Below are 48,775 nucleotides of genomic sequence, written 5' to 3'. Positions count from 1 at the left end.
CCGCCGCCGCAACCTGCGTTTCGGCGCTGCGTTGTGCAGCGAGGGGCGAATATTAGGCGGGTTCGCGGAGGTTGGCAACACCTTTGTCGTGACGGGTTGATGACGAGTTCGTGAAGAATGCCCACCAGCCCAGGCGGGGCCTGGGATTAGGGGCCTAAAACAATCGCAGAACGGCGCCAGATATACCCGAGATTGTTACTCGGGTATTCCGGAGATCACCCCGCCAGCCTGCGGTTATTGATGTTTGAACGCCGGCGCACGCTTCTCTACGAAGGCGCGCATGCCTTCTTTCTGATCTTCTGTGGCGAACGTGGAGTGGAATAGGCGGCGCTCCAGATGCACGCCCTCGGTGAGCGAGGTTTCGTAGGCGGCGTTGATCGACTCCTTGATCATCATGACCACGGGCAGCGAGAAGCTGGCGATGGCGTCTGCGGCTTGGATGGCTTCGGCGAGCAGCCTATCGGCGGGAATGACGCGCGAGACAAGGCCGGCGCGCTCGGCTTCTTCGGCGCCCATCATGCGGGCGGTCAGGCAGAGGTCCATGGCTTTGGCCTTGGAGACGGCGCGCGGCAGGCGCTGCGTGCCACCAGCGCCGGGCATGGTGCCGAGCTTGACTTCAGGCTGGCCGAACTTGGCAGTATCTGCCGCCAGAATGATGTCGCACATCATGGCCAATTCGCAGCCGCCGCCCAGCGCGTAGCCGGCCACAGCGGCGATCACCGGCTTGCGGATGCGGCGGATGGTTTCCCAGTTGCGCGTGATGTACTCGTTCTTATAGACGGTGGCGAAGTCGTAGTCCGCCATGGCGCCGATGTCCGCTCCGGCGGCGAACGCCTTTTCGCTGCCGGTGACGACGATGGCGCCAATGTTGGCGTCGGCGTCGAAGGCGAGCAGCGCTGCGCCCAGTTCATCCATGAGCGCATCGTTAAGCGCATTCAGCGCCTTCGGGCGGTTAAGCGTAATAAGACCGACACGACCGCGCGTTTCGACCAGAATGTTTTCGTAGGACATGGAAGCTCCAGTTGGAATGGATGTAATATTAGCCGACCAACCGGTCGGTTAATCAATCTGCGAACTGGCTCAGGATCCGCAACGAGCAGTGCGAGGTTGCCCCGACAAGCGCAGCCGTACGTAGGTACCGCGAGCATCGCAGGGGCAAGATCGGGCTGCGCAGCAGGATCATGAATCGGTTCAGACCGAGGAGGAGACAAGATGACCAGCCCGACCATTCTGCTCGACTGGCACGATCACGTGGCAACCATCACGCTGAACCGGCCCGACCAGCTCAACAGCTTCACGGCCGGCATGCACCGTGAACTGCGCGAGGCGTTGGACAAGGTGGAACACCAGCGAGCGCGGGCACTGATCCTGACCGGCGCCGGACGCGGCTTCTGCGCGGGGCAGGATCTCTCTGAACTCAACGTCACGCCTGGGCAGATGACCGATCTCGGCCAACTCATCGACGAGCAATTCAACCCGCTGGTGCGCCGTTTGCGTGCCATGCCGTTGCCGGTAATTGCCGCGGTGAATGGCGTGGCCGCCGGCGCCGGTGCAAATCTGGCGCTGGCGTGCGACATCGTGATGGCTGCCGAGAACGCCTGCTTCCTGCAAGCCTTCGTGAAGATCGGGCTGCTGCCGGATTCGGGCGGCACGTGGTTTCTGCCGCAGCGCATCGGCGTGGCGCGAGCGATGGGACTGGCGATGCTGGGCGAGAAGCTCGACGCCAAGACCGCGTTGGCCTGGGGCCTGATCTGGGGCGTCTATCACGATGCCAAGATTCTGATGACCGAGGTGAATTGCATGGCTGACCACCTGGCCAAGCAACCGACCCGGGCATTGGCCGCCATCAAACGCGCGATGCATGCAGCGCCCACACAGTCGCTCGACGCGCAGTTGGATCTGGAGCGCGACCTGCAACGCGAGCTGGGCAACTCGCGCGACTACGCCGAGGGCGTGGACGCCTTTCTCAACAAGCGCGTGGCCCATTTCACCGGCGAATAGAGGAATCTGCATGACCGAGACCGCCCTCCACGATGCGCAGGCACTGGCAGACGCCGCCTGCAAGAGCATGTTCGAAGCCGACGCCTGCACCCGCTGGCTCGGTATGCGCGTGGAGGCGGTTGCACCCGGCTATGCCCGGCTGTCGATGCCCGTGCGACCCGAATTCCTCAACGGGCACCGCACCTGTCATGGCGGGCTGATTTTTACGTTAGCGGATTCCGCCTTCGCCTTTGCATGCAACAGCCATAACCACAACACCGTGGCGGCTGGCTGCAGCGTTGAATTCCTGCGGCCGGCACATGCCGGCGATGTGCTCGCCGCCGAAGCGACCGAGCAAGTGCTATCTGGCCGGCACGGTGTGTACGACGTACGCGTCATCAACCAGGCCGGCGATACGGTCGCCATGTTCCGCGGCAAGTCTGCGCAGATTCGCGGCCACGTGATTCCTGACCCCAACAGTCCAGAGCCTTAGTTCGTCCGCCAGATAGAACCCCAAAGACCGCACCACCATTAGAGGACGCCTCAGAACCTGTTCACGATCCGTAGCGAGCGCCCCGAGGTTGGCCCCGAATGTGTCAAGTGCGGCGCAACCGTACATGGGTACGGTGAGCGTCAGAGGGCCAAAATCGGGACGCGCAATAGGATCGTGAGCAGGTTCGCACGACGGCGCCCCGAGGAGACCCGCATGCGCCCCCGCTCGACCGACCTCCCGCTCGACCCCATCGAGACCGCCAGCCGCGACGCCATCCTCGCGCTGCAGCTTGAACGCCTGAAACACAGCCTCGCCCACGCGTACGAAAACGTGCCGGCGTATCGAGCCAAGTTCGATGCGACTGGCGTGCATCCGGCCGATTTGCATTCGCTTTCCGATCTGGCGAAGTTTCCGTTCACGACAAAGAACGATCTGCGCGACAACTATCCGTTCGGCATGTTTGCGGTGCCGCAGGAGCGGATCGCGCGTATCCATGCGTCATCCGGCACAACAGGCAGACCCACGGTAGTCGGCTACACGTTGGCAGATATCGATACATGGGCAGCGCTGGTGGCGCGCTCCATCCGGGCAGCGGGCGCGCGCCGTGGCGACAAAGTCCACGTGAGCTACGGCTATGGGCTCTTCACCGGCGGCCTGGGCGCGCACTACGGCGCGGAACGTGCGGGGTTGACGGTGATTCCCTTTGGGGGCGGGCAGACGGAGCGGCAGGTGCAGTTGATCCGTGATTTCCAGCCGCAGGTCATCATGGTCACACCCAGCTACATGCTGGCAATTGCCGATGAGTTTGAACGTCAGGGCATAGACCCTGCCGCATCAAGCCTGCGGATCGGCATCTTCGGTGCCGAGCCATGGACGCCCGAGATGCGCGTCGCCATCGAAACCCGCATGGGGCTCTCTGCAGTGGACATCTATGGCCTATCGGAAGTGATGGGCCCCGGCGTAGCGAGCGAATGCGCCGAAACCAAGGACGGCCCGACAATCTGGGAAGACCACTTCTACCCGGAGATCATCGACCCGGACACCGGCGAGGTGCTGCCCGATGGAGAATTCGGCGAACTGGTCTTCACGTCGTTGACGAAGGAGGCCATGCCGGTGGTGCGTTACCGCACGCGTGACCTGACGCGCCTGTTGCCCGGCACGGCGCGCCCCGGCATGCGGCGCATGGAGAAAATTACCGGCCGCTGCGACGACATGATGATCGTGCGCGGTGTGAACGTCTTCCCGTCGCAGATCGAGGAATTGATCCTGAAGCACGCGGCGCTATCGCCGCACTATCAGTGCGTGCTCCGCAAGGAAGGGCCGCTGGATACGCTGACAGTGCGCGTGGAAGCTGCGCTGGGCGCCTCGGTGGACACAGCCAAATCGGCGAGCGGCCAATTGGCGCACCACATCAAGTCGTTGATCGGCGTGACGGCCGCGATTGAGATTCTGGCGACCGGCGGGATCGAGCGCTCGGTCGGCAAGGCGCGCCGCGTGGTGGATTTGCGGCGCGGCTAGCCCCCGTTTTCTCTTCAGCGGGTGGCGACGCCAACGCTGGCGCCCTTCGGCACCAGCACCCACAGGCGGCCAGCCTGCTTCATCCGTCCGGCCAGATCACCGGCGGCATCGCCATGGCCGAAGTAATAGTCGGCCCGCACGGCACCGCGAATGGCCGAGCCCACGTCCTGCGCAAACACCAGCTTCTGGATCGGGTCTGCCGACAGTGGCTTCGTTGTCGACAGGAACACTGGCGAGCCGAGCGGGATGTACGTTGGGTCCACGGCAATCGAGCGTTCATCCGTGAGCGGCACGCCCAGCTTGCCGATCGGGCCCGCGGTATTGCCAGGCATCTCGGCAAAGAAAACGTAGCGCGGGTTGATATTGAGCATCTCTTCCACGCGGCCGGGGTTGGCGCGCGTCCATGCCTTGATGCCTTGCATCGTCGCCTGCGCAGGAGTGATCTCGCCCGTGTCCAGCAGCCAGCGCGCGAACGAGCGGAAAGGCTGGTTGTTGGTGCCGCCCACGCCCAGGCGCATGATGCCGCCCTCCTCCAGCTGGACCTGGCCCGAACCCTGGATCTGCAGAAACGCCGCCTCGACCGGGTCGTCCACCCAAACAACCTCCTGACCCTGCAACGCAGGGCTGCGGATCAACTGCGCGCGCGCCGGCAGCGTCTTGCCGCGCCATGCGGCAGGCATGCGGTATAGCGGCGTTTGATAGACGCCGTGGCGTGTGCGCGAGCCGCGTAGCAACGGTTCGTAGTAGCCGGTGATCAGGCCGCTGTCGGTGCCGTCGTCCTTGACCACGCGATATGGCGTGAAGTTGTCTTCAAAGAAGACGCGCATGGCGATCGGGTCACCGGCGTCCACCATCAGGCCGGCGGTGCACGCGCGCGACCAATCGGTGCGACGCTTCATCGCCTGACAGTTCGACTGCAGCGCGGGCCACGCCGAAGCGAGGTCGTCGGCCGTCCAGCCGGACACATCGGCCCAGGTGGCAGGGGCCAGGTGCCCGCCCAGCGTGCTACTGGGCGGTTGCGGCGTTTCGACGCGCGGCGGCGGCCCGCTCGTGCAGGCTGCCAGCAATGCGACAACCAGGGCAGCAGCCAGCCCAGCCCATCGGCGGCTGGGCTGGGTGCGGGCGTGTGTCAATGCGTCCGAGGTTACTGCTGTCATGCCTGTTCCATCCTGTCCGGTGCGGCTGCGGGCTTGGCTACAATGCCCCGCATCTGCGCTTCACTCCGCGCCTCTCGCCCTCGACCATGAGCGAATTCTTTGAAAACCATCCGATGATGCTGTTCGGCCTGGAGGCCGGCGTGGCGCTGTTTCTGCTGATCTTCATCGTGATCTGGACGATGTCGGGTGCCAAGAAGCACCCGCGCCCCCTGCGCGCGCCGCCCGGACATCCGTCGCGGCAGAGCGAGGCCGCCACGCCTTCAGCATCGACCGACGCGACCGAAGCCGCACCAAAGGATTCGCACCCGGCCAAGCCCGACGCGTCCTGATCAGTGCAGCATGCGCGGCATTACCAGCGCAAATTCCGGGATGGGCGCTTCAAAGCGGTGACCATCCTCAGCCACGCAAAAGTATTCGCCGCGCATCGTGCCCACGGGTGTCTTGATGGTCGCCCAGCTCGTATATTCGAAGGATTCGCCCGGCGGCAGCAGCGGCTGGTGGCCGACCACGCCCAAGCCGCTGACTTCCTGCACCTGCTCTTCGGCATCGGTAATCACCCAGTGGCGCGAGATCAGTTGGCTGGGCACGTCACCCGTGTTGCGGATGGTGATGGTGTAGGCAAAGGCGAAGTTGCTTTGTTCCGGCTCGGATTGTTCCGCCAGATAGCGCGTCCGGACCTGGACGGTGAGTTCGTAGCTCGGCATGTCGATCCACAATCAGAATTGGCGACCATTGTGCGGCATGGCCGCTGCAGCGGCAAGGCGCGGGCAGACAACTGATCCGGCTAAAATAGCGCCCTTCCTTGCGCATTCGCGTGCAAGTTCACGCGCCTTATCCGTCTCCCATCATGTCCGCAGCCATCGACCCGTCCGGTTTCCGCATTGCCCCGTCCATCCTGTCCGCCGACTTTGCCCGCCTGGGCGAAGAAGTGCGCCGCGTGCTCGAATCCGGCGCCGACTGGATCCACTTTGACGTGATGGACAACCACTACGTGCCGAACCTAACCGTCGGCCCGCTGGTATGCGAGGCCATCCGCCCGCACGCGCAGAAGGACGGCAAGCCGGTGCCGATCGATGTGCACCTGATGGTGAGCCCCGTCGATCGCATCATTCCCGACTTCGCCCGTGCCGGCGCTGATCTCATCACATTCCACCCCGAAGCGTCGGAGCACATCGACCGCTCGTTGGCCCTGATTCGTGACAACGGCTGCAAGGCCGGCCTGGTATTCAACCCGGCCACGCCGCTGCACTATCTGGACCATGTGATGGATCGCCTGGACATGGTGCTGATCATGTCGGTCAACCCCGGCTTTGGCGGCCAGTCGTTCATTCCCGAAGCACTGAACAAGCTGCGCGCAGTGCGCCAGAAGCTGGACGCGTACCAGGAAAAGACGGGCCGCAAGATCCTGCTGGAGATCGACGGCGGCGTGAAGGCAGACAACATCGCCGAGATCGCCAAGGCCGGCGCCGACACCTTCGTCGCCGGTTCGGCCGTATTTGGCAAGCCCGATGCGGACGGCGGCTATCGCGGCGCCGTGGGCGCGCTGCGCCAGGCACTGGCCAGCCTGTTGTGATGACCGGCGCCTTGTCAGACGTACTACCTGCGGGCCCCGTCCGCGCTGTCATCATCGACCTGGACGGGACGATGGTCGACACGGCGGGCGACTTCCACGCCGCCATCAACGCGATGCTGGAAGCGCTCGGCATCGCGTCGGGTAGGCCGGACATGTCGATTGACGAAGTCGTCAGCTACGTCGGCAAGGGCTCGGAAAACCTCGTGCGCCGCGTGCTCGACGCGCGCCTGCCGCCCGCGCAGGCCAACAGCCGCTTTGCCGAGGCGCTGGACGCTTATCAGCGCGCCTATATCGCCATCAACGGCCAGTACGTGAACGTCTATGACGGCGTGCGCGAAGGACTGGCGGCGCTGCGCGACATGGGCCTCGCCCTTGCTTGTGTGACGAATAAGCCACACGATTTCACGCAGCCGCTGCTGGCGCAACTTGGCCTGGCCGACTATTTCGACCTCGTCTACCCCGGCGATGCCTTCCCGTACCGCAAGCCCGATCCGTACCCCATGCTGCGGGTGGCGGAAGCATTTGGCGTGACGCCAGAAGAAATCGTGGCTATTGGCGACTCGGAAAACGACGCCCGCGCCGCCCGCGCCGCCGGCATGCGCGTACTGGCGGTGCCGTATGGCTACAACCACGGCCAACCTATACAGCACGCGGGAGCCGATGCTATAGTCGACACACTTTTTGCGGCAGCGCAGCTGATTCAGCCGAATGTGCGAACTTCGGCCGAGCCACACAACACAATCTCTGCCGCTTCCAACTGACGATCCATGTTCCTGAATCGCAAACGCGTCGACGCTGGTGGTGACCGGGGGGCTTGGCCCTGGCGGCCCTGGCACGCCCTCGTCCGGGCGTAAGCGTTTGCACGGCTGCTGATCGTTCTTCCTCGGTTTTGGCTTCGGTTTCGTCACCTGGCGCGTCACGAGCGCGCCGCCCAACCCACCCTCACGTCTCCTGCCCCAAACGCTGACCGCCCGCCGGTCTTCCGTTGGCCACAGCATTGGCTTGCGGACGACCCTTGCGGGACCGCACGGTTTTTCGCGTTCCCATCCCTGATGTTCTGCTAACGTTCCGACGGCGCAACTGCGTTTGCCGTGGAGCGAACGCATGCCGGTGGGCTTGATGCCGCCCGCCCGGCAAATCGACCTGACCGCTCATGACCGAACTCGAATTCAAATCGCTGGCCGACCAGGGCTACAACCGCATTCCGCTGATTGCCGAGGCGCTGGCCGACCTGGAGACGCCGCTCTCGCTGTACCTGAAGCTGGCGCAGTCGCACGACCGCGGCACGCACACGTTCCTGTTGGAATCGGTGGTGGGCGGCGAGCGCTTCGGGCGCTACTCGTTCATCGGCCTGCACGCGCACACGCTGCTGCGCGTGAAGGGCAATCACACGGAAGTCGTGACCGACGGCAAGGTGGTGGAGACGCACGAAGGCAACCCGCTGGACTTCATCGCCGCGTTCGAACGCCGCCAGAAAGTGGCACTGCGCCCGGGCCTGCCGCGCTTCTGCGGCGGCTTGGCAGGCTACTTCGGCTACGACGCCGTGCGCTTCATCGAGCCACGCCTGGCTGAAACCACCCCGCCCGACGACCTGCAACTGCCCGACATCCAGCTCATGCTGTGCGAAGAGCTGGCCGTGATCGATAACCTCTCGGGCAAGCTCTACCTGATCGTCTACGCCGATCCGTCCAAGCCCGAGGCGTACTCGCGCGCCAAGCAGCGCCTGCGCGCGCTGCGCACCAAGCTGCACCAGCCGGTGGATGTGCCGGTGACGTCTGCATCGGTGCGCACCGACACCATCCGTGAATTCGACAAGGCCGATTACATCACCGCCGTGCTCAAGGCCAAGGAGTACATCGCCGCCGGCGACATGATGCAGGTGCAGATCGGCCAGCGCCTGGTCAAACCTTTCCGCGATGCGCCGCTGTCTTTGTATCGCGCGCTGCGCTCGCTGAATCCGTCGCCGTATATGTACTTCTACAACTTCGGCGATATACAGATCGTTGGGGCCTCGCCGGAAATCCTGGTGCGCCAGGAAGAGCGCCGCGTGCCGACTGGCGAAAGCAACAACGGTAACGGCAACGGCGCCGACGAATCCGCCCGCATCGTGACGATCCGCCCGCTGGCAGGCACCCGCCCGCGCGGCAGCACGCCCGAGCGCGACGCCGAACTCGCCACCGAGCTGCTCAACGACCCGAAGGAAATCGCCGAGCACGTCATGCTGATCGACCTGGCGCGCAACGACATTGGCCGCATTGCCGAGATCGGCTCCGTCAAGGTGACGGACCAGATGGTCATCGAGAAATATTCACACGTGCAGCACATCGTCAGCTCGGTCGAAGGCCGCCTGAAGCCCGGCATGACCAACATGGACGTGCTGCGCGCGACTTTCCCGGCGGGCACGCTGTCGGGCGCGCCCAAGGTGCGCGCGATGGAGATCATCGACGAGCTGGAGCCGGTCAAGCGCGGCATCTACGGTGGTGCGGTGGGCTATCTCTCGTTCTCGGGCGAGATGGATCTGGCGATCGCCATCCGCACCGGCATCATCAAGGACGGCAACCTCTACGTGCAGGCCGCCGCTGGTGTTGTTGCGGATTCGGACCCGGATGCCGAATGGAGAGAGACCGAACACAAGGCCCGCGCCGTGCTGCGTGCCGCCGAGCAAGTGCAAGACGGCCTCGACGCCGATTTCTAAGGTTAAGGAGCCCAACATGCTTTTGATGCTCGATAACTACGACTCCTTTACCTACAACATCGTCCAGTATTTCGGCGAGCTGGGGCAGGATGTCCGCACGGTTCGCAACGACGAAATCACGATCGAAGAGATCGAGAAGCTGAACCCGGAACGCATCTGCCTGTCGCCGGGGCCGTGCACGCCGACGGAAGCGGGCATTCTCGTGCCGGCGCTCAAGCACTTTGCAGGGCGCGTGCCCATCCTGGGTGTGTGCCTGGGGCACCAAGCGATTGCCGATGCGTTTGGCGGCCGCGTGATCCGCGCGCAGAAGGTGATGCATGGCAAGGTCGACACCATTGAAAACACTGGCGTGGGCGTGTTCGCCAACCTGCCGCGCCACTTCAAGGTGACGCGCTACCACTCGCTGGCGATCGAGCGCGAAACGCTGCCCGACTGCCTGGAAGTGACCGCCTGGACGGCAGACGGCGAAATCATGGGCGTGCGCCACAAGACGCTGCCGGTGGAAGGCGTGCAGTTCCACCCGGAATCGATCCTGTCGGAACACGGCCACGCGCTGCTCGGCAACTTCCTGAAGGAACGCGTGTGATGCGCCGCACACGCGCCATTGCGTTGGCGATGATGGCGATGGCAGCGTCCTTGCCGGCGATGGCCGGTACGCTGCAAGCCTGCCGCGCCGCTCAGCCCGAAGCCCGCGATGTCGCCCACTGCGTGCAGGCCGCACGCAAGGCGGCGCAAGCCGAGCTGGCCTCCGCTGAATCGGCACGCCGCATCGCACTGCGCGCCCGCATCGCCGCCAAAAACGGCACGGATAAAGGCGCCGCCATGGCCTTCGACCGCACGGTGCGCGCACACCAACTCTATCGGCAGGCCGAATGCGACCTGCAACGCCGCCTGGCTCGCAACACGCCCGATGCCGATCTGGCAGAAGCCGCGTGCGATGCCGATCTCTCACGTGAGCGCATCGGCGCCCTGCGCGAGGCTGCAGCACCGGCGACCCCGGCCGCAGCACCCGCGGCACCCAACTGAATACGGAACGACCATGCCCATCACTCCGCAAGAAGCGCTCGTTCGCTGTATCGAGCACCGAGAAATTTTCCACGACGAAATGCTGCACCTGATGCGGCTGATCATGCGCGGTGAGATGTCGCCCGTCATGGCGTCGGCCTTGACCATGGGGCTGCGCGTCAAAAAAGAGACCATCGGCGAAATCGCGGCCGCTGCCACCGTGATGCGCGAGTTCGCCACCAAGGTTGAAGTGCCGGCTGAGGTGTCCGATCACTTTGTCGACATCGTCGGCACGGGCGGCGACGGTGCCAACACGTTCAACATTTCCACCGCGTCGATGTTCGTGGCGGCGGCAGCCGGCGCACGCATCGCCAAGCACGGCGGGCGCGGCGTCAGCTCCAAGTCGGGCAGCGCCGATGTGCTCGAAGCGCTGGGCGTGAACATCATGCTCACGCCCGAGCAGGTAGCCGAATCCATCGAGACGGCGGGCATCGGCTTCATGTTTGCGCCCAACCACCACCCGGCCATGAAGAACGTCGCGCCGATCCGCAAGGAGCTGGGCGTGCGCACGATCTTCAACATCCTCGGGCCGCTGACCAACCCGGCCGGTGCGCCGAACATTTTGATGGGCGTGTTCCACCCCGACCTCGTCGGCATCCAGGTGCGTGTGATGCAACGCCTGGGCGCGAAACACGCCGTGGTGGTCTACGGCAAGGACGGCATGGACGAGGTGTCGCTGGGCGCCGCCACGCAGGTCGGCGAGCTGAAAGACGGCGTCGTGACCGAGTACGAAATCCACCCCGAAGACTTCGGGCTGCAGATGATCTCCAACCGCAGCCTGAAAGTGGCCGACGCGGAAGAATCCAAGGCCATGCTGATCGACGCACTGGAAAACAAGCCCGGCACGCCGCGCGAGATCGTCTCGCTCAACGCGGGCGCGGCGCTGTATGCGGCCAACATTGCCGGTTCCATCGGCGACGGCATGAAGCTGGCGCGCGAGGCCATCGCTTCCGGCGCGGCGCGCGCCAAGCTCGACGAACTCGTGCGCGTCACCAATCAGTTCAAAGCCTAAGGCTGTTCACGTCATGTCCGACATCCTGCAGAAAATCCTGGCCGTGAAGGCCGAAGAAGTGGCCGCCGCGCGCAAGCACCGTGATCTGTCCAGCGTGCGCGCCGAGGCCGAAGCCAACCGCAACGACAGCGCCCTCGGCCCCCGTGGCTTTGCCCAGGCCGTGCGCGACAAGATTGCCGCCGGCCACGCCGCCGTCATCGCCGAGGTGAAGAAGGCCTCGCCGTCCAAGGGCGTGCTGCGCCCCAACTTCAAGCCCGCCGACATCGCCCGCAGCTATGCCGAGCACGGCGCCGCGTGCCTCTCCGTCCTGACCGACGAGCAGTTCTTCCAAGGCCATGCCGACTACCTGCGCGAAGCCCGCGCCGCCTGCACGCTGCCGGTGCTGCGCAAGGATTTCATGGTCGATCTGTATCAGGTGTACGAGGCGCGTTCGTGGGGTGCGGACTGCATCCTGCTGATCGTCGCCGCGCTGGACCAGGGGCTGATGATCGAACTCGAAGCCTGCGCGCTTGAACTCGGCATGGACGTGCTGGTGGAAGTGCACGACGGTCATGAGCTGGACCGCGCCCTGCGCCTGCAAACGCCGCTGGTGGGCGTGAACAACCGCAACCTGCGCACGTTCGAAACCTCGCTCGACACCACGATCGGCCTGCTCAAGCACATGCCGGACGACCGCATCGTCGTGACCGAGTCGGGCATCCTCGTGCAGGACGACGTGCGCAAGATGCGCGCCGCCGCCGTCAACGCTTTCCTCGTCGGCGAAGCCTTCATGCGCGCGGATGACCCGGGGGCCGAACTGGCCCGCCTGTTTGCCTGAGCACCGAACGCAATGGCCCGCGAAATTGAACTGAAGCTGGCCGTACCGGCCGGCGCGCACGAAGCGCTGGTCGGCTGGCTAGACCAGCACGCGCAACCGGCGGGCAGCGTCGAGCTTGCCAACGTCTATTACGACACACCGGACCAGGCACTGGCGCACAGTCGCGCCGCCCTGCGCGTACGTTGCCAGGGCGAGCAATGGCTGCAGACACTCAAGACCGCCGGCAACGGCGGTCAGGGTGGCCTGTCCGCCCGCCACGAATGGGAAGTGCCGCTGCAAAGCGATGCGCTGTCGGTCGATGCCTTTGCCGCCAACAACGCGACGGAAGCCGCAGATTATGTGCGCCCGCACGCCGATCGCCTCGCCCCGCTGTTCCGCACCGACTTCACGCGCCGCCTCTGGCACGTGGCAGCCGATGGCGGTGAGATTGAGATCGCGCTGGATGCCGGCGCCATCCTCGTCCCCGGCACCAACGCGCGCGAGCCTATCGACGAGCTGGAACTGGAGTGGAAGCCGGCCGCCGACAGCACGCTCAGCGAAGACACGATCGCCGAGCGCCTGCACGCCTGGACGCAGACGCTGCGTGCCGCCGTGCCCGGACTCGCACCGCTTGATATCAGCAAGGCGCAGCGCGGTTATCAACTGCGCGCGAACGCCACCGGAGGCCAGGCATGAGCCGCCGCGCCAACCCGGCACAAGCCGCCCTCTTCGACGAACCGGCTGCTGAAACACCCGCCGGTGATTTCATCCCGCTCGCCAAGCAGTTCGATGCCCTGCCTGCGGATTGGAAAACCCTCCTCACGCCCTGCATCGCGCAAGCCAACTGGCCCGAGTTGTGTGCTTTCGTTGATGGCGAGCGTGCAGCGGGCAAGCCGATCTTCCCGACCGATGTGTTCCGTGCGCTGCACCTGACGCCGGTGGACGACGTGCGTGTGGTCATCCTCGGGCAGGACCCGTACCACGGCACAGGCTCGGTCGATGGCCGCGAGATTCCGCAGGCGCACGGGCTGGCGTTCTCGGTGCCGGCCGGTATTCGCGTGCCGCCGAGCCTGCGCAACATCTACAAGGAAATCGAAGCCGAGTTTGGCCAGAAGCTGCCGGGCACGTCGGGCAACCTGGAAGGCTGGTCGCAGCAAGGGGTGCTGCTGCTCAACACCGTGCTTACCGTCGAACAAGGCCAGGCTGCCAGCCACGCCAAGCGCGGCTGGGAACGCATCACCGATTGCCTGCTGGAACATCTGGCGCGCGTTGGCCACAAGCGCGTGTTCATGCTGTGGGGCAGTCATGCGCAGGCCAAGCGCGCGCTGTTGCCGGAGGGGCATCTGGTGCTGGAAGCGCCGCATCCGTCGCCGCTGTCGGCGCATCGCGGGTTCCTTGGGTGCGGGCATTTCAGGGCGGCCAATGACTGGCTGGTGGCGCAAAGCCAACCAACCATCGACTGGCTGAAGCCGCAAGCACGCTGAGCGCTCGCCGACGCGCCACTGCCCCATCCCCAAAAAACTGCAGCGTCAGTGGGAAACCGCTTCTTCCTGCGTTGCCATACCGTCCCAGATCGTCAGCGCCTTGAATGCGCTCTCGGCGTAGTCGAGGCAGGTCCAGAGATATTCGGCTTGGCGAACTTCTTCCAATCCTCTGAAATGCTCAAACCCACCCGCGTGGAGCATGCTCAGCAAGGTCCGCAGCTTGGATAGCCGGTCGAATAAATCGGCGTGAGCCTGAAAACGGCCAACATCGGGGGAGGTGCTGGGGTCTGTCATGGCGTGGTCTCCGTCAAGGTTGAGGAAACGCGCCACCCGCAACAGTAAGAAGGCGGGTGGGCGAGCACAGGCAAGTTTTCGAACCCGAGATACAACTCTCGATACGGCCGAAGCCGTCCCTGCCAGGCTCGCCCATAAGGGAGAGCGGCCACGAGAAATTGAGGACAAGAACCATGTGCCTGGTTCTCGCCCGTTGTATCACGAGGGGTTCGAATCCTCGGCCGCTTCTTTTCATGGCACAGAAGCGGCACCGGCGACTTTACCGAAAGCCGCGCGCGCTGATTCGGCAAACGCCGGTGAAGCACACAATTTCACAATGGCCGGTTTGCATTATCCGTGAATTCGGGTGGGCAACGTCATTAGTGCCCTGTCGCACGTTGGCGCCCTGTCGATGTGGCGAAGATTTCAAAGTGTCCACCAAATTAGAATTGTCTGATTCAAATTCAGCACATGGCGTTGCTCCAATGGAGAACTTCAACGAAGTGTTCTCATGAGGAGGCGGCAGATGCAAAACGCACAATCCGGCACGGTCTACGTTGCGGCGTTCAACGGTGCGAAGACGGCCAATGGCGGTGAAATCGTTCAGGGTTCCAGCAGTATTCGAGATAACGGACACACGCTTTTGCTAGTGGGCGATGAGGCTGTCTATCCAGACGGCAGCACAGCCTTCATTACTGCAGGCGCAGGCATTGCGCTTCTGGACGATGACCGGCCCGTTGCCATCATTGGTAGCCCACTGAGCAATGGCGACACAATTGTTTCGTCGCCAATAACGGCACTGACTTTTGATGAACCGGCGGACGCGCCAATCATTGGCCTGCTTGACCCGGCATATCGTCCGGAGCCCGCAACTGACAGCCTGATCTGAGGGGAGACGATCATGGCTGATGTGCGCTACGGCCTCAGAAATGGCGACTTGACAACAACGGGTGGCGTCATCTTTGCCACTGGCAAGATGCGGTTCCACGGCAAAGAGGTGGCTGCCGAAGGCGATCTAGCAACTTGCCCGGCCTGCAAGGCGATGGGAAAAATCGTCAACGATGCTTATCCAGCGTTCGGGCTTCCGGGCGGTCGTCAGCTCGCCATCCAAGGCGCGTGGATCTTCTGCAAATGCGCCAATCCCCCTCGCACCATTGCTTCGACGGATAAGTTTCGCGTTACGGTGAATCGAGCGGGTAGCGCGGCCCCTGCGCCCGCCAGCGCACGGCCATCTTTCGCAGTACCACAGGCTGAACAAAACGCATACGCCCAGCGTGGTATGGAAAAGCTCACCGGCACGCAAAGCAGCTTGATTGATGACCCGGAATTGATCTGCCCCAACATGACCGATGCGCAGTTCGGTAAGCACATGATGGGGCTTCGTGACGATGCGCTTGTTCAGGTGGATGATCGGCTCCGACAGTTGGCGCGATGGTCACAGGCAGATCAAGCGTGGTTTCTTTGTGGTTTGGCACAACGGATCAAACGGCACGGTCAACCATTGCGAATGGCCTGACAAAAATGCGACGTGCGCTGGGGCTTCTGACACCATCAAACTTCGTTCGCTATACGGACGAAATGACAACGAATCCAGGGCCAGGGGGATGCATTTCCCGCAATAGTCCCGGCTCAGTCGCAGAGGTTTGCGCTCCAGACACGGCCACGCACACCATCGTCATCAAATTAGATTTCTGTGTGTTGCGTGATCGTCATCCGCAATTGGACTCGCAGCTACTGACGCTAGTGCACGAGGTCTCTCATTTTAATGACGTATTTAGTTCGCGTGATATCAAATACTCCACCTATAGCGCGAAAATTATGGCCAAGTCCAAAGATGAAAGAACCATCATTAATGCTGACAATATCGCCGGTTATGTTATTTGTTCGGAATAATGTGCTGGCACTCGTGGCCTCTTCCTTTTCAGCAGCAGCGCTGGCGTGCAGCCCAGTGCAGGGGTTGGACCTGGCCTTCCCAAACAATTCGGCGGCACTTGATGCCCGGAGCGCGCTGCGTCTGGGCAATTGGCTTGCCGACCTGAAAGCCCGGTTTCCGAACTACAGCATGTTCGTGATTGACGGCCACACCGACGCCGGCGAGCGCGGTGCTCTGGCCCTTGCCAAAAGCAGGGCGGAGACTGTCCAGCGTTTCCTGACTGATCGCGGATTTCAGCCCCAGCGAGTGCATGTCAATCAGTCGACCAGTTCATACAACAAGCCCACCGCTGGTATTCCGACCCGCTCCGCGTCAGTCGACTTTGTTCCCGCCTGCCCTCATGCGTGCTGTAGCTTGACAACTCATGAAGTTGACGACAAGGGGGAGCCAATGCCATCAGAAAAATTATGAGATGCAATATGGGCTTTGCGGTGGTTCGAGCAGGGGCGGCGCTTATTCTCTAGCCGTCAAGCTCGGCCGATCATGTGTCCCGCGACACCCGCAACGCGCGGCCCAGCGCACCGCACCGCAGCGCAATCTTCGCGGTATCCGCCCGCAGCGCCTGCAGGCGCCGCTCCAGCAGGTGCATGGCGGAGAGCGAATCCGACTCGGCTGCCGCATCCACCATGCGCGAGCGCGCTGACTTGTCGGCGAAATCGGCGGCGCCCAGCTCTTGCGTATCGCGCGGACGCACGCCCCAGCCGCCTTCATGCACGGCCTGGTCGAAGCGCTCCTTGGCACGCGCGAGGCTTTCAAGCGCGGCCTCGACGGTCTGCTCGACCAGGGCGCGCGTGTCGGCCTCGTCCAGTTCCTGCGCGCGCTGGCGCATCAGGATGCGCACCGCCGCCACGTGCGCGGCCACGAGGTAGTTCTGGACGATGAAGCGGTTAAGGTTATCGACAGCGCGGTGGCGGCTCTTGGGCTCGTCCAGCATGCGCGCGAAGGCCGAGATCAGCCCCGTGAGCGATTCCATGTACTGCTTGCGTTGCACGCGATAAACAAAGTCGTCTTTGAGCGTGCCGAGCAGCAGTTCGCGCGCGGCTTCAATAAAGCGCCGGTTGGTGCGCAGTACGTCGTCCACCAGCTTGGGCAGGTTGCGGTATTCCCAGCTTGGCAGCACGTAGCTGAAGGCGGTGGCGATGGCTGCGCCGATCAGCGTATCGACCAGCCGCTCGCCGATGGCGCCCTTGCTGCCCGGCAACAGCAGGTTGATCTGGATGAGCACCTGCACGCACGCTGCAATGGCCGTGTAGCGGTAGCGCACGGTGACGAACGCCGCGCTGGCCGCCGTCGACAGGTACAGCACGCCCATCAGGATCCAGGTCGAATGGGTGAAGCGCAGAATGACCGCCGCGATCACGCAGCCGATGAGCGTGCCGAGCACCCGGTCGAAGTTGCGCTGACGCGTCATGCTGAACGTCGGCTTGAGGATCACGACGATGGTCAGCAACACCCAATAGCCGTGGGACGCATAGGGCAGGTGATCGGCAATCCAAAGCCCGGCAGCCACCGCCATCGAGATGCGCAGCGCAAAGCGCAGCACCGGCGAGCGCCAGGTCAGTTCTTCCAGCACCAGCCGCAGTTCGTACTTCTGGCGCGTGAGGAACGGCGTCATGTCGGGGCGCAGCAGCACCTGCGACGGCTCGACCTGCGTATCGGTGGCGGCATGCAATTGCGCCATCAGCCGGATCGCGCCGCGCACTGTCGCCACGGATTCGTCCAGCGCGGCAAATGCCTCCAGCGGCACCGCGTGGTGACCGTGCTGCAGTGCTTGGAGCGCAGCATCGATGGCGGCCAGTTCCTGGTCGTACGACATCGGCGTGGGCGATGGCCGATCGCGCCCAACGGCGTAAGCCACCGTCTCGATATCCAGGCGCATCTTTTCGATGACGTCGTGCAAGAGGCGAAGAATTTCGGCGTCGGCCAGGTACTGGCGCAGCAGCGGGTAATCGGTGTTGGACGACAGCAGGTACTCGTAGATGTCGAGCATCCGCATGTGGATCTGCACGAGGCGCCCGTCGCTGGCGGTACGGTTGTCTCGGAAGACAAAATCGCGCGCCACCTGCTGCTTGTCGGCCACCGAAATCTGCTGACGCACCAGTGCGTTGAACTGCTCGTCGAAATCCTTGGAGGCGTCGTAGAAGCCGGCCTTGCGTTCCACGTACACGGCCAGTTCGTATAGGCATTCGGCCAGCACCTGTTCTTTGATACGGCGGCGCTGGCCCCACGCCACGGCCATCGCAAAGGCCATGTAGCCGATGGCGCCGAGGAAGAACTGCACGGTATGTTCTACCGCTTCGCGGAAGGCGAATTCCTCGGTAAAGGTGAGCGTCATGACGAACAGCGCCGCAAACTGCAGCGGCATCGTCTTGTTGCCGTACGCCATCATGAGCCCCGCAAGGAAGCTCACCACCACGATCACCACCGGCAGGATTGCGTATGGCGTGGCCACTGCCACGAGAAAGGTGACGGCTGTCGTCAGCAGCACGCACGCCATCATCTCGTTGAACTTGTGCCGCAGCGGGCTGGGCAAATCCATGAGGCCGGTGCACAACGCGCCGATCGACACCACCATCGCGCCCTGCAAGTCCATCACCAGCAGCGCGAGCAGCGTCAGCCCGATCACGCCGGTGGCAGTACGGATGCCGCGCGAAACGTAATGGCTGTAGAGGAAGGTGCGCGGATCGTGGACGTAATCCATCGGATCAGGCTACGCGAGTCACGCCGACTTGCCGCGCGCCACCTTGCGCGCCGTTGCCCGCTTGCCCAGCCACGCTGAACGCAGCGGCGAGGGCTCCGTGGCCATCGCCAGCGTGAACTGCGGCGTTGCGTCGGCGGCGAGCGACACGTCCAGCGCCATCAGTTCGTCGCGGCGGAACACGTGCACGGGCACGGTATCGCCAGCACGATGGCGCGTGAGCGTCTTGTCGAGCTGGCCGGCCGGCACACGCAGGCCATCCACCGCGACGATCAGATCACCGGCAGACAAACCGGCACGCTGCGCCGGGCTGCCGTCAAACACCTGCTGCAGCTTGACGAAGCCGTTCTCGGCGGCAGTCTTGACGCCCAGCGCAAGCGCTGAATCGGCCGTCTTGCGCGTGGCGCTCACGCCCATCGCCTTGAAGAGCGCCGGCAGCGGTGGATCGTCGCGGCCTTCAGTCAACTGGCGCACCAGCGTGCGCAGGCGCACACCGGTGGTGTCTTCCATCAGGGTGATCAGCCCGGCTTCGGTCACACCGCGCTGCGCGTGGCCGGCGGCGTAAAAGTCGCGGCCGTACGTTGCCCAGAGGGCACGCATCACGTCGTCGAGCGAGCGTTCGCCGTTGGTTTGCGTGCGGATCGTCAGGTCCAGCGCCAGCGCCACCAGCGAGCCCTTGGTGTAGTAGCTGACGATGGCGTTGGGCGCGTTCTCGTCCTGGCGGTAGTACTTCGTCCACGCATCGAACGAGCTTTCCGCCACGCTCTGCTTCAGGCGGCCGCTGCCGCGCAGCACGCCATTCCAGGTCTTGGCGATCATCTGCAGATACTGCGCTTCAGAGATCAGGCCCGAGCGCACCAGCATCAGGTCGTCGTAGTAACTCGTGAAACCTTCAAACAGCCACAGCAGCGGCGTGTGCACCTCGCGCTCGAGCGCATATGGCACGAAGGTGGCCGGCTTGATGCGCTTGATGTTCCAGGTGTGGAAATACTCGTGGCTGACGAGGCCGAGGAAGGTGCGATAGCCCTCGGTGGTCTCGTCGCGGCCGGTGACGGGCAGGTCATTGCGCGCACACATGAGGGCTGTGCTGGCGCGGTGCTCCAGGCCGCCGTAACCATCGGTCGTCACCATCGTCATGAAGACGTAGCGGCGGTTGCTGTCAAGGAACGGTGCCGTGGCAGTCTGCGGCTCGAACAGGCGGATCTGCGCTTCACACACGCGCTTGAAGTCGCGGGCGATGCGTTCCAGATCCAGGTTCGGCACGCGGCCAGTGAAGACAGCGTCATGCTGCGCGCCGCACGCCTCGAACGAGACCAGATCGAACGTGCCCATCTCGACGGGGTGGTCGATCAGCTCATCGTAGTCGGCAGCTTCGTACCAGCCGAAGCCGTAGCGCTTGGCGCCAGTCTTGCCGTGAATGCGGCCAGTGGCCTCGCGCAGTGCGGTGGCGACGCGCCATCCACGGTAGGCGTCTGCGGCGGGCGGCTGGATGTCGACCAGGCAGCGCAGATCGTCCGCACCTTCCACACGCAGGAAGACCGACGTGCCGTTGAAGAAGCCGTGCGTGGCATCCAGATGTGCGGCGCGCACCGACAAGTCCCACGCATAGACGTCGTAAGAAACCGTCAACGGCCCTATGCACGGCGCCGCCCACCAGGTGTGTTTGTCGACCTTGGTCAGACGCACTGGGCGATCGGCAGAAGACGCCTCGATCCGCACGATGTTGCGCGCGAACTCGCGAATCATGTAGCTGCCCGGAATCCACGCCGGAAGCGAAAAGCGCTGGCCTTGGCTGTCAGGCGCATCAACCGTGACGGTGACGGTGAAAACGTGCGCTTCGGGCGCGGCGGGGGCGATGGTGTAGCGGATCGGCTTCATGGCGGACATTGTAGCGTTGCTGTCGCATGTCAACGACGGCTGCCGGAGGCAAATCGTCCGCAAATCGCCTGTCTGCCGGCCTGCCAGCCTATCGGTTGACGTTCACCACAACGCGCCCGCGCATCTTGCCGGCCATGATGTCGTGCGCGGCGTCGATGGCCTCCGAGAGCGTCACTTCACGCGTGATGGCGGCCAGGCGATCGGGCAACAGATCGGCGGCCAAGCGCTGCCACGCGGTCTGGCGCAGCGCGCGCGGCGCCATCACGCTATCAATGCCACACAGCGTCACGCCGCGCAGGATAAACGGGGCAACCGTGGCCGGAAAATCCATGCCTTGCGCCAGCCCGCACGCCGTGACCACGCCGCCGTAGCGCACCTGCGCGCATGCGTTGACCAGCGTGTGCGAACCGACTGAATCGACCACCGCCGCCCAGCGCTCTTTCTGCAGCGGCTTGCCCGGAGCGGACAGCTCCGCCCGGTCCATCACATCCGTTGCGCCCAGCGCTTGCAGGAAATCGGCCTCGCTTGTCTTGCCGGTGGAAGCCACCACGCGATAGCCCAGCTTGCCGAGCAGCGCGATGGCGATTGAGCCGACGCCGCCTGAGGCGCCCGTCACCAGCACCTCGCCATCGCCCGGCTTCACCCCCGCGCGCTCCAGCGCCAACACCGACAGCATCGCCGTGTAACCGGCCGTGCCGATCGCCATGGCTTGCCGCGCATCGAGCCCCGCCGGCAGCGCCACCAGCCAGTCGCCGGAAAGCCGCGCTTGCTGCGCAAGGCAGCCCCAGTGCGCCTCGCCGACGCCCCAGCCGTTGAGCACGACCGCATCGCCCGTGCGCCAATCCGGATGCGAGGAATCCAGCACCACGCCTGCGCCGTCAATGCCGGCCACCATCGGCCACTTGCGCACGACCGGCCCCTTGCCGGTGATGGCCAGGCCGTCCTTGTAGTTGATCGTCGACCAGTCCACGCGGATCAGCACGTCGCCGGCGGTCACGTCGTTGGCAAGCGCCTCGGGCGTGGACAGCGCCGCGTCATCCAGATCAACGATATGGGCCAGCGGCCCGCCATCCTGCTTTTCCAGCATCAGCGCGCGAAACGACATGCCAAGTCTCCAGAGGTGGGGTGAATGCGAGCGCGCAAAGAAAAAGCGCCGGATCAACCGGCGCTTCTCCTGTGCGATTTACGATTTCTTGAGCGAGGCGAACTTGCGCTCCAGCGTGGCCGCATCGATCAGGCCCGGAGCCCGCGAGCCGTCCGGGAAGATGATGGCCGGCGTGCCGGTCACGTTGAGCTGCTGGCCCAGCTTCAGGTTGGCTTCCAGCGGCGTGTCGCAGGTGCCGGCGCCGCCCGGGGCGGTCTTGGCGGTCATCCAGTCGCGCCACGCCTTGGCCCGATCGGCCGAGCACCAGATCTGCTTGGCCTTGGTATTCGAATCTTCCGACAGGATCGGGAACAGGAAGGTGTAGACCGTGATGTTGTCGACCTGCGTGAGCATCTGCTCAAGCTTGTGGCAGTACGGGCAGTTCGGATCAGAGAACACGGCGATCTTGCGTGCGCCGTTGCCCTTGACCCACTTCACGGCGCGGTCCAGCGGCAGGTCGGACCACTTGACGCGGTTCAGATCGGCCAGGCGCTCTTGCGTGAGGTTGGTGGCGGTCTGCGTATCAAGCAGGTCGCCGTTGAGCACGTAGCGGCCGGTGGCATCGGTATAGACGACCTGGCTGCCGAGGTTGATCTCGTACAGGCCGGCCAGCGGCGACTTGGTGACGCTCTTGATCTCCACGTTCGGGCCCAGGGCCTTCTGTACCGTGGCTTTGACCTTGTCCAGTGCGGGCTCGGCGGCACCGGCGCTCAATACATAACCTGCGCCAATGGCAGCCACTGCCACCGCAGAGGCGATGGCCGCCACCCGAATACGAAACGACATAACAACTCCTGGAACCCTGAAACCCTGAAACCCGAAAACCCTGATGATGCCCGAGAATCGGTTAACGATCCGGAGCGGGCGGCCCGAGGGGGGCCGGGAAGCACAGCCGTACACGTGCAGGGCGCGCATCGCAGGGCCAAGCTCGGCACCCGCAGCAGGATCGTGGGCCGATTCTCAGCCCAGCGCGTGCTTGATCAACAAGCGTTTGATAAATGGCGTCATGCCCACCATGCGCATCCCCGCATTGCGTACCGTGCGGGGCAGCGCGCCCGGCAGGGCGAACAGCTTATGCAGACCATCCGTGGCGGCCGTGAGCGAAAGGAGGTCTTCGCGGCGGGCGCGCTCGTAACGGCGCAGCAACCTCAGATCGCCATGATCGCGCATGGTTTCACGTTCGGCCATGACCCGGCCAATTTCAGACACATCCCTAAGACCGAGATTCATGCCCTGCCCGGCCAGCGGGTGGATCACATGGGCTGCATCACCCACCAGCGCCACGCGCGGCGCGACTGCCCGGCTGGCGTGCTGCAGCACGAGCGGAAAGCCCTGCGCAGGCGTGATATTCGACAGCCGCCCAAAGCGTGCGGCGACGGCGCCACCGGCGGCGGCCTCCACCGCGCGGCACAGCGCATCGGGCGACAGCGCAAGCAGTTCGCGGGCGTGGCCCTCGCTGGCGGACCACACCATCGAGAGCCGCCGATCAGGCAGCGGCAGCATCGCGAGGATCTCGCCGCGTACCGGTGTTGCATCGTCGGCAGCGGCAGCTTGCTCGGCGGATGCACCAAGGAACCACTGCCACGCTGTGTCCTGATGCCAGCGCTCGGCTTGAAAGTTGGCGACCACGCCAAGTTGGCGATACGGCTTCGCCTCTGCCTGAATGCCGGCCTGTTCGCGCACCCACGAGTTCTTGCCGTCGGCGCCGATCACGCATTCGGCGCGAATCACCTGCCCGTCGGCCAGCGTCAGGCGTACGGCGTCAGTGTCCATCTCAAAGCCGGTGGCCGCGTGCGGGAAAGTCTGCACGGTGTGAGCAAAGCGCAGCGCGGTTTCCAGGGCACGCTCGACCAGCGACGATTCGGCAATCCACGCCAGTTGCGGCGTGCCGGCGGCGTAGGCCGAAAAGTGCAGATCGGGGTGGGCGTGCTCGCCGCGCGCGGCAGCGTCGTCACCGAAGATGCGCATGTCATGCACCGGCTGCACACGGGTCATGTCGAGCGAGGGCCAGATGCGCAACTGTTCCAGCAGTGCCTGCGAGCTGGACGAAAACGCGTAGACGCGCGCATCCCAGGCGTCGGGCCCGGCGGATGCGGATGCTGCAGACACTGGCGGGGGCGGCGCAATATGCGCGATCCGCAAGCCGATCTGCGCCAGCCGCAGCGCGCAGGCACGCCCGACAATGCCGCCGCCCACCACCGCTACGTGGTAGGCCGCTGCCTCCTTGGGAACGGCCTTGGAAGAGGAAAACGCGGGTGTATTCATGGTGGGCCGATTATAGCGGCGGGGGGTGTTGCAGCCTTGTGGCCGCGCAAATGTGTCGCGGCAGGCACGTGGCGGCGCCGCAGCCCGGCTCAGTGTTTACGCCAATCAGCCCCGCGCGAGGCGAACACATCCCCTGAACCCATTGCTGCGCGCAGCGCATATTCGGCACGTCGGCGTGCCACCAGCGCCGCATAAGTGCGAAGTACTTCACCTGCCTGCAAACCCGCAACGTGACGCCGTTTTCACGTTAGAGCGGGCACTCAAGCCATCCGCCGGGATGGACGATAAAAGCCGGGCAATTCGACGTTTTGACATGCGCGACCCGCCGATACAGTGCGGGTCCGATCCACGCATTCATCATCGCCATGTGGACTTTTCCTGAACGTTCCGCCGTATCGCTGGTGCTGGTCGCACTGTTTGCACTGGCGGGCTGTGCGCAAATGCCGGCCCAGACGCCCGCCCCCGTGGCCCGCACCGTGCCCACGGGCGAAATCATGACCTTCGCCATACCGCCCGACGCGCTGGGCGCACATGACCCGCAACTGACCGCCGTGCTGACCAAGGCCGGCGCACTGGCCGCCGCGCAAAAGCGCCCGGCGACCATCCAGGTGGCTGCGCTGGCGCAGGATTTCCGCTACCTGAACCAGGCGCTGTGGAATGGCGTACCCGCGCAGCGCGCCGGCTATGTCCGCCTGGAAAACCTGACCGTCAGCGCCAGCCAGCCGTACAGCGTGACGATCCGCACGCAGGATTAAGAGGAACGTCATGCATATGACCCATCTACTCTTCCCCCTCACCGTCGGCCTGCTGACAGTACCGGCCGCTTCCGCCTTTGCCGCGCCGCCCGATGCACTGATGCCAGCGGCCGCCGCCGCACCCGACCGCGTCTATCCGCCCCTGCCTTCGCTGGCGATGCTGCCGCCCGGCGGCGGCGCCGAAACCGAACCCGCGCCCGTGGTGCGCACGCGCGGCGGCAAGCGCAAGGTCGTAACCACGCAATGGCGCAAAGCGACCGAGCCGGTGCCGCGCATGGTGGTGTCGGAGGCATCGCACACGTATCTGGCCGGCATCGAGCGTCAGCTTGAAGTGGCCCTGCAGAAGTAACCAACGATTGCCGCCGGAGCCGCCATGTCCATCGCCCGCACCTTTCGCTTGAACTGGAGCCGCCTTGGCGCGGCGCTTGCGCTGGCCGCTTGCAGCGTTGCCGCACATGCTGCCCCGGACGATTGCTTTGAGCAGGCCGGCGCCTATCAGGGCGTCAACCCGACGGTGCTGCGCGCGATCGTGTGGTTCGAATCGAAGGGCGACGCGGCCGCCATCCACCGCAACGCCGACGGCTCGGTCGACATCGGCCAGGCGCAGATCAACTCGATCCACTTCAGCACGCTGGCGCGCTACGGCGTGCCCCGCCGCGCACTGACCGACGCGTGCGTCAACGTGTTTGTGGCGGCCTGGCTGCTCAAGCAAAAGATGGTGCGTCATGGCAACACGTGGCGCGCGATTGGCGCGTACCACTCTGAGACGCCCGTGCACCGCGACGCCTATGCGCGCAGCATCCAGCGTGTGCTGATGTCGTGGGGAGAATTACGGGCCGACCGCTGAATCGGGTCCGGCCCCGGAGCGCCCGAGTCGCCGCTGCTCAGTAGTAAGAAACAGCGGCGTACGCCTGGCGCGCACCGATGGCGCGGCGCTCGCCGCTCACCAGACGCATCAGTTCATCCTGGCGCGGGCAGACCAGCGCACGCACGCGGGCGTCGTTGGCCAGGATGCACATCATCAGGTCGCGCTTGCGCTGCACCTCTTCGTGCGACAAGGCCGGGCGCACACCGTGGCCCAGGCGCTCCATGTGCGCCGCGCATTCGCGCTCCAGCAGGCTCACCTCATCCCAATCGCCGCGTTCGGCAGCATCGACCATGTCTTCGGACAGGCTGACGATGGCCTCGTAGCAGGCGAACAGGCCAGCGCTGTCGGAAACCGTATGGGTCGGGCGGGCGGCGGTAGCGACGGTCCAGGACATGCTGTGCTCCAGAGGCAGATTTGTTGTTTGGGGCATGGCGATGCAATAGGCGTGCCCGACTCATTCGGCGCTCGATCTTGGCGTGCCAGACCAACCACCAAGCCTTGTCCGGCTTGAATCTGCCGGCCAGACGGAGGCTTCCCAGCCCCGCTCCGGCGTGCGGCGCACACGCGGTTTTGAGCAAAGTTGTTACGTTTCTGAAACATCACGCGTAACGGGCCCGTAACGCGCTTTTGGCGGCCCACGCCCGCTTGCGGGAAATCGGCTTGCGTCCCCAATGTGACTTCCTAGAATTCGACCGTGGCGCGCCGCAGTCGGGCTGCGGGGCCGCTTGAGTCCGCTTGAGTGCGCTTGTCCTCGATCCTGCTGGCCGTCTGCCCGCGTGTTCCGCCCCCTCCATCCGGGCCCGGCACGACCTCTCCAACCCGGCCGATGGCCGCTCGGTGCCGCTCGGTGCCGCTCGGTGCCGCTCGGTGCCGCTCGGTGCCGCTCGGTGCCGCTCGCCGCTGAGCTTTATCATCAGCCGTTGGCACGGCCCCGCGCCGCAAAGCCAGTCGTTCATGCTGTGGCTGCGTCACGGGCTGTTCTGCGTCGGCTGCTGCCGGGCGCTGATGCTGATGATGTTCGTGGCGGCCGCCATGGCCATCGAGAAGAATGTGCCCTGGGACGGCGCTTGTCGGCACCGCTGGGCGTGGCGCTGCTGGCGGGTGCCACCGTCCTTGCCGTCATGCACCTGTGGGGCGTAACGCCCATCGTATAAGACCAACGTAGACATGAACCAGACCAACGACGGCCAACTCGCCCTGCGCACGGTGCTGCTCACCAGCGTCACCATGGTGGCGTTCGCGTCGAACTCGCTGCTGTGCCGGCTGGCGTTGCAGCACGCGGCCATCGATGCGGCAAGCTTTTCCAGCATTCGCCTGGTGTCGGGTGCGGCAATGCTGGCCGTCCTTGTGCGGGCCGGTGCCGGACGGGCGGCGCCTGCACGGGTCGACTGGGCGGCCGCGGCCATGCTGTTCACCTACGTCGTGTTCTTCTCGTTTGCGTATCTAACGCTAAGCGCAGGCACCGGCGCACTGATCCTGTTCGGCGCGGTGCAGCTCACCATGCTGGCGGCCGGCGTGCACGCAGGCGAGCGGTTCGAGCCGCTTGGCTGGACGGGCTTTGCGCTGGCGCTGGGCGGCCTGGTCTATCTGGTATCGCCCGGCGTGACGGCCCCGACGCCGCTGGGCGCCGGGTTGATGACGGTGGCGGGCGTCGCCTGGGGCGTGTATTCGCTGCGTGGGCGCGGGCTCGGCAACCCGCTGGGCGCCACTGCCGGCAACTTCCTGCGCGCCGCGCCCATGGCACTTGCCTTGAGTGCCGTGCTGTACGGCCGTGCACACGCCAGCCCGGCCGGGATCGCCCTGGCGCTGGCCTCCGGCGCACTCACCTCGGGCATCGGCTACGTGATCTGGTACGCCGCGCTCAAGGGGCTGTCGGCGATCCGCGCAGCAGCGGTGCAACTATCGGTGCCACCGATTGCGGCATTTGGCGCAGTCCTGTTCCTGGCCGAGCCGCTCACGCCACGGCTGGCCACGGCCTCCGCCGCCATCCTCGGCGGCATTGCCCTGGTGCTGACCAGCCGCACCCAGCGCAAGCGCGCTGAAGCCGCATCCCAGGGCTAGACGCCATCCGAAGCGGTTACAATCACGCCTTTCCGTGAACGACGCGCACAGCCCGGATTGCGCTGTGTTGCCGCCTCCCCCGCGTCACGCAACCCCTTGATTTAGAGCCTTTTTCGCCATGAGCCTCCAATGCGGCATCGTCGGTCTGCCCAACGTCGGCAAATCGACCCTGTTCAATGCCCTGACCAAAGCCGGCATCGCCGCCGAGAACTACCCGTTCTGCACGATCGAGCCCAACGTGGGCGTGGTGGAAGTGCCGGACGCCCGTCTGCAGGCGCTGGCCGACATCGTCAAGCCCGAGCGCGTGCTGCCGGCGGTGGTTGAGTTTGTCGACATTGCGGGCCTGGTGGCGGGCGCATCCAAGGGTGAAGGCCTGGGAAACCAGTTTCTGGCCAACATTCGCGAGACAGACGCCATCACCCACGTCGTGCGCTGCTTCGAAGATGAAAACGTGATCCACGTGGCCGGCAAGGTCGACCCGATCGCCGACATCGAAGTCATCAACACCGAACTGGCGCTCGCTGACCTGAGTACGGTCGAAAAGGCCCTGCAGCGCTACACCAAGGCCGCCAAGTCGGGCAACGACAAGGAAGCCGCCAAACTGGTCGCCGTGCTGGAAAAGGCCCAGAAGGTGCTGGACGAAGCCAAGCCTGTGCGCGGCTTGAACCTGAGCGACGACGAGTGGGCGACGATCAAGCCGCTGTGCCTGATCACGGCCAAGCCGACCATGTACGTTGCCAACGTGCGCGAAGACGGCTTCGAGAACAACCCGCATCTGGACGCCGTGCGTAACTACGCCGCCCAGACGAATTCGCCGGTGGTGGCCGTGTGCGCCGCCATCGAAGCCGAAATTGCCGACCTGGATGACGCCGACAAGGCCGAATTCCTCGCCGACATCGGCATGGAAGAGCCGGGCCTGAACCGCGTGATTCGCGCGGCCTTCAAGCTGCTCGGCCTGCAGACCTACTTCACCGCCGGCGTGAAGGAAGTGCGCGCCTGGACGATCCACATTGGTGACACGGCCCCGCGGGCCGCTGCTGCCATTCACACCGACTTCGAACGCGGCTTCATCCGCGCCCAGACGATCTCGTACGACGATTTCATCCAGTTCAAGGGTGAACAAGGCGCCAAGGAAGCCGGCAAGATGCGCGCCGAAGGCAAGGAATACATCGTCAAGGATGGCGACGTGCTGCATTTCCTGTTCCATTAACAGGTTTTCGCCTCGGATATACGTTTGACAGAATGCGCCAGCATGGACACACTCCGTGTGCTTCCGTGCGGCGCCTCCACCCTGAAGTAAGGGGGTGTGGACATTCACCCCAGACTCACTGGCCTATGGACATTGAAATGGGACAGTGAAGTTGCCGAGGCTCTCCCGCTGGGAATGCTCGGGCTATCACAGCTCCCTCCTCCGCCTGCCACGTTCCTCAAAGAACGGCCATCTCCCTAATTTCTAACGACGAAAATAAAACGGATTCCATCCAGAAAGCAGCCCGGCGCGTCGGGTTTTGCAGTTCACGAACTGCATACATTGCGCCAGATGATCATCCGCCCCCAAGAACGCTTGCCTGTGTGGTTCCAGCACGTCGGCATCACCAAATAGCTGCGGCACGCCCGCAATTCCACCCGTTCCATTTGCCATCTGGCAACATTTGTCGGAGTCGTTATCTATGGCCGATGAATATGCGCCAGTGAGTCTAGATTCAATCCGCGGCCTCTCCGCCTGTCCGGTCGTATCAGGCCCCTGAGCGCGAAGAATCCAGCGCGATCGCCGCCACGCTCTCGCTCGACACCACTACGCCCGTGAAAAGCCGAGAGTTGTTGACCCGTTGAATGCCACCGGACTCGACGATGACCTTAGCATCTAGCCCTCGATGTAGCATGAGGAAACTAATAGGGAGGCACATATGGCGGACCAAAAAGAACAAGACGACCGGAAGGTCACTGAAGGTGAGACTCCTGCGGATTTCCTAACGAAACTGAGCAAGGCACTTTGCGAGAAAGACGGCATGGACGTGGGCCTAGTCGACATCCTCACTGAACACGTGCTCACCACCGCACCGAACACTAACGCTGTTGTTCGGGCCAAGGAGGCGATCCTGAAACTCGCCAGCGAACGTGCCAACTTGCCGAAGTAAGAGGTGGCTGGTGGTTGATCCCTACTTCCTCCTGTCGCTGGAACTTGCCGGTTTTCGCGGCTACCTTCGGCCGAAAGTGTTCGATTTCAGTAAGAAACGCTGCCTGGCAATCTTTGCACCGAATGGCCATGGCAAGTCCAGTGTCGTTGATGCGCTCGAGTTCATGCTTTCTAGGGATGGAACGCTCGAAAGACTCGGACAGCGCGCGATCAACAACCAGGCTGGGCCTGTGGCACTAGCGCACAACCTAGCCGAAGAGGCGAAAGTGCAGCCGAAGGTCACGATCAAAGTCATCTCAGGCAAGAATGTCACTGAAGGCAGCCGTCTCGCAATCGGAGCGAAGCGGCCCATGCCTGCAGTCGCTTCGACTTTGAACGCCTGCTTCACGGTGCCTCCAATAATTCGGGGGCACGCGCTACGCGCTTTCGTCGAGACTCACACGCCCGAACAGCGCTACGCAGATGTCGCAAATTGGCTTCAGCTCGGCCCCCTAGTCGAGGTGCAGAAGAACATCCGAGCGCTACGCACGCAGGTGAAGTCTGCGGCCGAGGACGAGGCGGCGCTGCAGCGCGTCGACACCCAGCTCTCCAGAGAAACGAGTCATGTGGTGAAAGCTTGGGATTCGGCTGCCGTACTTGGATACATCAACGCGTCGGTACTCGCTCCACTCGATCCGAAGCTCAGTCTAGCTGAGCTTTCGGCCACCGATCCGGTCTATCTCGAACTAGAAGCACGAGCTAAGGCAGAGGAAAACAAGATTGGACTCGCAGGTCTGCGCCAAATCCATAACGCGGCTGCCGCGCTGTACGAGATAGTGACAGACACCGAGAAAGGCGAGACCTTCCTTCAGGGTGCGATTCCGGCGTTTGAAGCCGCTGTCGCGAGACTTTTGGCCGCCGAGACAAAAGAAGCTGAAGAGCGCGGCAAGGCAGCAAACACAGTGTTTCAGGAGATATGGAAAGTCGCAGAACCGCTTTTCGCCGAAGGTGCACAAGCGATTGATGTTTGCCCTGTCTGTGCGACACCCATCGCCGACACAGTCTCTGGCAGCCCGCAAGGCATCCGGTCGCACATTTCCAGGCACATCGAAGAGCTCGCGGACTATGCCGCCGCCAAGAAGACGCTTGACGGGGCCAAAACAGCAGTAAATAAAACTCATACCCAGCTGATAGCCGTCCTGCCAGCGCTGATTGGCGTAGTGGGTACCGATGAAACGCTACTGAGAGCCGAGCTTGTTGCTTATCAAACAGGCATCGCCGAGTGGTCGCAAGGCTCCGCCATGCCACCCTCCGCCACCGTTGTCACAGCGATTGGCAACTTGCTGCCCTCGCTCAATCAAGCCATCGCTGACATCGAGTCAAAGCAGGGGGACCGCACTTATATCAAGGCGAAGGCGAAGGTCGATCGCGTAGAGGAACTGCAGTCTGAGCGGGAACTTGCATTGAAGACTCGCGAGGAGATCTCGAAACTCTCGGATGCTCTGACGGTGCAGGCAGCTGTAGTCTCAACCGAAATCCGCAGGAAGTTGCAGGCCCTTCTCGACAGGCTCCAAACGCCAATGAACAGGATCTACGAAATGATTCAGGGCGTTGGGGCCCCGCCGATCCGACTGGAGCTACCGGCTGAAGATGATACGAACCAGCAGCGCCTCAATCTTCTAATCGACTTCGCCAAAAATCGTACAGGTGTTCAGCCCGGTGGCTACTTGAGCGATTCCCAGATTCATTCAGTAGCGCTGGCGCTTAGAATGGCGGCGGTCAAGCAGTTCAACCCCGGCGCCCCTATCATCGCGCTCGACGACATTGTTACCTCCTATGATGCCGATCATCGACGCAATATCGCCGGGCTTATCGCCACAATGTTCGGCGACTGCCAGATCCTTCTCACCACTCACGATGAGCGCTTCTTCAACTACTTGAAGGATCAGCTCGAAGCGAAGACGTGGCATTTCACTCGGATTATTGGTCTTGACCCAGCTTATGGTCCGCGTTTCGCCGATCATAAGGTCAGCGACGAGATGATCGAAGCGCGATGGGCGCAGGGTGAATCGGCGGCAAATGAAATGCGCCAATCGGAGGAGGAATGGCTCCTTGCAATTTGTAGAGAATTTGGGGTCAGCGTGCGGATTCGGCCCACTGATCGACCATATGCCTACGAGCGCAGCGAGTTGGCATCAGCGCTAGCAGGACTGCTGAGAGATGCTAAATTGGTGCCAGCGCCGGTACCGGGAGTGAACAACCGGTTTCTCGATAGTTTGGTGAAGGGCGAGATTGAGAATTTCGGTAGCCACTTCCAAGATGGACCTTATGGTGCCGGTTCGATCGGCGACGAGAAAACACGCTGGGAGGAATTCAAAGCCTTTCGCAGCCAATTCGCTTGCAAGAAATGTGGTCGAAGAAAGTTCCATCGTCCGTTTCCTCTGAAAAAACCCGTCTGCGCTCATGACGGATGCGAGGCGCAGTTCGAGTTTGCAACTGCCGCGAGTTGAAGACGCCAAGCCATGCGAACAATCACGCGTTTTCTGCGCCGTGAACCCGAACCAGCCACTGCCGGATGCGCTCCTGAGCCAGCTCATCATTGATGCCGCGCGCCGAATCGAGGAGAAGGAAATGATCCGTCAACTCCCCAGGCTCACGACCAAACTTTGAGGCGCCGTAAGCGGAATCATCGATTGCCAGCCAGTTCTTCAGGCGCTTCCCGTAGGCGTAGGAAACGATAACATCAGTACGACCAGCGCCGCTGTGCTCGTAGCTCAAACGAGGCTTAATGTCCTTCGTCGTATCGACCACTCGTTGTGCGAGCTCCGGCGGTAGGTAGGAAATCACTGCATCGACAGACAGCGTTTGCAGCCAGGACGTTGTGAGGACGATTTCGACGGTTGGATACGGCCTCAGCATCTCGATCAACAGCGAAGCAAATTCGAACAGTTGGCGGCCTGAGTCCAACGTTATCCGTCCATCGTCGTCGAGCAGTGCCTGACCAGCATGCAGGGTCCCGTCGTAATCCAGCAGAATCGTCGGCGTCGTTCGGTCCAATACGAGTGCCGGCGATGTCTTGCGCTCGGACGCTGGTGAGAGGGTACGCACCACGGAATCCCAGTGCACCTTATGCCCCAATGCCCACAATGCTTCGATAGCGCTGTCTTTCGGCATGACCAGCATGGGGAGACCGAGCGCTGTCAGCACTTTGAACAGAGAATCCGTTCTAACTGGCTTTCCGGCTTCAAGCCTGACCAGCACCGAAGGTGAAACTTTTGCGCCGTAAGCAGCCTCGACGAGGCTTAGCCCAAGCGCAGACCGCCGACTCTCGACGAGTTGACCTAGCGTTTGAAGGTTGATCGCCAGTGGAAGTGAGGTGGTCGCAGGCGAAGGTGTGAGCATGGTTTCGGCTGCACCGCTTCGGTCCGGTCAACGGCACGAGTCAGATCCAGCGGCAATGGTGATCCTTAGGTAGTACGCGTGTCGACCGGTTCAAGCGAGTCATGAGGTTGCGCACCGCACCCTTGCGCGGGAAGCTGACCTCACCTGTAGCTAACTGACCTAACGCTCGCTCTCCACTCGGTCACCCAGACCGCGCCCGTGTCTGCCTTGGGTTGCCCTGGAAGGCACGGATGGATCGCACCGTCTTGTCCTTCGCAACTGAACCACTGCACGCCGCCTGCCGTGTAGCTGTGCAGCGCCGTGATCGGATCAAGCTGACTGCGGCTCTCTGCTTTGCCAGCAAGGACAACTTTGTAGACGCGGCAAGCACCATGGCCGAGGTATTCCACGATCTGGAGCAACTCTTCTGCAGATGGGACCAAGTAGGCACTCAACAGCGAATCGGCGCCGCGATCGCCACGATCTCGCTCGATCAGAAAGCATGGCGACTCAACCGTGATGGCTACGTAGCGCCATGGCTGATAAGGGTGTACCAAGTGCCGTCGAACAGCCTGCGATTCCTCGCACCCAAATTCAGTGAGCAACATTCCCAGGAAATTTCTAGAACGCCAGAGGTGCCATTGCGCGACGGCTACATCGTCACGCGCTCCAAGTGCCGCCCATCGTATTGACCTCTATAAGTGACAATTCTGCCGCAAGCCATCGATTTTGTCACTCATAGGGCGTGGCCTGATAGTGATCCACTTCATAGAGTCTCTTTCCTTTAGGGGAAGGAGATGCGAGAGCGAGACCCACTGATCCTCTTTGGCAAAAGAGTGGCAGCACTGCGAAAACAGAAAGGGTGGTCACAGGAGAAGCTCTCGCTCGAGAGCGGCATCGCGCGTAGTTACCTTGGTGGGATCGAGCGAGGACAGCGAAACATTGCGCTGCTCAATATCGTGCGCCTTGCGCGGACGCTGGGCGTGTCAGTCTCCGAGCTTTTCATCTGGCCTATCGAGCCGTAGACAACGCCCCACCTCTGCACCAGCCTACCAGGCAGCACGCAACTGCCTCAGACAATCGCGTCATTGTCGCCACCGCGCGCAATCCTTAGTGAGGCCAACGCGCCCGAGCGTGCATTTGCGCCGGACCCTTCGCCTACGAAGCACTGCCACACGGCGGCCTCTCAAATCGCCCTTGGCAAGAATACTTGCCGCCTCGGCTGACCGGCGTTCAACCCGCCCTGTCTTGCAGATTGCCCCCAACGTTCATCTGACCCAAAGTCCCAATTCCAAATTCGAGCGACGAAGATCGCATTCATGCCGCTTCAACAAAACAGCAATCGATACATAACAAATACAGATAATACAAATAGAATCTTTTATTTTAAGTTGATTTAAAAGAATTTTCATTGCACAATACAAAGAAATCTACAATGCCGCCCCCCGCACTTCATGAGCCGTTTTGCGACGAACTTCGTCACCGGAGCACGCGTGGGCATAGCCTCATAGTTCCGGGGTGCTGGGCTCATGTCTCAAACGCCATCTATCTACACGCTCCCCATCCTCCGCAATACGCAGGTTGCTGATGAACCGGCGCCTGGACGCATCCCAGTAGACCATCAGGTTAAAGGGGAACGGGTCAAGTATTGGCGCGAGTTGCGCGCCTCCAAGACGGTGAAGTGGGAGACGTTCCCACACTTCCCCCTGGTGCTCAATGCCGACGGATCACCGTGGGCCCCTGCCTGCATGTGGTTGTTGGATCGTGCGCGGGCCAGGCCCCACAAGGTGTCCTCGCTCAATCCCGTTGCGCAAGGGCTGCGGGCCTACAAGGAGTTCCTCGATGAATTTGGGCTCCACTGGGATGACTTCTCCGCGGTCGACAAATACCTGCGTCCTACCTACCTCTACAGGACCCACGTCCAAGGTCTAATTAACAGCGGCGTCCTCAAGCACAGCACGGCCAGTAGCCGCATGCACGCGGTGGTGGGCTTCTACCGGTTCCTCATGGAAGACGAGCGACTGGGCTTCCACCCTCAAAACGCCCCATGGGTTGACCGGACCATCGGCCTTGAATACCGCGACAGCAAGGGCTTCAAGCAGATCAAGGAGGTGACGACGACCGACCTGTCCATCAAGGTCCCCAAGCGGGACTACGCGTGGGATCGCCGAATCAATGACGGCGGAAAACTGCTGCCGTTGTCCCAACACGAGCAGAAGACGTTGATCAAAGCGCTGAAGCAGCTCGGCAATCGCGACTACGAGCTGATGCACTACGCCGCGCTCCTGACCGGAGCCCGTATCCAGACCGTCCTGACACTGCATTGGGGCGATTTCGTCACGCCGCCGAGCCAAGTCAACCAGTGGCCGTTCAAGCTGCAATGCGGACCAGGGACCGGTATCGATACCAAAGGTGATGTGCCGGATGTGTACCTGTCGGTGCAGAAGGACCTTTACGAATGGCTACACATCTACGCTGTCTCTGACCGTGCAAGGTCTAGACGTGAGAAGTCCATCCGCAAGCAGGACCCGATGAACTATCTGTTCCTGTCCAGCCAGGGTGGCCCCCATTACGAATCCAAGGCTGATCGCAGCGCCCGTTGGGATTCCGCCGAACGGCCGCTGAAGCGCTCATCTCCAGCGGGGCAGAACCTCCGGTCCTTCATCACCGACTACGTGATCCCTGAAATCCGCAAGACGATCCCGGACTTCCACTACCAGTTCCACGACCTGCGGGCCACATTCGGAGTCAATTGGGTCGACGCGGTCACAGAAAACCAAGACACGCGCCAGCGCTACCTCTGGGCTCGGGATCAACTGTGCAAACTCATGTGGCACAAAAGGCCAAGCACGACGGATCTGTACATCGACTACCGCCAGCACATTCAACACCTCGAAAAAGCGGAGGCTGACTGGAACCGAAATCTACTCGACCTCATTCGGTCAGCCTGACGGTGCGAAGGCCTACAACGACAAGGAACAGAAGACCGGGAAACCATCATGCATGAATCCAACTGGATCAGCACGGGCGGCAGCTACCCTAGTGGTCTGCCTCGCCTGGCGTTCCCTTTAGAGGGAGCCATGCCCGATCTCTATGTGCCTCAGAGCACGATTCTGCAGATGTCGGATGGTGCCCAGACCCATGCCTACCTGTGGTGCTACCTCGAGCGCAAGGTAAACGGCAAGAGATATCGATTCAACCCATCCAGCTTGTCTGCGCAGCGGGTCGAGGACATGCCTCGTGCCATTGAACGCCTGTCCAAGCGTTTCCGCTTCGACAATGCCCGACCGAGGTCAGTGCATGACGACTTGGCGAATGGCCTTTCCAGGTTCTTGAATTGGGCCGATGCCCCAATGCACCATGGGAAATTCGAATCGATCCTGAGCGACCCGGATCTCGCCCTTGAGGCGCTCCAAAAGCACCACAGCTACCTGCGGCAGCGCATGCAGGCGAATCACACAGAGAAACGTATCAATGCGCCTGGGGCATCGATGCAAGACACCGGCGCCATCAAGATGATGTCCGTCATCCACGACCGGGAATACGGCAACGAGATCGAGGCCATTAAGAACGTCCGCGGTGAAGGCGTCAAGGCTCCCAAAACGGAGGACGTGGCTGCCTTCATGGCTTGCGCACAAGGGGTATTCGACTCGGTGGCTCGGATCGTTCTCGGCGACCCACGTGAGAACAACGACTACGCCTCCCTCGACGAATTGCGTTGGCAGTCGGGCGCTCAACAATGTTCGGCCCCAATCCCAACCGGCACCCACACAGAACGTGTGATGGAACTCGGGTGCATGGCCTATGCCGCGCTGTGCATTGGCGACTCTGGCGCCAACCTCGCCCCGATCCAGTCCTACGAAGAGCCCAAGGACTTGCATGAGCAACTGGCCAACCCGGAAAGGCTCAACCTGCGCCACAAGGTCATCAAGTTCCGGGCCGGAGGCAAGGAGGTGCCGGTTCATTTGACTTCCACCACCGTGACCCGCCTGCGGTCTTACCTGCGCCTTCGGGAAGCCCTGCGCCTGCGGTTCGACTGCCCTGAAATCGGTCCGATGTTCATTCAATGCAGATACCCCCACGCATCGGCCCAAGCGAGGCCTCTGGGAATTATCCCGCTGCCCCAAAGCTTCACCTCTGCATTGCGCAGCAGGTTCAGTGCCTTCGGCATCAAGCTACCTCCAGTGACGATGCAGCAGTTGCGCGCCTACAAGGCCGGCAAGGTTGTCAAGGAGCACAGCCCGAAGGTAGCGGCTGACTTGATGGGACACTCGGTGAGCACAGCCATCCGCAGGTACAGCAAGATCACGGATGCTGAGTCGAGATCTGAAATGGCCCCCTTCCTGGCCTCCTTGACCTCGGTAGTCCTGACCCCCTCGGAGGCAGGCGCCGAGTCGTCCAAGCGTGTCATCCCGATCACCGCCATCCCGGCCGGAGGCTGCGAAGACCACGGCCAACCCGAGGCTCTGTCTGACAACCCGCTGGTGAAGCCAGATTGCAGAAAGACAGAAGGGTGCTTTTTCTGCAACAAGTTCCACGTCCACGCCGACGAAGAAGATTGCGTCAAGCTGATGTCGTGCCGATCGGTGCTGGAACGACTGGCTCCGACGCTCGGTGACTCAGGCGCTGCTGAATTGGTCTATGCCGTCGTGATCGAGCGCATCGGCGCCCTGCTCAATGAGATCAAACGAACCAATCCTAAGGCCCATGAGCAAGCTCGCGTGGCGGTTCTGAAAGAAGGTCGGCTCAGCCGTTACTGGGCCAGCAAGCTCCAGCAACTCCACTTACTGGGCCTGGTGGCACCGTCGTCCGCCCTGGCCTGATCGCGAGACACCACACTCACCCTCAACCTCACCGAAACCTACCTGCAAACTACATCCTATGCAAAGAAGCGATCTGGCGACACCGACCACCACCTCGTCTGACTCTTTGCAGGCGAGGGAGGCAAACCGAGGTCGCGTCCAGTTGCCGGAGAGTGTTCCCGGAGGTCCCGGCGGGACACCCGAAGCTCCCCAGGTAGAGCCCTACTTCGATCCTCAGATGGTCGTGACTCTGGACCCGGACGGAGAGCCTTTGAGCCGCTACGGAGACAGAAGGTGGGATCTGAGATCGATGAGCACGGACGGCGGGCAAACACCGTACTTTGTGCCCTTCTTTGAGGCGCAGCCCCTGTTGGTTCCGCCGGAAATCGACAGACCCGGCCTCGCTGCTTTGATTCGCGAGCAGCAAAAGGCACTGCTATGGTTGTACACGGATGCGGGACAACAAAGGGCTCAGAAAACGACACTATATACGGGTCGCGCGATGAACCGGCTGGCCCGAGGCGCATTCTGCCGCGGAATCTCGCTGTTCGAGTTGTTCTGCGATCCTCAGGTGCTTGGCGAAGAGGCGGCGGAACTCAACAGCGGGTACGCAAAAAGCGCTCGAGCCCTGCTCAGGACACTGTGGCGCCACCGTGACTTCCTCAAGGTTGGGCTGGACGTGCGTTTGAAGCAACTACTTGAGGTCATCAAGCAATCCGCCCCAGCGGATGCAGAAGGCAACCAAACGCCTATCATCCCATCGCGTATCTACTGCACGATCCTGGCCGGCTTGCTAGGCAACTTGGATGAAATCGAGCGCGGCCTGGACATCCTGCTGGATGCGTACCGGCAAGAGCGTGCTTCCACGCTCAATGCGCCAAGAGGCCTGACCGAAAGCCAACTTGGTTTGCATCGCGATAAGCAACTCCAAGAGGTGCGGGAGGCCATGCGGGCCAGGGGATGGAACAAGGGAAGCCTGCATGCATTTATCGCCGGCGAGATCGCCGACGCTCAGCTTAGGCTGATGAACCTCGTGATCGCCTTCACCGGCATGCGAATCGGAGAAGTTCAAATCCTGCCGCTCAAGGGGGTCCTTGAGGAGGTAAAACACCGTGACTCGGTGCACCACCTGATCAACGGATACAGCCACAAGCTCAACGGTGGCAGAAAGAAACCTGCCAGTTGGGTTACCAGCCGCGAGGGACATCGGGCAATCTTGCTGGCTCAAAGAATCGCCTCGACCATCCTGGAGGTACTAAAAAACGGGGACCCCACAAAAAATGACGCCGCCTTGTTGTTCTGCTCAACAGCCAACCCTTACCGAAAGCAAAGTCTCTCGAGCATCTACAAGCGTCTGCGCGGCAAACTGACTTCTGAGATCTGCGCTGTCACTACCCAGGCCGACATCGACGAACTCAACGCAATGGAGTTGGAGCGGAACTGGCTGCGTGAGGGGATTGAGGTCGGCAAACCGTGGCCGCTGACCTTCCACCAATACCGTCGCAGCCTGTCGGTGTATGCCCATCGCTCGGGCATGGTAAGCCTACCGGCCCTCAAAGGACAGTTGCAGCACATCACCGATGAGATGCGTGCGTACTACAGCGATGGGTTCTGCCGGGCGGTCAACCTTGTCTTCGACAAGGAGCACTTCAGCCATGAGTGGAACGCCGCCAAGTCAGAATCGAGCTTCCTGGCCTACAGCTTGGCCTTGCTGTTCTCGGACGAAGACCTGATCGGCGAGGTCGGTGGACGGGGCGCGGCCCGAATGCTGCAAACGGTATCCAGCCGTCCCAAGGAAGAGACACTGAAACTCTTCCGTGACGGCAAGCTGGCCTACCGTGAGACCGTCCTGGGCGGTTGCATCGCCGTGGAAGACTGCAATCACACGCCACTGGAACCCATCCCTTGGGACTGCCTTGAAAAGGACTGCACCAACGCGGTGGTGTTTGAAAAACGCCTGGGGCAGCTGATCAAAACGCAAGAGACAGTAGTCGCCACGCTGGCCAGCACAGAAGCGGGCGGCGTTGAACACCGCCTGGAAGCCGATCACCTGCAAGTGCTTCTCAAAGCCCGCAAACGCCTCACTGAAGCCGTATGAGCGCCAAGATCCAAGTCGACAAATACTTCGCTGCCCTGGAGCGTCTGAAGGCACGTGGCGAGCCCATCAGCAACGATGCTGTGGCGCTGGAGGCCGGCAGCGGCCGGGGCAGCATCAAGAAGTCCAGGCCTTCCTACGCCGATCTGATCGCGGCAATCAACGCGGCCGCCAAGCAGCAGGCCGAGACCAAGATTGCCTCAGATCCTGTGCCCGGTATGCGCGCGGACATCGAGGATCTGACAAGGAGACTGGACCAGTCCCTCGACAGAGAGGTGGCTCTGTTGCACGAGCTTTACGACCTGCGCGCCGAGGTCAAGCAATTGGCGGAAGAGAACCGATTCCTAAAGCTCGGCAGACTCGTCCCGGTGCAATGACCCTATTCAAAAGGCAAAAGGGGTATCCGCATTTCGTGGTTGATTTGTCATTGTGCAGCGCAGCGATGGCATATAGATTTTGACGGCCGCGAAAGTCTCAGAACGGCCATCTGGTGTCGTTCGCCTTCAGGCTCAGTCGGTCATTCAAGCGGCCGTTTCGCTCATTGAGCGGACCTTCTTGCCAGGATCCGCTCATCATGTTCGCCGGCGAACGACCCCATCAGGCGATTGCCTTTGATGGCTGGTATTTGCATCGGCCCACTGTTGCCAACGAGCGACACACCCTCACGATGGGTGGCATATCTGACGGCATTCGTATCAACTCGCGCAGCCTAATGCTGCTCACCTATCCTTTGGGCCTTCGTCCCTCGACGCTGGCCGGGAACCGCGCACCACATCACCGACGGAGGCGGGCCACGCCTCCCTCTCAGCACTTTCTCGCCATCACTCCGGCGACCACCCCGACAGCGTTTGTCTATTTTCGTTGCCGCCGTCGCAGGCCTTTGCCGGACGGGCTGATTACGGCTTTCCCTGCCTCGATGATGAGATTAATTGATGCTATAAACAACGGAAGTCGATAGATACTGGTTCTTATCGCCTGCGACGGCACCGAGTATTCTCGCTAAAGCGTTGGGTTATGGCTCCCATCTGGAGGTCGAAATAGAGGAGCCAACCAAATACCAAAAACAATTCTCACTCTCGCATATGAGCCAGAATGCTGTAGCGACCGGCGGGCCCAGTCAGGATGCCCTTGTGAACGTCTGCGTCGAGAGTTGGCGCTTCATCAAGGTTTATCAGCGCCTGCTGACTAAGCTTGACGCGACCGAAGCCCAACGATACCAAGGCCAAGTTCGGTACTTCCAGAAGCAAATCGAAGACAATCTCGCCAGACTTGACCTCCGCCAGGTCGAATTTGATGGGCAGTCATTCGATACCGGTTTACCCGTCACCGCCATCAACCTCGCAGATTTTGCTGCCGAGGACCGTCTTGTCATCGAGCAAACGATCGAGCCCGCCATCCTAGGCCTTCATGGCCTTGTCCGAATGGGATCCGTTACCGTGAAGAGGGCCGCTTGACTATGACCAAGACTTACGTCGGAATCGATCTCGGCACGACAAACAGTGTCATCTGCTCCTACGATGGTGAGGAGCTCAAGCTCTATAAGAGTCCTGAGCAGCAGGACGTTACCCCATCTGCGATCTACCTGGACAAACGTAGCAAGTACTTCGGATTCCGCGCCTATCAATCGGCTGCACGCTCGCCGGACAACGCCGCCATTCTTTTCAAGCGACTGATGGGAACATCAACACCCATCCAGATTCCAGCGATGGGCCTCACCATGTCGCCTGAAGAGTGCAGTGCCGAGATACTCCGTGTCCTCTATTCCTATCTGCCGGAAGCGGTCCGGAATGATCCAGAAACAGGCACTGTAATCACGGTGCCGGCGGCGTTCAATCAAATGCAAAAGGACGCGACCCTCGCCGCCGCCGAAATGGCCGGAATCGGTCGCGTCGCGCTGATGCAGGAGCCGGTCAGCGCCGTCATGAGCGTCATGCGCACACGCAAGTCCGACGGCATGTTCCTAATCTATGACCTCGGCGGTGGGACACTCGATATTGCGTTGGCCGAGAGCGGCTCAGGGCGGGTGACATTGCATGAGAACGGCGGCATCGCGATGAACGGCGGGCGGGACTGGGACCGCGCCATCGTCGACAATGTCATCAAGCCGTGGCTCCTGGAAAATTTCGCGCTACCGGACAATTTCTCTACACAAAAGAAGTACCAAGGCATGATGCGGCTGCTGGCGTACCACGCTGAGCAGGGCAAGATCCGTCTTTCCGCCTCTGGCTCCGCTGAAACGCCCATCTATGTACCGGACGCCGAGATCCGAGTTCAGGACGAAAACGGCGAGGACATCTACCTCGACGTCACGCTGTTGCAGTCTGAGTTGGACCGGCTGATTGCAGATAAGGTCAACGAATCTATCGAGGCAGCTCGGGAAGTCCTGTTCCGAGCGCATCTCACGCCAGACCAGGTCCAGCGGGTTGTCTTCGTCGGAGGGCCCACCCAGTATCGCCCGCTACGCGAGAGAGTTGCTTTTGAGTTGGGCATCGAAGGCAATACTGACGTCGACCCGATGGTCGCGGTAGCCGAGGGAGCGGCGATCTTTGCGGAAAGCATCGACTGGTCATCTCAAACGCGGGGGCGCAAATCAAGCCGCGGCTCGATCGCTTCGAAGACAGGCGACGCGCAGATCAGCCTGAACTTCCAAGCCCGGACGCCGGATGTAAAAGCTCGCCTCGGAATCGCCGCCAAAAATGTTGCTGACGGCGCGACATTTCAAATCGATAGCCTGGATACTGGGTGGTCGTCGGGGCGCATGGCCCTGACCGACGGGGCGACGGCCACACTTCCCCTTGCGAAGCAAGGCGACAACCGATTCAAAGTCTTCGTCTTTGACCCGCATGGCGGTCCAATGCCGCTGCCCGTGGACACGATAACCGTCGCACGCACGACGGCTAGCATCGATGCCATCCCGGCGTCTCACTCCATCGGGGTAACCGTCAAGGACCGGATCGGCGGACAAGTCGGCTTCGAGTACCTCGTCAAGGCTGGCGATGCGCTCCCGAAGAAGGGGCGCAAGACCTTCCGCGCCGAACATTCACTGCGGGCCGGAGCCACCGACGCTCTGCGCATTCAGTTGTGGGAAGGAGAAATCGAGAATCCTCCTACCGACAATCGGTTGATCGGGACGCTGAAAATCTCCGGCAGCGATTTCGATGAGGGGGTCATCCAAGCGGGCGACGAACTGCAATTCGAGTACGAGGTCGCCGACTCAGGGAACATCATCGCGACGGTGAGTGTGCCGAGCATCACCGGAACCTTCAACGGCCATAGCCTCTATTCCCGGCAGGAAGGCCAGATCGACTTCACTCACGCCGGCAAGCAGGTGGAGGACGACGTCAAAGGGATGTTGGAACGCATAAACAGCGCAGCCGAGAAGGTCTCGGACGAGAAACTGGACCGTGCACGAGGCAAGCTTGAGGAGGCACGCGAGCGCGTAAGGGAAAGCGCAGACCCCGAGGCATGCAAGCAAAGCCAGGATCAGGTACTGGAAGCTCGCCGGCTTTTGAGCAAGGTGCGAAAAGAACACCTTTCCGATATGCGAGCCGTCGAACTGGAGCGCTTGCGGCAAAGCTTTGACGCTCTTGTGCGAGATGTGGCGACGCCAGCCGAAGTCACGGCCTTCTCCAATGTTGTCCGTTCAGCAGAACGCGTGATCGGTACTAACGATGGTCAGTTTGAACATCTGCTAGAGAATGGCTGGGATTTGGCCCGCAACATCCTATGGAAGCATGACGGATGGATCGTGGACCTTTTCCACCTCCGCCGGGACGAAGCCCATATGTACAGCGATCAAGCGCGCTTCGAGCAACTGATCGCCCTTGGTGATCAAGCTCTTCGTGGCAATGACATCCCGACTTTGCGGCAAATCTTGGGCGAACTGAGCCTGATCCGTATCTACTCGGCAAATGACAGCGACATGCTCGCCGGCGTGAATATTCTGCGAGGCTGACGATGCATATGGTTCCCTGGCTGCCCCGGGGCTTCACCCTGCCCGGAGGCCTGGTCGTTGCCAAGCTGGCCGCAGATTCTGAGACCGATTCGTTTCAGATCTATGAGCTCGCTGGCGAAGCCGGCCACGCCTTGATCGTTGATACCGGACTCGCCCAGCAATGGCTGGATGCCAAGCTCCTGGAGGAAGGCGCGTTCCACAAGCTGGCGTATGGGGATAGCGAGTACTACGTGTTCGTTTCGGAGAAGCGGTACATTCTCGAACGACTCGACGCGGCTACCAAACCAGAAGACCCTAACCACGGGATCGCCTTCGCCTCCGCTTTACGCCGCACGCGCGAAAAGCTGCCTGATACGGTGCTATGGGCGGCGATCTACCTCGAGAAGTTCAGCATCCTCCTGCCCACTTATGAGTCTACCCGTCAGGTCACGGATGACGTTCTCCTTGGGCGCTACTTGACTGGTGGCGTGGAAATTTCCGCGCTAGCGACTGCACGCTGCTTGCAACTCCTGCGACCAGGGCTGACGCTCGATCAGCTTCGCGCTGTAACCGTGGCAGCCGGCCTTACGGTGACTTCCGACAACGCGTCGTTACTATCAGAATCGGACGAGACTGGCCACGATGCTCCCCTGTCCCTTGGAGAGCCCTTCCGGCTGCCAGGCCGGCCTGTGCTCGAAGAATTCTTCAACGATCACGTAGTTGACCCTGTTCGACACGTCGAGCGCTACCGAGCCTTGGGAATCACCGGTCCCGACGCGATCGTTCTTCACGGCCCGCCTGGATGCGGTAAAACCTATGCCGTAGCGGCCCTGGTTAAGTATCTGGGTTGGCCGGTTTTCCATTTGGATGCGAGTTCTATCGGCTCGAAGTACATCCACGAGACAAGCCGAAAGGTTGGCGACATTTTTACCCGAGCGATCGAGCAAAAGCCCTCTATCGTCGTGATCGACGAAATGGAGGCATATCTGGCCGATCGGGAAACAGGTGGCGAACACCGGGTGGAAGAAGTCGCCGAATTCCTTCGACGAATTCCCGAGGCGATTGAGAATCAGGTCCTCATCATCGGAATGACCAATCGCGTCGACTTGATCGACCCTGCAATCCTCAGGCGCGGGCGCTTCAGTCACATCGTCGAGGTCGGCATGCCGAGCCAAGTAGAGGTCCGCGGCCTGCTGGATGAACTGCTGTCGAAGCGCGCCCACAGTTCGTCATTGGATCTGGACCAGCTCGCGGGCAATCTGGCCGGCCGCCCCGTCTCTGATGTCGCCTTTGTCGTGCAGGAAGCCGCTCGGCTGACAGCGAAAGCTGGCAGGCAGCAGATTGACGACGACGCAATTCAGCGGGCCGTCGCAGACCTCGACCGCAGCACAAGCACTCCTAAGACCCACAAGCTTGGCTTTGTATGACCACCAGCCTCCTGGACTCGCCCTTTTATGTTCTACGCGCTTCCGTGCGGGACGACCGGCAAGCGCTCATCGACAAGGCTGAAGAACGCAGCCTGATTGCGGACACCGAGGTTTGCAACGACGCGCGCACAACCCTAACTACGCCTCGGCTACGGCTTAACGCCGAGCTGAACTGGTTGCCAGGCGTTGCCCCCCGCCGCGCGCAATCCCTCGCTGACGTAGCGCAGCAAGACGCGTTGCCGATTGTCGAGATCAACGGGATACCACCGCTTGCCGCTTGCAACCTCGTAGCTGCCTGGCTTACACCTCGGAAGAGCCGAAACGAGAAGGAAGTTGCCGTCGCCCTGGAAATTCTCTCGAATCGCTTCCAGTGCATCGATACGCACGAGCTCCTGTTGACGGTCAACGAAGATAGAGAAGCCGCCGGCTTCCCGGCCGTACCTGGCACCGAGCAAATCGATGACCTCCTACAGGCTCGCCGCGCGGATTTTTCGCGAGTCATGCGCGACGGCCTAGCGCAAGTTGAGCGCCCTGACAGCGTCCTGACCGGAATTGTTCGCGAGGAAATGAACGGCAGGGATGCCGCCTTGACCACCCTCACCTCAGATCTTGTGACCCAGTACGAGGCAGGTGTTCAGCAACACTTGGATCACCTACGAGATCATATCGAAACGTACTGCGAACACGTGATTGACGCACTCGATGGCGTCAACGGCTACTCTTCGCGGGCTAAGCCGCAGATAGACGATCTCGAACGCATGCTCCGCCTCTGGGAGCAGATTGCCAGCCCACTCCTCTTGGCTTCCACGGCGCAGGGAAAGGATGAGCCGAATACTCGGGCCGTCACTGCATCATTGCGACGCATGACGCTGAAAATGGTCAACGACCATAACATGGTGGCCGAAGGACAGCGGCTAACAGAACTCCAGCGCGAGCTCTTTTCTGGTCTGACGCTCTATAGCGAGCAGCTTGACGAAGATGTGGCCGCACTGGACAACCTTCGCGAGGGCGAAGAGCGTCGTAAGGCGGAAATTGCCGAGTGGGAGGAGAAAATTACGCGCCGCATACCGATCGGCGATCGGATCCTCAGCAGCTCTCCTGATGGGATTTCATATCAGGGCCAGACTTTCCCACTCGCAGACATCACGAGCGTGCGCTGGGGTATCTTCAAGCAGTACTACAACGGCATCCGGACCAATAGGAAGTACACCGTATGGATCCAAAGCGGACAACAGACGATGCAAATCGAATGTGTCACATTTATGGAGTCAGAGGAAGCAATACAGGCGCGCTTTAGCGAAGTCACCCAGTTGCTTTGGGACACGGTGATGGTGCGTCTGATTCAAGAACTGCTACATGCTCTCGCACGTGGCGAGATGGCGCACTTTTCCGGTTGCTCACTTTCACGTGACGGCGCTGTTCTCCAAGAGCATCGCCTCTTCGGCAGCGGTCAGTTAATCCAGTGTGGCTGGGAGGATCTGAGGTGGCAATCGGGAGCCGGCAGTTTACGACTCCTGTCTGCGAGCAACAAGAAGGTCTATACCGACCTTGCCTATCGCGACACACCCAACGCTCCCGTACTAGAGGCCGCTCTAAATTACCTGGCCAAGGACGGCAACCTCGCCAAGCTACTGCGCGGCGAACTCCCATAAGGGTCTGGCATGAGCACAGAATCTATCGACGGCTTCGCGCGGATCGGCGAGCGGGTGGCACGTGCCATTGCGGACCACCCCGCAGACAGCATCCCTAAGCGTTCGGAAACGGGGCCGCACGCCACAACCGAAGCGCCCACGCGCACACCGCGCGAGGAGCACGACTCAATTCCGGCTTACGCCGGATCGGGCAGGACAGCCGCATCGAATTGGAAAGCATTTCGAGCCCCTCTGATAGCTGTAAGCGTCATCGTCTTTTTCGTGGTGATCTCGAACTTTAACAATGGGGCGAAAGAACAGCCCGCTGGCCCCGTTGACGCCAACGTCCCGGCAGCATCGCCCTCAACAGCAGTTCCACCCTTCCAACAACAAGCCGCGACTTCTTCAAAGCCCTGGGAAGATACTTCCTCGCCAGCGGCGGTTGACGACTTCAAAGAGGACATACCACTAAACCCGGGGCAGACCTACACCCAGGACCAGTTGCGTTACTGCAAGTTCGAAAGAGTACGACTGGAGCAAATCCGGAAGCTGGTTGCAGAAACATCGAAGTATCAGGTCAATCAGTTCAACGCTGCCATCGACCAATACAACACACTCTGCGGGAGCTTTCGATACCGAGAGAGCGATTTGGCTTTCGTCGAAGCACAAGTCGCGCGAAGAACCCCCACCCTCATACAAGAAGCGGGAGCGCGCTTCGCAAACTGGAAGCGACTGGAAGACGCCGCCCGCGGGAGTGGGCCTACGTACCCTTACGGCGCGGGGTCGCAGCCGACGAGGGACACCATTGATCCGAGCACCGCGCAACCAACTCAAGCACCGCGACTATCGTCGTGCCTTGGACAATCCGTTGTCATCAATTTCTACAGCGAAGATGATCGGCAGGAAGCGATGCACGTCGCACGATTGGCAAGCAGTGCGGGCATCATTGTCACGGACGTAGAGAACGTCGTCGCTTCTGCAGAGGCGCGCGGTAGCAAATCGCCATATCGCTGGAAGCGACCGGCTGTCGTCATGCATGAGCCGCTTTCCCAGTCGGAATGCGCCGCCGCATTGCTCACAGCAAGTGGACTCGCAAACGGCGTTGCACGCCCCTTGCCCAAGAATTTCACCGGTACACCTGGAAAGATGGAAGTTTGGCTGCCCGCACCTGCGGGAACCCTAGCGGAGGCGAGGTAGCAACTCGGTGCCGACCGATACCGTAGCAAACTGACCGTAGCCACCTAACTTCAGTCGTTCGAAAAGTGCAGCGCAAACGTCCGAGAAGGGTCGGAATGCGCCGATCGAGCGACGCAGCCATGGCCCTTCTGCCATGCAGCAAAACACGGCGGCATCAACCATGAAGCACTGAGACCCTCCAATGCCAAAAATCCATTGCGGTCGACCACTGCCGCCGCCGAAGGTCCGCCCTTGCACCCGCCCCGCGGCGGCCGCGCGGTCGGCCCACGCAAGGGCTCTGAGAAGCCTCAGCTCGATGGACACTTCAGGCTTTGAAGTGTCCATATCTACCTGCCATACGGGCGACACAATGCATCACCTAAGTTATTGATTGCTCAGCCATTCCATATGTCCACATGCCCCTAGACCTGTTAATGGCCTGCAACGTCTGATCAGGCAAGCACAACGAAAGAGCCCCGCAAATCACTGCGGGGCTTTTTTTAGGTTCTTCGAACAATTCCGTGGGCCTGAATTGCCACATTCCGTATGCTGACGCCGACTAGGA

General features: G+C 61.9%; 47 protein-coding genes. 36 read left to right on the top strand and 11 right to left on the bottom strand.

Annotated elements, in window-relative coordinates; genetic code table 11:
• Positions 1–234: 234 nt before the first annotated feature.
• Complete coding sequence (locus PSUB009319_RS21410) at positions 235–1,011, bottom strand: enoyl-CoA hydratase (RefSeq protein WP_124384188.1); 777 nt, start codon at positions 1,009–1,011, stop codon at positions 235–237.
• A gap of 201 nt (positions 1,012–1,212) precedes the next feature.
• Between PSUB009319_RS21410 and paaG the strand changes: the two genes are divergently transcribed.
• The 3 genes from paaG to paaK all read left to right on the top strand — a co-directional run bounded on the left by paaG (position 1,213) and on the right by paaK (position 3,991).
• Positions 1,213–2,001, top strand: a complete 789-nt coding sequence (gene paaG / locus PSUB009319_RS21400) for a 2-(1,2-epoxy-1,2-dihydrophenyl)acetyl-CoA isomerase PaaG (RefSeq protein ID WP_124384187.1) — start codon at positions 1,213–1,215, stop codon at positions 1,999–2,001.
• Positions 2,002–2,011: 10 nt separating this feature from the next.
• Positions 2,012–2,473, top strand: coding sequence for a hydroxyphenylacetyl-CoA thioesterase PaaI (paaI, locus tag PSUB009319_RS21395; RefSeq protein WP_124384186.1), 462 nt, complete (start codon positions 2,012–2,014; stop codon positions 2,471–2,473).
• 213 nt (positions 2,474–2,686) lie between these two features.
• Positions 2,687–3,991, top strand: coding sequence for a phenylacetate--CoA ligase PaaK (gene paaK, locus PSUB009319_RS21390; protein ID WP_124384185.1), 1,305 nt, complete (start codon positions 2,687–2,689; stop codon positions 3,989–3,991).
• A gap of 14 nt (positions 3,992–4,005) precedes the next feature.
• Here paaK and PSUB009319_RS21385 read toward each other — a convergent pair whose 3' ends face one another.
• Positions 4,006–5,148: a murein transglycosylase A gene (locus PSUB009319_RS21385; protein WP_124384184.1), complete on the bottom strand. Its 1,143-nt coding sequence runs from the start codon at positions 5,146–5,148 to the stop codon at positions 4,006–4,008.
• Between the two features lie 86 nt (positions 5,149–5,234).
• Between PSUB009319_RS21385 and PSUB009319_RS21380 the strand changes: the two genes are divergently transcribed.
• On the top strand, positions 5,235–5,477 hold the full coding sequence (locus tag PSUB009319_RS21380) for a hypothetical protein (RefSeq protein ID WP_124384183.1): 243 nt from the start codon (positions 5,235–5,237) through the stop codon (positions 5,475–5,477).
• On the opposite strand, the gene apaG is transcribed toward PSUB009319_RS21380, so the two are convergent.
• The gene (gene apaG / locus PSUB009319_RS21375) at positions 5,478–5,852 is read right to left on the bottom strand and encodes a Co2+/Mg2+ efflux protein ApaG (RefSeq protein ID WP_124384182.1); all 375 of its coding nucleotides are present in this window, start codon (positions 5,850–5,852) and stop codon (positions 5,478–5,480) included.
• Between the two features lie 143 nt (positions 5,853–5,995).
• Between apaG and rpe the strand changes: the two genes are divergently transcribed.
• The 9 genes from rpe (at position 5,996) to PSUB009319_RS21330 (ending at position 13,773) form a co-directional block, all read left to right on the top strand.
• On the top strand, positions 5,996–6,721 hold the full coding sequence (gene rpe / locus PSUB009319_RS21370; protein ID WP_124384181.1) for a ribulose-phosphate 3-epimerase: 726 nt from the start codon (positions 5,996–5,998) through the stop codon (positions 6,719–6,721).
• 11 nt (positions 6,722–6,732) lie between these two features.
• Positions 6,733–7,482, top strand: coding sequence for a phosphoglycolate phosphatase (locus tag PSUB009319_RS21365; RefSeq protein WP_185453521.1), 750 nt, complete (start codon positions 6,733–6,735; stop codon positions 7,480–7,482).
• Between the two features lie 392 nt (positions 7,483–7,874).
• Positions 7,875–9,416: an anthranilate synthase component I gene (trpE, locus tag PSUB009319_RS21360; RefSeq protein WP_124384179.1), complete on the top strand. Its 1,542-nt coding sequence runs from the start codon at positions 7,875–7,877 to the stop codon at positions 9,414–9,416.
• A 16-nt stretch (positions 9,417–9,432) separates the two neighbouring features.
• Positions 9,433–10,002, top strand: a complete 570-nt coding sequence (locus PSUB009319_RS21355; protein ID WP_039598864.1) for an aminodeoxychorismate/anthranilate synthase component II — start codon at positions 9,433–9,435, stop codon at positions 10,000–10,002.
• The gene (locus tag PSUB009319_RS21350; protein ID WP_124384178.1) at positions 10,002–10,442 is read left to right on the top strand and encodes a lysozyme inhibitor LprI family protein; all 441 of its coding nucleotides are present in this window, start codon (positions 10,002–10,004) and stop codon (positions 10,440–10,442) included. Before PSUB009319_RS21355 ends, PSUB009319_RS21350 begins: the two co-directional genes overlap by 1 nt.
• Before the next feature lie 13 nt (positions 10,443–10,455).
• Positions 10,456–11,493, top strand: a complete 1,038-nt coding sequence (gene trpD / locus PSUB009319_RS21345) for an anthranilate phosphoribosyltransferase (RefSeq protein ID WP_124384177.1) — start codon at positions 10,456–10,458, stop codon at positions 11,491–11,493.
• Positions 11,494–11,506: 13 nt separating this feature from the next.
• Positions 11,507–12,310: an indole-3-glycerol phosphate synthase TrpC gene (trpC, locus tag PSUB009319_RS21340; protein WP_124384176.1), complete on the top strand. Its 804-nt coding sequence runs from the start codon at positions 11,507–11,509 to the stop codon at positions 12,308–12,310.
• A 12-nt stretch (positions 12,311–12,322) separates the two neighbouring features.
• Complete coding sequence (locus PSUB009319_RS21335; RefSeq protein WP_124384175.1) at positions 12,323–12,985, top strand: CYTH domain-containing protein; 663 nt, start codon at positions 12,323–12,325, stop codon at positions 12,983–12,985.
• Positions 12,982–13,773, top strand: coding sequence for a uracil-DNA glycosylase (locus PSUB009319_RS21330; protein ID WP_124384174.1), 792 nt, complete (start codon positions 12,982–12,984; stop codon positions 13,771–13,773). Before PSUB009319_RS21335 ends, PSUB009319_RS21330 begins: the two co-directional genes overlap by 4 nt.
• Positions 13,774–13,818: 45 nt before the next feature.
• On the opposite strand, the gene PSUB009319_RS21325 is transcribed toward PSUB009319_RS21330, so the two are convergent.
• Positions 13,819–14,067, bottom strand: a complete 249-nt coding sequence (locus tag PSUB009319_RS21325) for a hypothetical protein (RefSeq protein WP_124384173.1) — start codon at positions 14,065–14,067, stop codon at positions 13,819–13,821.
• A 505-nt stretch (positions 14,068–14,572) separates the two neighbouring features.
• Here PSUB009319_RS21325 and PSUB009319_RS21320 point away from each other — a divergent pair.
• From PSUB009319_RS21320 to PSUB009319_RS21305, 4 genes are read left to right on the top strand one after another with little or no spacing between them, the layout of a single operon-like run.
• A complete protein-coding gene (locus PSUB009319_RS21320; protein WP_124384172.1) occupies positions 14,573–14,935 on the top strand; it encodes a PAAR domain-containing protein in 363 nt (120 codons plus the stop codon).
• Positions 14,936–14,947: 12 nt separating this feature from the next.
• A complete protein-coding gene (locus PSUB009319_RS21315; RefSeq protein WP_124384171.1) occupies positions 14,948–15,562 on the top strand; it encodes a PAAR domain-containing protein in 615 nt (204 codons plus the stop codon).
• Positions 15,478–15,939 carry a M35 family metallo-endopeptidase gene (locus tag PSUB009319_RS23505; RefSeq protein WP_124384170.1) on the top strand — a complete coding sequence of 154 codons (462 nt, stop codon included), beginning with the start codon at positions 15,478–15,480 and terminating at the stop codon, positions 15,937–15,939. The genes PSUB009319_RS21315 and PSUB009319_RS23505 overlap by 85 nt, the downstream gene beginning before the upstream one ends.
• Entirely contained in the window at positions 15,881–16,390 is a 510-nt protein-coding gene (locus PSUB009319_RS21305) for an OmpA family protein (protein ID WP_185453519.1), read from the top strand. Before PSUB009319_RS23505 ends, PSUB009319_RS21305 begins: the two co-directional genes overlap by 59 nt.
• 70 nt (positions 16,391–16,460) lie before the next feature.
• Here PSUB009319_RS21305 and PSUB009319_RS21300 read toward each other — a convergent pair whose 3' ends face one another.
• From PSUB009319_RS21300 to PSUB009319_RS21280, 5 genes are all read right to left on the bottom strand, one after another.
• Positions 16,461–18,680: an FUSC family protein gene (locus tag PSUB009319_RS21300; protein WP_124384168.1), complete on the bottom strand. Its 2,220-nt coding sequence runs from the start codon at positions 18,678–18,680 to the stop codon at positions 16,461–16,463.
• A gap of 18 nt (positions 18,681–18,698) precedes the next feature.
• Entirely contained in the window at positions 18,699–20,555 is a 1,857-nt protein-coding gene (locus tag PSUB009319_RS21295) for a M61 family metallopeptidase (protein ID WP_124384190.1), read from the bottom strand.
• A gap of 88 nt (positions 20,556–20,643) precedes the next feature.
• Positions 20,644–21,660 carry an MDR family oxidoreductase gene (locus PSUB009319_RS21290; protein ID WP_124384167.1) on the bottom strand — a complete coding sequence of 339 codons (1,017 nt, stop codon included), beginning with the start codon at positions 21,658–21,660 and terminating at the stop codon, positions 20,644–20,646.
• Positions 21,661–21,738: 78 nt separating this feature from the next.
• Complete coding sequence (locus PSUB009319_RS21285) at positions 21,739–22,485, bottom strand: DsbC family protein (RefSeq protein ID WP_124384166.1); 747 nt, start codon at positions 22,483–22,485, stop codon at positions 21,739–21,741.
• Positions 22,486–22,659: 174 nt separating this feature from the next.
• Entirely contained in the window at positions 22,660–23,964 is a 1,305-nt protein-coding gene (locus tag PSUB009319_RS21280) for a UbiH/UbiF family hydroxylase (RefSeq protein ID WP_124384165.1), read from the bottom strand.
• A 365-nt stretch (positions 23,965–24,329) separates the two neighbouring features.
• Between PSUB009319_RS21280 and PSUB009319_RS21270 the strand changes: the two genes are divergently transcribed.
• From PSUB009319_RS21270 to PSUB009319_RS21260, 3 genes are read left to right on the top strand one after another with little or no spacing between them, the layout of a single operon-like run.
• On the top strand, positions 24,330–24,719 hold the full coding sequence (locus PSUB009319_RS21270) for a hypothetical protein (protein ID WP_124384163.1): 390 nt from the start codon (positions 24,330–24,332) through the stop codon (positions 24,717–24,719).
• A 10-nt stretch (positions 24,720–24,729) separates the two neighbouring features.
• The gene (locus PSUB009319_RS21265) at positions 24,730–25,068 is read left to right on the top strand and encodes a hypothetical protein (protein ID WP_124384162.1); all 339 of its coding nucleotides are present in this window, start codon (positions 24,730–24,732) and stop codon (positions 25,066–25,068) included.
• Between the two features lie 24 nt (positions 25,069–25,092).
• Positions 25,093–25,566 carry a lytic transglycosylase domain-containing protein gene (locus PSUB009319_RS21260; protein ID WP_124384161.1) on the top strand — a complete coding sequence of 158 codons (474 nt, stop codon included), beginning with the start codon at positions 25,093–25,095 and terminating at the stop codon, positions 25,564–25,566.
• Between the two features lie 37 nt (positions 25,567–25,603).
• Here PSUB009319_RS21260 and PSUB009319_RS21255 read toward each other — a convergent pair whose 3' ends face one another.
• Complete coding sequence (locus tag PSUB009319_RS21255) at positions 25,604–25,981, bottom strand: flagellar protein FliT (RefSeq protein ID WP_124384160.1); 378 nt, start codon at positions 25,979–25,981, stop codon at positions 25,604–25,606.
• Positions 25,982–26,424: 443 nt separating this feature from the next.
• On the opposite strand from PSUB009319_RS21255, the gene PSUB009319_RS23335 reads away from it, so the two are divergent.
• From PSUB009319_RS23335 to PSUB009319_RS21230, 5 genes are all read left to right on the top strand, one after another.
• On the top strand, positions 26,425–26,727 hold the full coding sequence (locus PSUB009319_RS23335; RefSeq protein ID WP_374704222.1) for a DUF2182 domain-containing protein: 303 nt from the start codon (positions 26,425–26,427) through the stop codon (positions 26,725–26,727).
• A gap of 27 nt (positions 26,728–26,754) precedes the next feature.
• Positions 26,755–27,648, top strand: a complete 894-nt coding sequence (locus PSUB009319_RS21245) for a DMT family transporter (RefSeq protein ID WP_124384159.1) — start codon at positions 26,755–26,757, stop codon at positions 27,646–27,648.
• Positions 27,649–27,766: 118 nt separating this feature from the next.
• Positions 27,767–28,858: a redox-regulated ATPase YchF gene (ychF, locus tag PSUB009319_RS21240; protein WP_124384158.1), complete on the top strand. Its 1,092-nt coding sequence runs from the start codon at positions 27,767–27,769 to the stop codon at positions 28,856–28,858.
• A 697-nt stretch (positions 28,859–29,555) separates the two neighbouring features.
• Positions 29,556–29,786 (top strand): hypothetical protein, encoded by a 231-nt coding sequence (locus PSUB009319_RS21235; RefSeq protein ID WP_124384157.1) that lies wholly within the window; start codon positions 29,556–29,558, stop codon positions 29,784–29,786.
• Between the two features lie 10 nt (positions 29,787–29,796).
• Complete coding sequence (locus PSUB009319_RS21230) at positions 29,797–32,274, top strand: AAA family ATPase (RefSeq protein ID WP_221620977.1); 2,478 nt, start codon at positions 29,797–29,799, stop codon at positions 32,272–32,274.
• Between the two features lie 22 nt (positions 32,275–32,296).
• Here PSUB009319_RS21230 and PSUB009319_RS21225 read toward each other — a convergent pair whose 3' ends face one another.
• Positions 32,297–33,166, bottom strand: a complete 870-nt coding sequence (locus PSUB009319_RS21225) for an HAD domain-containing protein (protein ID WP_124384155.1) — start codon at positions 33,164–33,166, stop codon at positions 32,297–32,299.
• A gap of 230 nt (positions 33,167–33,396) precedes the next feature.
• Between PSUB009319_RS21225 and PSUB009319_RS21220 the strand changes: the two genes are divergently transcribed.
• The 11 genes from PSUB009319_RS21220 to PSUB009319_RS21170 all read left to right on the top strand — a co-directional run bounded on the left by PSUB009319_RS21220 (position 33,397) and on the right by PSUB009319_RS21170 (position 48,231).
• Complete coding sequence (locus PSUB009319_RS21220) at positions 33,397–33,837, top strand: hypothetical protein (protein ID WP_124384154.1); 441 nt, start codon at positions 33,397–33,399, stop codon at positions 33,835–33,837.
• A gap of 105 nt (positions 33,838–33,942) precedes the next feature.
• Positions 33,943–34,170 (top strand): helix-turn-helix domain-containing protein, encoded by a 228-nt coding sequence (locus PSUB009319_RS21215; protein ID WP_124384153.1) that lies wholly within the window; start codon positions 33,943–33,945, stop codon positions 34,168–34,170.
• Positions 34,171–34,674: 504 nt separating this feature from the next.
• Positions 34,675–36,096 carry a site-specific integrase gene (locus PSUB009319_RS21210; protein WP_124384152.1) on the top strand — a complete coding sequence of 474 codons (1,422 nt, stop codon included), beginning with the start codon at positions 34,675–34,677 and terminating at the stop codon, positions 36,094–36,096.
• Positions 36,097–36,144: 48 nt separating this feature from the next.
• The gene (locus tag PSUB009319_RS21205) at positions 36,145–37,968 is read left to right on the top strand and encodes a hypothetical protein (protein WP_124384151.1); all 1,824 of its coding nucleotides are present in this window, start codon (positions 36,145–36,147) and stop codon (positions 37,966–37,968) included.
• Positions 37,969–38,257: 289 nt separating this feature from the next.
• A complete protein-coding gene (locus PSUB009319_RS21200) occupies positions 38,258–40,045 on the top strand; it encodes a hypothetical protein (RefSeq protein ID WP_260393100.1) in 1,788 nt (595 codons plus the stop codon).
• Positions 40,042–40,419 carry a hypothetical protein gene (locus PSUB009319_RS21195; protein ID WP_124384150.1) on the top strand — a complete coding sequence of 126 codons (378 nt, stop codon included), beginning with the start codon at positions 40,042–40,044 and terminating at the stop codon, positions 40,417–40,419. The genes PSUB009319_RS21200 and PSUB009319_RS21195 overlap by 4 nt, the downstream gene beginning before the upstream one ends.
• A gap of 630 nt (positions 40,420–41,049) precedes the next feature.
• The gene (locus tag PSUB009319_RS21190) at positions 41,050–41,496 is read left to right on the top strand and encodes a hypothetical protein (RefSeq protein WP_221620976.1); all 447 of its coding nucleotides are present in this window, start codon (positions 41,050–41,052) and stop codon (positions 41,494–41,496) included.
• 2 nt (positions 41,497–41,498) lie between these two features.
• Positions 41,499–43,997, top strand: coding sequence for an Hsp70 family protein (locus PSUB009319_RS21185; RefSeq protein WP_124384148.1), 2,499 nt, complete (start codon positions 41,499–41,501; stop codon positions 43,995–43,997).
• A gap of 8 nt (positions 43,998–44,005) precedes the next feature.
• Entirely contained in the window at positions 44,006–45,403 is a 1,398-nt protein-coding gene (locus tag PSUB009319_RS21180) for an ATP-binding protein (protein WP_185453518.1), read from the top strand.
• A complete protein-coding gene (locus PSUB009319_RS21175; protein ID WP_124384146.1) occupies positions 45,400–47,055 on the top strand; it encodes a hypothetical protein in 1,656 nt (551 codons plus the stop codon). Before PSUB009319_RS21180 ends, PSUB009319_RS21175 begins: the two co-directional genes overlap by 4 nt.
• A 9-nt stretch (positions 47,056–47,064) precedes the next feature.
• Positions 47,065–48,231: a hypothetical protein gene (locus PSUB009319_RS21170; RefSeq protein WP_124384145.1), complete on the top strand. Its 1,167-nt coding sequence runs from the start codon at positions 47,065–47,067 to the stop codon at positions 48,229–48,231.
• Positions 48,232–48,775 lie beyond the last annotated feature (544 nt).

It is taken from the genome of Ralstonia sp. SET104, assembly GCF_003851545.1.
Taxonomy (GTDB): domain Bacteria; phylum Pseudomonadota; class Gammaproteobacteria; order Burkholderiales; family Burkholderiaceae; genus Ralstonia.
This window is presented reverse-complemented; position numbering and strand designations above follow the sequence as displayed.

Bases quoted from the DNA above. Each gene is read 5' to 3' on its own strand.
- PSUB009319_RS21285 (WP_124384166.1), bottom strand. From the start codon at position 22,485: ATGTCGTTTCGTATTCGGGTGGCGGCCATCGCCTCTGCGGTGGCAGTG.
- PSUB009319_RS21180 (WP_185453518.1), top strand. From the start codon at position 44,006: ATGGTTCCCTGGCTGCCCCGGGGCTTCACCCTGCCCGGAGGCCTGGTC.
- PSUB009319_RS21225 (WP_124384155.1), bottom strand. From the start codon at position 33,166: ATGCTCACACCTTCGCCTGCGACCACCTCACTTCCACTGGCGATCAAC.
- PSUB009319_RS21185 (WP_124384148.1), top strand. From the start codon at position 41,499: ATGACCAAGACTTACGTCGGAATCGATCTCGGCACGACAAACAGTGTC.
- PSUB009319_RS21350 (WP_124384178.1), top strand. From the start codon at position 10,002: ATGCGCCGCACACGCGCCATTGCGTTGGCGATGATGGCGATGGCAGCG.
- PSUB009319_RS21320 (WP_124384172.1), top strand. From the start codon at position 14,573: ATGCAAAACGCACAATCCGGCACGGTCTACGTTGCGGCGTTCAACGGT.
- PSUB009319_RS21295 (WP_124384190.1), bottom strand. From the start codon at position 20,555: ATGAAGCCGATCCGCTACACCATCGCCCCCGCCGCGCCCGAAGCGCAC.
- PSUB009319_RS21235 (WP_124384157.1), top strand. From the start codon at position 29,556: ATGGCGGACCAAAAAGAACAAGACGACCGGAAGGTCACTGAAGGTGAG.
- PSUB009319_RS23505 (WP_124384170.1), top strand. From the start codon at position 15,478: ATGGTCACAGGCAGATCAAGCGTGGTTTCTTTGTGGTTTGGCACAACG.
- trpE (WP_124384179.1), top strand. From the start codon at position 7,875: ATGACCGAACTCGAATTCAAATCGCTGGCCGACCAGGGCTACAACCGC.
- PSUB009319_RS21305 (WP_185453519.1), top strand. From the start codon at position 15,881: ATGAAAGAACCATCATTAATGCTGACAATATCGCCGGTTATGTTATTT.
- PSUB009319_RS21170 (WP_124384145.1), top strand. From the start codon at position 47,065: ATGAGCACAGAATCTATCGACGGCTTCGCGCGGATCGGCGAGCGGGTG.
- PSUB009319_RS21335 (WP_124384175.1), top strand. From the start codon at position 12,323: ATGGCCCGCGAAATTGAACTGAAGCTGGCCGTACCGGCCGGCGCGCAC.
- paaI (WP_124384186.1), top strand. From the start codon at position 2,012: ATGACCGAGACCGCCCTCCACGATGCGCAGGCACTGGCAGACGCCGCC.
- PSUB009319_RS21210 (WP_124384152.1), top strand. From the start codon at position 34,675: ATGTCTCAAACGCCATCTATCTACACGCTCCCCATCCTCCGCAATACG.
- PSUB009319_RS21380 (WP_124384183.1), top strand. From the start codon at position 5,235: ATGAGCGAATTCTTTGAAAACCATCCGATGATGCTGTTCGGCCTGGAG.
- ychF (WP_124384158.1), top strand. From the start codon at position 27,767: ATGAGCCTCCAATGCGGCATCGTCGGTCTGCCCAACGTCGGCAAATCG.
- PSUB009319_RS21200 (WP_260393100.1), top strand. From the start codon at position 38,258: ATGAGCACGGACGGCGGGCAAACACCGTACTTTGTGCCCTTCTTTGAG.
- PSUB009319_RS21265 (WP_124384162.1), top strand. From the start codon at position 24,730: ATGCATATGACCCATCTACTCTTCCCCCTCACCGTCGGCCTGCTGACA.
- PSUB009319_RS21220 (WP_124384154.1), top strand. From the start codon at position 33,397: ATGGATCGCACCGTCTTGTCCTTCGCAACTGAACCACTGCACGCCGCC.
- PSUB009319_RS21325 (WP_124384173.1), bottom strand. From the start codon at position 14,067: ATGACAGACCCCAGCACCTCCCCCGATGTTGGCCGTTTTCAGGCTCAC.
- PSUB009319_RS21330 (WP_124384174.1), top strand. From the start codon at position 12,982: ATGAGCCGCCGCGCCAACCCGGCACAAGCCGCCCTCTTCGACGAACCG.
- PSUB009319_RS21175 (WP_124384146.1), top strand. From the start codon at position 45,400: ATGACCACCAGCCTCCTGGACTCGCCCTTTTATGTTCTACGCGCTTCC.
- PSUB009319_RS21300 (WP_124384168.1), bottom strand. From the start codon at position 18,680: ATGGATTACGTCCACGATCCGCGCACCTTCCTCTACAGCCATTACGTT.
- PSUB009319_RS21255 (WP_124384160.1), bottom strand. From the start codon at position 25,981: ATGTCCTGGACCGTCGCTACCGCCGCCCGCCCGACCCATACGGTTTCC.
- PSUB009319_RS21355 (WP_039598864.1), top strand. From the start codon at position 9,433: ATGCTTTTGATGCTCGATAACTACGACTCCTTTACCTACAACATCGTC.
- apaG (WP_124384182.1), bottom strand. From the start codon at position 5,852: ATGCCGAGCTACGAACTCACCGTCCAGGTCCGGACGCGCTATCTGGCG.
- PSUB009319_RS21290 (WP_124384167.1), bottom strand. From the start codon at position 21,660: ATGTCGTTTCGCGCGCTGATGCTGGAAAAGCAGGATGGCGGGCCGCTG.
- PSUB009319_RS21245 (WP_124384159.1), top strand. From the start codon at position 26,755: ATGAACCAGACCAACGACGGCCAACTCGCCCTGCGCACGGTGCTGCTC.
- paaK (WP_124384185.1), top strand. From the start codon at position 2,687: ATGCGCCCCCGCTCGACCGACCTCCCGCTCGACCCCATCGAGACCGCC.
- PSUB009319_RS21385 (WP_124384184.1), bottom strand. From the start codon at position 5,148: ATGACAGCAGTAACCTCGGACGCATTGACACACGCCCGCACCCAGCCC.
- PSUB009319_RS21195 (WP_124384150.1), top strand. From the start codon at position 40,042: ATGAGCGCCAAGATCCAAGTCGACAAATACTTCGCTGCCCTGGAGCGT.
- paaG (WP_124384187.1), top strand. From the start codon at position 1,213: ATGACCAGCCCGACCATTCTGCTCGACTGGCACGATCACGTGGCAACC.
- PSUB009319_RS21215 (WP_124384153.1), top strand. From the start codon at position 33,943: ATGCGAGAGCGAGACCCACTGATCCTCTTTGGCAAAAGAGTGGCAGCA.
- trpD (WP_124384177.1), top strand. From the start codon at position 10,456: ATGCCCATCACTCCGCAAGAAGCGCTCGTTCGCTGTATCGAGCACCGA.
- PSUB009319_RS21270 (WP_124384163.1), top strand. From the start codon at position 24,330: ATGTGGACTTTTCCTGAACGTTCCGCCGTATCGCTGGTGCTGGTCGCA.
- PSUB009319_RS21410 (WP_124384188.1), bottom strand. From the start codon at position 1,011: ATGTCCTACGAAAACATTCTGGTCGAAACGCGCGGTCGTGTCGGTCTT.
- trpC (WP_124384176.1), top strand. From the start codon at position 11,507: ATGTCCGACATCCTGCAGAAAATCCTGGCCGTGAAGGCCGAAGAAGTG.
- PSUB009319_RS21205 (WP_124384151.1), top strand. From the start codon at position 36,145: ATGCATGAATCCAACTGGATCAGCACGGGCGGCAGCTACCCTAGTGGT.
- PSUB009319_RS21315 (WP_124384171.1), top strand. From the start codon at position 14,948: ATGGCTGATGTGCGCTACGGCCTCAGAAATGGCGACTTGACAACAACG.
- PSUB009319_RS21260 (WP_124384161.1), top strand. From the start codon at position 25,093: ATGTCCATCGCCCGCACCTTTCGCTTGAACTGGAGCCGCCTTGGCGCG.
- PSUB009319_RS21280 (WP_124384165.1), bottom strand. From the start codon at position 23,964: ATGAATACACCCGCGTTTTCCTCTTCCAAGGCCGTTCCCAAGGAGGCA.
- rpe (WP_124384181.1), top strand. From the start codon at position 5,996: ATGTCCGCAGCCATCGACCCGTCCGGTTTCCGCATTGCCCCGTCCATC.